This is a genomic window from Paenibacillus sp. FSL H3-0286 (assembly GCF_045040705.1).
Classification (GTDB): Bacteria; Bacillota; Bacilli; order Paenibacillales; family Paenibacillaceae; genus Paenibacillus_AQ; species Paenibacillus_AQ odorifer.
Genome location: NZ_CP150285.1, coordinates 3,912,276 through 3,969,946, shown reverse-complemented (window position 1 = coordinate 3,969,946; position 57,671 = coordinate 3,912,276). Strand labels below are relative to the sequence as shown.

Genomic DNA, 57,671 nt, shown 5'->3' with positions numbered 1-57,671 from the left:
CTGAACGTTTCGCTTCACGCATATGGGTACTAGAAGATGGACGAATTAAGCATGATATAAAGGGACGTAGATTAACGTCTCAGGAACGCGCAAATTTGTAAAGTTCGGACACGGATAAGGAAAAGAGTGATGAGGTTGAGTATAAAAAGTCTTAGGTGCCTGGCAGCTGCAACACTGTCGTTATCCGTACTTTCGGGTTGTACTTTCATCAGTGATCCCGTTTCGAAGATGAAAGCTCCGCAGCTGTCTGCTGACAAAGCAACACTTATGGCTGCTATAAATTCACATATTCCAGCGGGTACGGAGTTGATCCGCCCGGTTAATGATGAGAGCTCAATTTTCACAGAGGATCTCAATAACGATGGAATTATGGAGTCGTTGGTGTTCTATAGAACGCCAAGCGAAGCTGTAGAGATTCACGGGATGATCTTAGAGAAGCAAGGAGATGCCTGGGTCAAAAAGCTTGTTTTTGATGGGGATGGAACTATGCTGGAGTCCGTCGATCTGAAAGATATGACAGGTGACGGGAAGCTGAATATCATTACAGGTTATTCACGCGGGGAAGAAAAAGGCCTCGTCGTGTATAGCTATTCCAGCGGATCATTGGAAGAAGTGCTTTCACTTCCTTACACCAAATATATGCTTGATGATCTTAACAAGGATGGAATTGAAGACATCACCGTTGTTTATTTTAAAAGAAATGAATTTGCAACCATTTCGATCTATCAGTACAATGATGGCTTTAAGGTGCTCGATAAGATCGAGGATATCGATCCGTATTTTTCTAATTATTACAATATTGTCGCAGGAAAGATTGCTAAGGATAAAGAAGGAATCGTATTAGACGCTTCGGTGGATTTCCAATCCGCCTACAGCTTAATGGTTCTTATGGAGCATAACAAGCTGCGTGTGGTTTTGCCAGGTGATACGAGGACTTACAAAGATCGTCTGATTGCAAGCGAAGATATCGATCATGATGGCATTATTGAAGTTGGATTGCTTGAAGCGCCAAAAGGATGGGAGTATTTCGACCCCGCAGATATTCCTTATTTCACCTCCTATTATAAATGGGATGGAAAAGATGGTCTAACCTTTGCAGTCCAGCTATATCGTGATCCATCGGATCGCTTTACTATTAATTTTGATCCAGAGCTGCATGGAAAGGTAAGTATTGATACGAAATCTGTTCTGGATAAAAACCTTAAGTTCATCATGACTGATACCGGAGAGACTTTTGCTGAGGTTTCCTTCTTTTCTCCTTCGGAATGGGATAAGGCTAAGAATGAAGGCTGGGAGCTGCTTGGACGGGATTTAGATAAAGTCATCGGCTACCGTGGTGAGCTAGAACAAAGTACAACTAAAGAAGGAAGCAATAAGATTGCCTCCCCTATTGAAAGGAAGGGAATAGATGAGTAAAGTTCTGATATTGGAAGATGAAGAGTCCATTCGCAGTTTCATAGTCATTAATTTGAAGCGTAATGGTTTCGAAGTGCTGGAGGCTGCTGACGGGAATGAAGCATTGCATAAATTAACCACTATACCTGATATTGATATTGCGTTATTGGATGTTATGGTTCCCGGCATTGATGGATTTGAAGTTTGTAGACGGATTAGGGAGACTAATGAACGCTTGGGAATTATTTTTCTTACCGCCAAGGTTCAGGAGCAGGATAAAGTTTACGCTTTGTCCGTAGGTGCAGATGATCATGTTAGTAAGCCATTTAGCCCAACGGAGCTAATTGCGCGTATTCAATCTTTGCTGCGCCGTGTAAATGTGCATCGTGAACAGTCGGCCAAGGTTTCTTTTCATTCGGGGCCTTTCAGCTTGGATCTTATTACCAAACAATTCAAACGTGATAATGTAGCCATTGAACTGACGCCCACGGAGTTCTCTCTGATTCAATTCTTTCTTGAAAAAGAAAACACTCCACTTAGCCGCGATCTTCTGTTGGATCATGTGTGGGGCAAGGAGTATATGGGTGATCCCAAAATTGTAGATGTAAATATCCGGCGCTTACGCCAGAAGATTGAGAACAATCCTTCGGAGCCGGAATTTTTGCAGACTGTATGGGGGCACGGATATAGATGGAAAGGCCAAGGACAATGATTAAGAAGGGGATGCGCAGACAGATTGTTCTGCACTACATTCTTGTAGTTTTTTTGGCGCTTCTCCTCGTAGAAGTTATCTTCCTGCTGGCCATCAGAACATATTATTATGACAGTGTATACAGCAAGATTAAAAATCACATTTCTGTTTCAGAGTCGTTTTTTCAAAAGAACATGATACCCAGCGATAATAGCATCTATCTGCTACAAGAAGTACTGGAGAGGTTCTCATTGAGCAAGACGGAGCTGGAAATCTTATCGCTAAATGGGGATATCATCACTAGTTCCACTGGCTTTCAGCCGGATCGGACCATTACGACCAGTGATGTACCAGAAGCCGTTGGCGGCAGCGTTGGGCGCTGGGTAGGGCGTCAGGCAGGCACGAATGAGAGCGTGATGGCGGTTTCCAAAATGCTGCAGATTCATGGACAGGATAAGTATGTCCTAAGGTATATTACTTCACTAGAAGAAATCAATAATGATTTGCTTAATCTAACTTTATTGTCCACTGCTATTGCTGCAGCTGTTATGGCTGTAGTTGTTGGGTTTAGCTTCGGACTGGCCAACTCGATTGTGAAGCCGCTGAATAATATTACGGCAGTTTCAGCTCAGATGGCGAAGGGGAGATTCAACGTACGGATTAAGGGAGACTATAAATTTGAGATTGGTGATTTGGCTTCAACGCTGAATTATATGGCTCAGGAAATTGTACGCAGTAATCAGATTAAGGATGATTTTATCTCGTCCATTTCTCACGAGCTGCGGACACCTCTTACAAGTATCAAGGGCTGGAGTGAAACCTTGGTATCCGGCGGGTATGATCCGGAGGAGACAAAACTTGGAGTCAGCATCATTTCCAAAGAAAGTGAACGCCTGATTGGGCTGGTGGAAGAAATTCTCGACTTTTCTAAGCTGCAGCAGAACCAGATGAAGCTGTCGATTGGGGTTGTAGATGTAAAGGTACTGCTGCAAGAGACGATACTGAATGTTTGGGCTAAAGCGGAAAAGAAACGAATACATCTGTTGCTGGAATGTGAAGATGCGATCTTTGTTAAAGGGGATGCCAATCGGCTAAAACAGGTATTCTTAAACTTGGTAGACAATGCAGTGAAGTTCTCACATGAAGATTCCAGTATTGAACTGTCAGCAAAGAGACTGTCTGCTACAGAAACAGCGATTATGGTACGAGACAGCGGGATAGGGATTAGTGAAGCACATATATCCAGAGTGAAGGACCGTTTCTTTCAAGTGGATGCACTTAATGGAGGAACAGGCTTGGGGTTAGCGATTTCACAGCAACTTGTAGAACTTCATAATGGGACACTTGATATGGTAAGTGAGCTTGGAAAAGGAACGGAAGTTACCGTCATCTTGCCTCTTACAGAACCACAGCCGGAAGTTATCACAGAAGAGGTAACTCAAGTGACAGCTACCTTTCCTGAATTAGATGATTGGGAGGCCTAACGTGAGATGGGGGTAACGAAGAATTCGATCCGTATAGTTCGTGGAGAGCCAGATCGGGTTAGCGACATCTTGAGGCTACTGCAAGAAGCGGCGGGGTGGATGGAGCTTAATGGAATTAAGCAATGGACACCCGGACAATTTACCGAGACCGATATAGCAGGATATTTTGCTGACAGACATGTTTATTTAGCCCTTGACGATGGGGCTGTAGTTGGCATGTTCACGTTGCAATTCAGTGATCCACAGTACTGGGGCAGTAAAAATGATGAGTCCTACGCTTATTTGCACCGATTGGCTGTGAAAGACTCCCACCGCGGCCGAGGACTTGGACAGCAAATGCTTAAATATGCAGTAGTTCTAGCCAAAGATCTAGGCTGTAAGAGCCTTAGGTTTGACACTGTGGCACATAACATTAAGCTCAATCGTTATTATCAGAGCATGGGTTTTCACTACATGGGCACTAACGATATGGGAAATGGTCGTTTAGTGAACTTATATGAACATTTTGAGGAAGGTGCTGAGTCAGACCGTCTGATTCTCAGATTTATATCAGAATCTGATTTTGAACACTTAAAGCGCTGGAGTGTTTCTCCAGAGTATCTGAAGCAGTGGGCAGGACCTTCGCTAACTTATCCTTTAGAGGATGAGCAGCTTGTTAAATACTTAAAGGATGCTAATCATCCAGGCTTATCCGATCGTCTTATCTTCTGTGCAATTCAAGAAGCTACGCAGCAGGTAGTGGGCCATATTAGCTTTTCAGCCATTGACCGGGTTAATCGTTCTGCACGTATCGGCAGGGTAGTAGTAGATCCTGAGTTTCAAGGTAAAGGCATTGGTAAACGGATGATGCAAGAGATGCTTCGAATCGGATTTGAAGGTCTGGACCTGCATCGTCTGTCTCTGGGTGCTTTCGATTTCAATACGGCTGCCCTGAAAGCTTATGAAGCTGTTGGCTTTAAGCGGGAGGGTGTTCAACGTGAGTCTGCTTTATTCGGTGAGCAATATGTAGATTGTGTGGAAATGAGCATATTAGACAGAGAATGGACGGCTAGCCGTAATTCATAAAATCACTAATTCTTTACAACCGAAGGGGCTGTTGCTCTGGTCATGATCGACCAGGACAACAGCCCCTTTTTATATAAAGTATTTTTCTATATAATGGTTGTTATGAAGGAAGAACTTCACGCAAACGTCCTGTCTTCTCATACACATCCTGAAACAGACGGGAAGGTTGGTTTCGGACCGCCGGCTTGGCAGCCACAGTCTCATGTGGTCCAACGACAACGATATTATTTATGCTTCCCTTGATGACTGCTCCATCCTTAATGATTGCCCCTTCACCAATAATGGCATTCTCAATCAGCACTCCACGGCCAATGCGAACTCCAGGCATAATAACACTTTGTTTGATCTGGCTCATCTTACCGATTTCTACCCCATTAAAGACTACAGAACGTTGTAGACTACCTTCTTGGGAGCAGGATTCATTCACGAGAGAGTCCGTTGCTGGGTTCTGTACACGTGGTTTATGAACTGCAAGCTTAGTCCGGCGAACCCGACTATACATAGGCCAATGAGTCTTGTCTAACTTCATGCCATTGTCTTTTTGCAGAAGGTCCATATGTGCTTCCCAGAGACTGCCGACTGTACCTACATCTCTCCAGTAACCCTTGAAACGGTAAGCGAATAAATCATCGTTCTGATCCAGCATGGTAGGAATTACGTCTTTACCAAAGTCATGACTGGAATTAGGATTAGCTGCATCCCGCAACAAGTGCTCCTTCAGATAAGCCCACTCGAACAGGTAGATACCCATTGAAGCAAGATTACTTTTTGGTACTTTAGGTTTTTCCGCGAATTCGGAAATTTTCAGATCATCGTTTACGTTCATTACTCCAAAACGACTAGCCTCATCCCAAGGAACCTCCATTACGGAGATGGTTGCTTTTGCTCCTTTTTCAATATGATAATTCAGCATCTTACGGTAATTCATATGGTAAATATGGTCACCGGATAGAATGAGCACATGTTCTGGGTTGCGGCTATCAATAAAGTCAATGTTTTTATAAATCGCATCAGCAGTCCCTGTATAACTGTCTCTGCCTTCAACACCTGAAGGAAGCAGTGTGACACCTTTATCCTTTTGACTAACTAAGCCCCAAGGCTCACCTTCACCGATATGATTATGCAAAGAGTCAGCTTCGTATTGTGTCAGAACACCTACTGTATCAATGTTCGAATTTACACAGTTACTTAGCGGGAAATCAATAATTTTATACTGTCCACCGAAAGGGACTGCAGGCTTAGCCATACTGGAAGTCAAGGGAGCCAATCTGCGGCCTTCCCCTCCTGCCAATAACATGGCGATACAATCTTTTTTGTTGTTCATTTGTTATCCCTCCCATTATTTTGTCAATGCTTGTAATATAAACTTACGACAAGCGCTTGAAACGACATAGGTGAAATATATTGCTTTGTAAACAGAAAAATTACAATTAATATTTCTTTATCAGAAAATCTTTTCTTTTAACATCAAAACATTTTCAAAATGGTAATATTCGGGTAAGGTAATAGGTACAAGCACATTGAAAAAGGTGGTGTAGAATTGGCTGAAAAAGCAAAAATCGAGACCCTTCCGTCAGCTGCTGATATCTATCTGTTCCATGAGGGCACCAATTATCGCAGCTATTCTATGCTGGGTGCACACACTGCCGCTGAAGAAGGCGTTACCGGTGTGCGCTTTACCGTGTGGGCTCCTCATGCGACATATGTAGGACTAGCTGGTGATCATAATGATTGGGACGGAACACAGGGCGTGGACTCGTTATATAAGATACCCGATTCAGGATTTTGGAGTCGTTTTTTTCCGGGAATACAGCCGGGAACTTTTTACAAATACAGGATTCTTGCCTCAGATGGATCAAGTTTCCTTAAAGCGGATCCTTTTGCTTTTAAAGCTGAGGTTCGACCGGCAACGGCTTCGGTAGTAGCAGAACTGGATGGCTACCGCTGGGGAGATGCAGCATGGCGTCGGAAAAGCAAAGCTCCATATCAACAACCAATGAACATTTATGAAATGCACTTCGGTACCTGGCGTCAAAAAGAGGATGGAGAGTTCTACACCTACCGGGAAATGAGCGAGCTGTTGATTCCTTATTTGGTGGAGATGAATTATACACACGTGGAATTTATGCCGCTGGCAGAACATCCATATGATCTATCCTGGGGTTATCAAGGGACGGGGTATTTTGCGGCAACCAGCCGTTATGGCGAACCCCATGAGTTGATGTATTTGATCGATCAGCTGCATCAGGCAGGTATCGGTGTGATTTTAGATTGGGTTCCCGCTCACTTTGCCAAAGACGCACACGGATTACGTATGTTTGATGGAGCGCCACTTTATGAATATGCCGATCCAATGTTAGCTGAAAAACCAGGCTGGGGGACACTTTCGTTTGATTTCAGTAAGCCGGAGATTTCTTCATTTCTTATTTCTAATGCGCTGTTTTGGTTCGAGTATTATCATATCGACGGAATGCGTGTAGATGCGGTTACGAGTATGCTTCGACTAGATTTCGAAAAGCGGGATCATCAATATCGGCGGAATGTTAATGGTGGATTGGAGAATCTGGAGGCCATCAAATTTATCCAGAATCTGAACAAGGCTATCTTTCATTATTTCCCAAAAGCATTGATGATGGCGGAGGAGTCCAGTGCTTGGCCAGGGGTTACTGCACCAGTGCATGAAGGGGGCCTTGGCTTCAATTACAAATGGAATATGGGTTGGATGAATGATACGCTAGGCTACATAGAACATGATTTTGGTGGGCGCCCTTATCATCATAATTTACTTACGTTCCCAATATGTTATGCTTATGCCGAAAATTACGCATTGCCGCTATCGCATGATGAGGTTGTTCACGGCAAGAAGTCTTTGTTAGACAAAATGCCGGGTACTTATGAACAAAAGTTCGCAGGCCTCAGGCAGCTGCTGGGATATCAGATCTCTCATCCCGGTAAAAAGCTTCTGTTTATGGGTGGGGAATTCGGTCAGTTTATCGAGTGGAAGGATCAGGAGCAGCTGGACTGGCTGCTGTTGGATTATGAGAGCCATCGTCGTATGCTTGCCTACACGGCTGCACTTAATAAACTGTATCGCTCCGAAAAAGCGTTGTGGGAGCTGGATCATTCTCAAGAGGGTTATCAGTGGATTGATGCGGATGACAATGATCAAAGTGTGATTTCGTATATACGCCGAGGGAAGAAACCAGGAGATACGCTGCTTATAGTCATCAATTTTCAACCGGTAGAACGGCACAATTATCGTATAGGCGTGCCACGGGCCGGGACTTATGAAGAGCTCTTTAGCTCAGAAAATGTAGAGTATGGTGGCTCCGGATTGCACAATGTCCCTCAAAAGAGCGTTAAGCTGGAATGGCACAATCAGGTGAACAGCATAGAGCTGACTCTTCCGCCCCTTAGCTTTCTGGTGTTTAAAAAAACGTCACGAATGGGTAAGAATAAAGAGGCAAAAGAGTTATAGATCTAAGTACGAATAGAGAATCCGTACAGTTTAAGGGGGAAATAATCATGAAGGTTTTATTTGCCGCAGCTGAAGCCCATCCTTTTGTCAAAACGGGTGGTTTGGCCGATGTCATTGGAGCATTACCTAAAGCGCTGAAGGCTGCCGGGGTAGATGTACGAGTGATTTTGCCTAAATATCGTGGGATTCCTGACAAGTTCACCGCTCAAATGGAGCATTTAACGGAAGTGTATGTTCCAATTGGCTGGCGAAAACAATACTGTGGAATTGAACGCATTATCTATGAGGGTATCCCCGTTTATTTTATCGACAACGAGTATTATTTTGGCCGTGATGGAATTTATGGTTATATGGACGATGGTGAACGGTTTGCGTTCTATAATCGTGCAGTGCTGGAGTGTCTGCCAGCCATTGATTTCCAGCCTGATGTACTGCATTGCCATGATTGGCACGCGGCCGTAATTCCAATGCTGCTACAGGGGCATTATCGCCACAATCCATTTTACAGTGAAATGCGGAGTGTATTTACAATACATAACCTGTTGTATCAGGGAGTGTTTCCTTATGAGGTACTTGGAGAGCTGTTAGGTCTGGATAGCAGCTATTTTGGTAGTGTGGAGTACTATGGTAATGTGAATTTCTTAAAAGGCGGGATTGTATTCAGTGATCGGGTCACGACCGTCAGTCCGACTTATTCAGAAGAAATTCGCACACCTTATTATGGTTACGGTTTGGATGGTTTGTTGAACGCACGGTCAGATGTTTTAAGTGGGATTGTGAATGGCATTGATACTAAAAGTTATAATCCAGCGACAGATTCGAGCCTTGTTACCCGTTATCGTTCTAATTTGACCAAGAAGACGGAGAACAAAGTAGCCTTGCAGGAAGAGCTGGGATTACCTGTGGATGCTAATATCCCAATGGTAGCCATGGTCACGCGTCTCGTGGACTCCAAAGGTTTAGATCTGCTTACCCGAGTGCTGGATGAGTTGCTATATCACGATGATATTCAATTTGTGCTGCTTGGAACAGGTGATGAATCCTACGAGCGTTGGTTCAAGGAAGCGGCATGGCGGTATCCGACCAAGCTGTCTTCACAGATCTTATTTAATGATGCACTCTCACGAAAAATATATGCTGCCAGCGATATCTTCCTTATGCCGTCTAAGTTTGAGCCCTGTGGCATCAGTCAGCTGCTCGCTTTACGGTATGGTAGCATACCCGTTGTCCGTGAGACAGGTGGCCTAAATGATACTGTGCACGCTTATAATGAAGAAACCGGTGAAGGCAATGGCTTTACGTTCAGCAATTATAATGCACACGATATGATGTTTACGCTGCGCCGGGCGCTTTCTTTTTACAAGCAGCCTGAACATTGGAAAAAGATCACAAAAAATGCTTTCGCGGGAGATTATAGCTGGAATGTATCCGCTCAGCAGTACATGGATATCTACGATGATATAACCAGATAAAGTTTAACGAATTCTGTAATGGGTTAATAAGGGATTGCACCTGGGAGTATGGTAAATACTCTGGGAGCAGTCCTTTTTTTATGAAATTAGGAATAAACAGTCGAATGATTTAGCCAGTATAGGGGATAGTAAAAATGTATAAATTTAGCTTCAACGTGAATAAAAGTGATTTTTTAGCTGCGTATTATAGAATTCCCCTCATAGAAATCCATTAAAAGGAAGTTATTGTCACAATTATGCCTTTGCATATTCATGCGTTCTGATTTATAATAAGTCAGTCATTGGGTCAACTTAGATTTTTTCATATGAATAGGGGAGATATAGAAATGAACAAATGGGGTAAACTTAGTTTAGGAATGGTATTAGCGGTAGGTCTGCTTTCAGGCTGCGGTCAAAATAAAAATGATAATGATACCGCTGCTAGTGGTAATGCAAATTCCGGTGCAGTTACTAAAAAGCTGATTATGGGAACAAGTGCAGATTTTCCTCCGTACGAATTCCATAAAGTAGTGGACGGAAAAGATACCATCGTAGGTTTTGATATCGACATCGCTAAGGAAATTGCTGCCGACATGGGCGCTGAGCTTGAAGTTAAGGATCTGCCTTTTGATTCACTGCTTAACGAATTGTCCAGTGGACGCGTAGATATGGTGATTTCCGGTCTTAGCCCGACTGAAGAACGCAAAAAAGCGGTTGAACTTTCAGATATTTATTACAAAGCAGAACAAGCTATTGTAGTACGCGAAGCAGATAAAGATAAATACGCTACTATGGACGCGGTGAAGGGTACCAAAATTGGTGTACAGACAGGCTCTATTCAAGAAGAAATCGCCAAAGAGATTGAAGGCGCAAAGATCACTTCTCTTGGTAAAATCTCCGAGATCGTTCTGCAATTGCAATCTAACCGTATCGATACAGCAATTATTGAAGGACCTGTAGCCAAATCTTTTGTTAAGAATTTAGCGGGTCTTGTAATTACCGATGCTAAGCCTGAAGTAGAAGATGATGGATACGCAATTGGGATTAAAAAAGGCAATACAGAGCTTCTGGATAAAGTAAATGCTACACTTAAACGTCTAGAATCAGAAGGTAAGATTGATGAATATGTAGCGGCTGCCAGCGAGCTTGCTGAAAGCACGAAGTAAGGAATGGAATGTATATTGCTCTTTAGGTCTGCTGAAGTAAAATGTATGTGTATTACAGAAAATAGCGGAACTTTGCTATTTTCTATTTTTTTGGAGATAGGAGGATAAGATATTGGATATTACTTTATTTAGAATGGCTTATGATTATCGTGATCTTTTCTTGACTGGACTACAATATACCTTGCTACTTGCTGTTCTTGGTGTATTATTTGGCTTCATTCTTGGGATTATCGTCTCTCTACTACGGATGTCAAAATGGAGAGTGTTACGTTTCTTAGCCACAGCTTGGGTTGAATTTTTGCGGGGCACTCCAATGCTTGTGCAATTGTTTCTCATCCATTACGGGCTGGCGACATTTGGGATTGAGTTTACTCCGATTCAGTCCGGGGCGATTACACTCTCCATTAACAGTTCTGCTTATCTGGCAGAAATTTTTCGTGCCGGGATTCAGGGTGTCGATCGTGGACAAACGGAGGCCGCACGTTCACTTGGAATGAAACAAGGGATGACCATGCGTCATATTGTACTTCCTCAGGCACTTAAAAGTGTTCTTCCGGCAATCGGTAATGAGTTCATTACCATTATCAAGGAATCATCGATTATTTCATTTATCGGAGTAACGGATTTGATGTTTCAAGCTCGTACAGTTACAACGATTTCGTATGATGGCATGACACCACTCGTGATTGCTGCATTTATGTATTTTGTTCTAACATTTACGCTTTCCAAGATCCTAGGTAGACTCGAAAGGAGGCTGAATACCGATGATCGCCGTTAAGAACCTGCAGAAGCATTACGGAAAGCTGGAGATTCTCAAAGGAATCGATTTGGAGATTAAAAAGGGTGAGGTTGTCGTTGTAATCGGGCCCAGTGGTTCGGGAAAAAGTACCTTTCTGCGCTGCTTGAATTTATTGGAGCAGCCTACAGGTGGCGAGATCACTTTTGAAGGGGAATCGATCACCTCAAAGAAGCATGATATCAATGCAACGCGTGAGAAGATGGGGATGGTTTTTCAGCAGTTCAACCTTTTTCCGCACAAAACCGTTCTGCAAAACATTACGCTCGCACCGATTAAAGTAAGAAAACAGCAGCAGGCTGTGGCCGATAAATTCGCAATGGAGCTCCTCAAGACTGTAGGCCTTGAAGATAAAAAGGATGTTTATCCAGCTCAATTGTCCGGTGGACAAAAGCAGCGGATCGCGATTGCTCGTGCATTAGCCATGCAGCCGCATGTGATGCTTTTTGATGAGCCTACCTCAGCGCTTGATCCGGAAATGGTAGGAGAGGTACTTGAGGTTATGAAAAAGCTTGCCGAAGACGGAATGACAATGGTTATTGTTACACATGAGATGGGCTTTGCCCGTGAAGTGGGTGACCGCATACTGTTTATGGATGGCGGGTTCATCGTTGAACAGGGTACTCCTGAACAAGTATTTGGTAATCCTACACATGCTCGGACTAAGGATTTTTTAAGTAAAGTATTATAAAGAATTCGTCAAAACGGCCCTGGACAAGTATCCGGTGGCCGTTTTGTTATAGGGTCCTGAGGGTAATGTGGGAATATATCGCTGGGGGCTGAGTTCATTTATTTATGTAAACCATGTATAATAGATGGTCAGTCAATCAACAGGAAAAGGAGTACATACATAATGAGAGATGATCTACGCCGGATAGGCATTATTGATATTGGTTCGAACTCCATTCGTCTTGTAATTTATGATACAACGCGCGAAGGAGGCTATAAGATCATCAAGGAGTGTAAGTACTCCGCTCGCCTTAGTGAGAAGATTACGAAGGAGAATAGACTGGAACAAAAGGACATGGAAACGATTGTTCCGGTCTTGCGGCAGTTTAAGGAAATCTGCAATGCTTTTGCAGTGGAAACCATTCGTGCGGGTGCAACGGCAGCCATTCGTAATGCGGCTAACTCAAGTGAAATAATAAGCTTTTTGTCACAATCCTCTTCCATTCCGATTGAGGTGATCAGTGGCCACCAGGAGGCATATTATGGCTTCTTGGGTGTTATTAATGCCTTTAATGTAGAGGATGGTTATGTCATTGATATTGGTGGCGGGAGTACTGAAATCACTCTTTTTTGTGAGCGGCGTTATCAACACAGCATTTCTTTCCCGTTCGGGGCAGTAAATACCAACCTAATGTTCGGTCAAGGTGGGAATTGGAGCGATGAGCAGATTCACAAGCTGCAGACCTTTGTCCTGGGCAGACTGGTTGAGCATGATTGGCTAAATGCCAAAGCTGGACTTCCTTTATTCGGTTTAGGAGGGACGGTTCGTTCCTTAGGGAAGCTGGATCAGAAGTCACGAGCATACTCATTGCCTAACTCCCATGGCTATACGATGACCAGTGAGACGATCGAGCACTTTATGAACACCCTACCTTCAATGCCTTACGAAAAACGTAAGGATTTAGATGGATTATCTAAGAGTCGGGCGGATATCATTGTATCCGGGTTGATTATTTTCCATACGGTGTATCAGTATATTGGGGCGAGTGAGGCGGTAATCAGCGGGGAAGGGCTCAGAGAAGGCTTGCTGCATGATCTGCTGGAGCCGGAGCAGCCAGTGCGTGATAGTGCATTGGAATATAGCTTAAACACGATCATTCGCTTTGATATTCATACTTCTAAACGGTATTTAGATCATATCAACAAGCTAGCACTCAGCCTGTTTGACGCATTTAAAGATGAATCGAATAGAGCAGAGCACGAGATGTTAATTTACGTGTCCATCATGCTGCATCGTACGGGAACGAATATTAACTATTACCAATCTAAAAGACATACTTTGTATTGGTTGATGAATTCACCGATTCGTGGACTTACCCACCGTCAGCTTATTCTTTGCGCTATGATTGCCTCATACAGCACAAAAAGCCGGAAGCAGAAATTGTCCCAACAACATAAGGACATTTTGCTGCCATCCGACGAAGAGTGGATTCATAAGCTCGGATCGCTTGTCCAGCTTAGCATTGCGCTGGACAGCACGGAGATTGGAATTGTAAGCGGCCTGAAGGCCAATCTGCACGGCAATACGCTTCATCTGGACTTAGAGGGCGCATCGTCACTGCTAATTGGCCTAGAGGACATTGAGAACGCGATAAAAGCATTTAAGAATGCTTGGGCGGTGAAGGTAAAACTCGGCTTCCCTTCCAACGTGTAACATCCATCGCAGCAAACTGGCTCCGGAAAGGGGCCTTTTTGTCGTCTGGTTGTTCGTAATATCCATTAGCCTGCAAGAAGCTGGCTTTAACATTATCTTTTAGAGACAACTCTAGAATTTTGACGATCTGTTTACGGATGCCGCTGTCTCTGACAGGACACATCAGCTCAATCCGGCGGGTTAGGTTTCTAGTCATCCAGTCGGCACTGGATAAATACACCTCAGGTTTGCCGCCATTTTCGAAATAATAGATCCGGGAGTGCTCCAGAAAACGGTCTACAATACTGCGTACGGTAATGTTTTCGCTTAAGCCCTCTATTCCCGGACGTAGGCAGCAAACCCCTCGCACGATTAAGTCAATGGAGACACCGGCTTGGGCTGCGCTATATAAATCGTCTATTACTTGCTGATTAGAGAGCGAGTTCATCTTGGCGATTATGCGAGCGGGTCTGTCTGCCCGTGCATGTTCAGCTTCACGCATCATTAGCTTTTGCAGGGATAAGCTCATATTCGTCGGCGCAACAATGAAGGAATGCCAGTCAAAATTAGCCGAATATCCAGTCATTTGATTAAACAGCTCAGAAGCGTCCAGTCCGATATCGCTTTGGGCGGTGAATAGACTGAGATCTGTGTAGGCCTTGGCTGTACTGTCATTATAGTTTCCTGTGCCTACATGCACGTAACGGCGCAGTTCAGGGCCTTCCTGGCGGACAATCAAGGTCACTTTGGCATGCGTTTTGAGTCCGATCAGACCATAAACGACATGACAGCCTGATTTTTCAAGCTGGCGTGCCCAAGCGATGTTCCGTTCCTCATCAAATCGAGCTTTTAACTCTACAACCACTGTAACTTGCTTACCAGACTCCGCAGCATTGGCTAGTGCAGTAATAAGTGGAGAATTTCCACTGACACGGTATAAGGTCATTTTAATCGCCATCACTTGCTCATCCTCTGAAGCTTGAATGATAAAGTCTGTCATTGCATCAAAAGACTCGTAAGGGTGGTAGACTAATACATCCCGTTCACGCAGCACCTCGAAGAAATCCTCATTTTCTTGAAATTCAGCAGGATAAACCGGCTCAATAGGTGGATAGTTCATGTAACCAAAACCTTTTAAGCTTCCGGCAAAATTACGAAGAAAGCCTAGATCAAGCGGACCTTCAATTTCAAATACGAAGTCCTCCAGCTCAAATTCCGCTTGCAGCTGCTCAAGAGCATAGGGATGGATACCTTTTTGTACTTCCAAACGGGCTGGCACCCCGCGACGACGCTTGCGCAGCTCTTTTTCGATCTCTTCCAGCAGATCCTCTGCACCTTCCTCATCGATCGTAAGATCTGAGTTACGAGTCAAACGAAACTCACTAACCGCAACAGGTTCGTAACCGCTGAATAAGGTTTGAATGTGATGGCGAATCACATCTTCAATAAATACAAATTGTCTTTTCTTACTATTAGAGCGGTGGGGAAGAGGGATACATCTTGGCAGATTCGAAGGAATTTGCAGGATAGCAAAATAAGGCTCCTCTTCAAGACCATTCTTACGAGTAAGAACAACAGCTAGGTAGATAAACTGGCTGTGCACGAGTGGAAACGGCCGGCTCTGATCAACAGCCATTGGCGTAAGTACAGGATAGATGATATCCCGGTAATACTGTTCTATGGACTGCTCTTGGGCATGGGTAAGATCCTCATAATCCACGAATACGATGCCTTCTTTATGCAAACTCCGCGAAATATCACGGAACGTCCGGTATTGATCGGCAATGATTTTGGTTACGCGTTTGATGAGGCGTTTATACAGCCCGGAAGGGGTGTAGCCTGTGAAATCTTTTTTAGTATAGCCCGCCCGGATCTGATCCTGAATTCCCGCCACACGAACGCTTATGAATTCATCCAGATTGCTCGAGACGATCGCCAGAAATCTGGCACGTTCCATTAAAGGGTTATCAGGGTCCTGCGCCTCCTTGAGTACGCGGCGGTTAAATTCGATCCAGCTCAAATCCCTATTGAGGTAAGCAGTGGCTGGACTGCTCTGATTGTTTTTAATCTCTTCTGTATTCATGGGACCTCCAAATATGCTTCGATGTCTATATCTCAAATCTATTTATCATATTCTATCATTTTACTATTGGATGAGGCACGAAATGTTAAATCTATGTAAAATCTCAAAGAATATTATTTAATTATCTTATATAATAGGATGTGATTGTCGCTTTTTAGTTAACATAATCAAAATTACGTTAACTTCTTAATGGACAAAAGACAATAATTAAACATGTTATTTCAGAATGGTAACAATTACATACGCATAGGTTACAAAATTGTGATATATTAAGTCCTGTCAGTTTTACAAATGACAACAATACATCAGGACATCACACAAGATGTACATAAGTACAGGAAATGTACACGAGCGTATACGGAAGTCATACCGCTTACGCCCATCTAAAGAGGAGGCATTTATGAAGAACAAGTTCAGAACCATTAAAACCCTTGCTGCAGTTATGGGAATTAGTGCATTGCTGCACACCGCTCCTGCTTTTGCAGACAGCGTTCATATTGCAAAGGAAGGCAATACTTTCTATACTCTATCTCAGCAATACAATGTCGGTGTTAATGATTTAATGAAAGCTAATCCAAACGTTGCTGCTCTTAATATTTACGATGGACTTAAAATAACGATCCCAAGTAAAATGCAAGCAGAGTCTGTGGCTACGACAGAAACTCCAGTGCTTACACCAAGCCTGAATGTTACTCCAGAATCAAAAACAGTTGAAGCATGGGGCAAGTCCTTTAACTACGAGAAATCGATACAAGTTAAGGCTTCTGCTTATTCCTCAGCGGCTAGTGAGAATGGAGGCTGGGGTGCCGTTGATTATTTCGGGAACCCACTCAAGCTAGGAACCATCGCAGTTGATCCAAGTGTAATTCCTCTCGGAACAAAAGTATTGGTTACCGGACATTCACACGCAGGATTGCCTAAAGAAGCTTTTCTGGCTACTGCAACCGATATGGGAAGTGCCATTAAAGGTAACCGGATCGATATCTTTATCCCAGGCAGCCAAAGCTTTGTAGCCGATTTTGGTTATCAATATGTACAATTATACATTGTTAAATAGCTAGATAAAAATATAGAGATATGAAATGGTTTTAAATAGGTTAAACAAGAAACGGAGGGAGTCCTTAGCGGCTGCCTCCGTTTCTTGTTTATTTATTTTTAGAGACCTGCAGCAATTGAGGAACGGTAACGAAGGAATAGCCACGTTTACGCATAATCGTGATAACCTCAGGTAAAGCCTGAATCGTTCCGCGAAGATCACTACCCGGCCCACCTCCACCATGCTGAAGGATAATTGCTCCTTTTCCAGCATTAGCTAAGATGTTATTTCTAACTTGAGTTTTGGAAAGTCCCTTCCAGTCCAACGAATCCACATTCCAATTTACAAGCTTATAACCATGATTTTTTGCCCATCTCAACTGTTGCTCAGAGATATCTCCATAGGGTGGACGAATCAAGCGTGGTTTATATCCGGCTAAGGTTTGAATAATGTTCTCGGTCTCAATGATCTGTGATCTGAAATCATGCATCTTTAGCTTCACAAACTGAGGATGATCATAAGAGTGATTTCCAATAGCATGTCCTTCTCTAATCATCCTCTTCACTAGAGCGGGATGTTTCTCAGCTCGGCTTCCCACCACGAAGAAGGTAGCTTTGACATGATATTTCTTAAGAACATCTAGCAATTGGGGTGTAAACCTTGGGTCAGGCACATCATCAAAAGTTAAGGCGATGACTTTATTCCGAGGACCGCTGGTCTTAAAGGTCTCGGGATATTTGTGTAATAGCTGACTCAGAGACAAGCCCTTAGTGTTCTTATTGTTGCTGCTCGTTGAATTATTTGTAGTAGAAGTTCCCGCAGATATCGCCTTGTCTTCGTCAGTGGTTTGCGTGCTTTTAATTTGATCCTGTGAGGATTTCTGACTCTGAGCTGGGGCTGAAGCAACCTCTGCTGAAGAGGTTGGAAATAGCAGGACAATGATTGATCCTAATACTACTAGCAGTTTCTGGACTCTCCGTTGATCATACATCCCCATATGCCTCCTTTACTACCTGATCATCACCATATTCTTCATTGTTATCTCCATTGAAGGATGAATTTATGCCGTTTCTTCAAGGGCTCTGGTAAAGATTTCTTGCACACCCTAATGCGTGTATACTAAATAGAACGGGATATTCCCGGGCCAATTATAGACAGGTGGAAGGATGGGGACAAGGATGTCAGAATTGTTTGCACCTTATGAATTGAAGGGTTTAACGCTGAAAAATCGTATTGTTATGCCGCCTATGTGCCAGTATTCGGTGGATAAAGAGGATGGCATTCCCAATGATTGGCATTTTGTTCATTATGTAAGCCGTGCTATTGGAGGTACTGGTCTAATTATTGTTGAGATGACTGGAGTCCATCCGGACGGTAGAATAACGAACCGGGATACAGGGATTTGGAGTGATACACATATAGAGGCTTATCGTAAGCTCACAGATAGTGTACATGCCTATGGGGCAAAAATAGCCATTCAACTAGGTCATGCTGGACGTAAAGCAGTCGATGCTGAACCGCCGGTTGCCCCTTCTGCAATTCCATTTGATGCTCGTTCTAAGCAGCCACAGGCGCTTTCTAAGGAAGGCATCCTTGAGATGATAGAAGCCTTTCGTGCTGCCGCTCGTAGAGCTGTGGAGGCAGGATTTGATACTGTGGAGATTCATGGTGCGCATGGCTACTTAATTCACCAGTTTCATTCACCTCTGACCAACATCAGATTGGATGAATATGGACAAGATCCAGCACTTTTTGGAGTACAAGTAGTTACAGCAATCCGAGAAGTAGTGCCAGTAGATATGCCCTTGATCATGAGGGTTTCCGCGAAAGAATATGTTGATGGTGGATATGATGCTGACTATGCCCTGGCGTTTTGCCGCCGATATAAGGATGCTGGAGTGGATATGTTCCATGTGTCTTCAGGTGGTGAAGGTCCCATTGGCTCTAATGGTGGACCTAATGCGGGCCCAGCCTACCAAGCAGATCTGGCAGAATATATTCGCAGTGGATTACAAGTGCCAGTAATTGCGGTAGGACGGCTTGAAGCCTATTCTGAGGCACAGTCCATCATTGCAGAAAAAAGGGCGGAGCTTGTAGCTATTGGCCGTGGGATGTTAAGTAATCCTTATTGGGCTTTACATGCTGAAGAAGCGCTTGGTGGCGTACATGATGTACCTAAACCTTATGAACGTGGGATTTGGAAAAGAGGCTAGACCATTTTCGGTGTGAAGTTTGTCACAGATTTTATGCTCCTTCTAAGGCAATCTTAATAAAGATAAAATTTGAAGGAGCTTGATAACGTGGGGACGGTTCTAAGTAACGAACGGCTGACAGATGGTGTGTATCACCTTAAGGTAGAGACGAATAGTGGCGGAGCAATGGGTCAATTCTACATGTTACGGGCATGGGGAGCTTACCCCATCCTATCCAGACCCTTAAGTATACATGAAGTACACGAGGATAGTGTTGAATTTCTGTATCACGTAGTTGGGGAAGGTACGGAGATATTCTCACGACTGGGTTCAGGTGATTCGGTAGAGCTTGAGGGCCCTTTTGGAAATGGATTTCCACAGGTCGAAGGGAAGGTTGCACTCATCGGCGGTGGGATCGGAATTGCACCGCTTTATTATTGTGCGAAGCAGCATCCGGGGAGTGATATTTTTTTGGGCTTTAGCCGTGAAGCTTACCGGACAGAAGCGTTTCGCCCACTTGCAAGTGAGCTTGTAGTCGATGTTGGCGGTTTAATTTTGGATAGTGTGGATTTCAGCCAATATGATCATGTCTTTGTCTGCGGCCCACACCCTATGCTTAAAGCTGCTCAACGTAAAGGCATTGCTGCTGAAGAAGCAGGCAGTAGAACGAAAGTATACCTTTCTCTAGAGAACCGAATGGCTTGTGGGATTGGAGCCTGTCTGGTCTGCAGTGTATCCTGCCGTGATGGTCAAAAGAAGGCCTGTGCAGACGGACCTGTGTTTCTTTCTGAGGAGGTGCTTTTCCATGACTAAGTTGAACACAACAATTGCTGGCGTTCATTTTAAAAATCCAATTATAATGGCCTCTGGAACGTTTGGTTTTGGCCGTGAATATGGCAAGCTGTATGATGTGTCTCTGCTGGGCGGAATCTCTGGCAAGGGGTTAACCCTCAATCCGAAAGCGGGGAATCCCGGCACTCGTGTATACGAGACAGCTTCTGGTATGCTGAATAGTGTGGGACTCGAGAATCCGGGTGTAGCTGCATTTTTAGATAAAGAATGCCCTTATTGGGAAACACTCGACACCGCTCGTTTGGTCAACCTGGGTGGAGGCACACTTGAAGATTATGTTCTTGGAGCTGAGATGATTCAGCGGGATGCAGATGCTCGTGCGAGTGCAGGTAAGACAGCAGTAGACATGATTGAATTGAATATTTCTTGTCCAAATGTTAAAGAGGGCGGCATTGCGTTTGGGATCCAAACTTCAGAAGCTCAAAAAGTAGTACAGGCTGTTAGACGCGCAACTAAACTGCCCCTCGCTGTAAAGCTGTCGCCGGGAGCCGAAAATATCGTTGAAATGGCACAAATGTGTCAGGAGGAGGGTGCAGACGCTGTCTCGCTCATCAACACTATCTCAGGAATGAAGATTGATGTCCGCCGTAGAAGCAGTGTATTCAATAACTTATATGCTGGATTGTCTGGACCTGCGATTAAGCCTGTCGCTCTGCGTATGGTGCATCAAGTTGCACAAAACGTAACGATTCCCGTGATCGGAATGGGTGGCATCACTTCAGCAACGGATATCATCGAGTTTATTATGGCAGGTGCTGCAGTTATCCAAGTGGGAACTTATAATTTCATGAACTTGCGTGCAGGTAGTCAGCTAGTTGCAGAGCTTGAGCAATTTATGGTTGAAGAAAATATTCAATCACTAGAGGAAATACGGGGCATTATATAAAGTGAAGTAGTGAGGGGAATACTATTGACTACTAACCAGATTGATCCTGAGAATATTGAGCTGAAGGCGACGGCTGTCGGACGTGATCTCTTGCTCTTAATTAGTGGAGGGGTTCGGCATATTGGTGCCACGAGTACTGCTTATCTGGAGGGGGAGCAGATTAAAGTACTGACTTCAGCGGTTCCTCATCATAAAGAGCACACGATAAGCGAGCCCATTGCGATCAGAGTAGCTGAAGCGCTGAACAAGACGGTCACAGTAGTGATGGGGATTCATTACGACAATCTCACGAAAGAAGGTATTATGGAAGTCGTGGAAATTGTGAATTTAAAAGTAAATCAATATTTAGCGCAACAAATATGAAACGGTAGTGGCAATTCTACGTAAAAGATAGCATGTGAGGAATTAAATTATCTTTTGGAGGAATGAAACCATGTCTATATTTAAAAGATTGCGCGATTTAACCATGTCTAATGTGAACGCGATTATTGACAAAGCAGAAGACCCGATTAAAATGACAGATCAATACATTCGTGATATGACCGAAGATTTAGAAGATGCAGAAAAAGCTGTAGCGGCGCAAATCGCCATTGAGAAGAAATTCAAACAGCTGTATGAAGAACAAGAAGCGCTTGTTAACAAACGTACCCAACAGGCTCATGCAGCAGCTCAAGCGGGTAATGTTGACCTTGCTCGCCGCGCTCTGGAAGAGAAAAATGCTGCTGAAGCTAAACTGGTAGAATACAAAGCCAGCTTTGATCAGAACAAAGCCTCTGCGGATAACCTTCGTGGCAAGCTTGAAGAGATGCGCAAACAGCTTACCCAAATGAAGAACAAACGTGAGACATTGGTTGCACGTTATAATGCTGCCAAAGCTCAAACCGAGATCAACAAAGCAATGAGCGGATTTAGTTCCGATTCAGCGTCTGCAGGACTCAAACGTATGGAAGATAAAATGCTGCAAGCAGAAGCTCAGGCTGAAGCCAGCAATGAGATGAGTTCAGGCAATAAATCTCTGGATGATGAATTCGAGAAGCTGAACAAAGATCAAGCGGTTGAAGATGAACTGGCGGCTCTGATGAAACAATACGAGAAGCAATAACATTTGATCTTTAGCCGGTTCACGGCTGGTGTTCACAGGCGAAGGGGAGACAGAAATTCGTTTCTTCTTCGCTTTATCTATGCTTATGAAAGGCATGCAAAATGATTAAGCGGGGGCTATAGAATGGATCTCCATATTCTGGTGTCCATGGTCGTGTGGACGGTGAGCGGCGCTGTGTTGCTGTTTGTACTGATGTATATAGATTCACTTTTTACTCGTTATAACGATATAGAAGAGTTAAAGGCTGGAAATATGGCGGTGACTACACGGTTTGTAATGAAGCTTTTAGCTCAGGCCTTCATTTTATCTTCATCGATAGCGGCTTCCAATAGTTTGCCAGATGCGTTTCTGATTTCGTTGGTATCATTTTTGCTTTTGTTAATTTTAGAAAGAACGGTTCGACTTCTACTAGCAAATTGGGGGAAGCTGGATCTGGATCATGGTACACAGCTTGGTAAAATCGGATATGGCCTGCTATCAGGTTCACTGCAAATTACGGGTGCTTTAATTATTACTGCCTTTATGTAGGAGGAACGATCAAGTTGAGTATGTGGAAACGTATAGGTAACCTTTTCTCTAAGCCAGCGCCTCAGGAAGTTCAAAAAAGTATGCTTAATTTGTCTCCCGGAGACATTTGTGAAGTATCGCTTGTCACCTATGAAGTTACTGGCCGGACACATAATCGGGGCCGTAATGCTGTAGTTCTGACCCTTAGAGATGGAAGCCAGATAGCTTATCTTCATATAGAAGAGCGGGAACAGCTGCAATATGGATTGTACAGACCTATCGATGGGCGGTTAGATAATCCTGCTGAGGTTCCAGCAACGCTTGAGCTCGATGGCTATACATTTTTCCTGGAGGAAGAATATGAAGGTTTTGTCGCTGTTGCAGGTCAGACGCCATTTATGAATGGTGGAGAGCAGCATGTGTGGCAATATCAATCAGATGATTCACGTCTACTGCGTGTAGAGTGGCAACATGGACGGTTTATGCTTTATGAAGGGGAGAAAATAATCCCTGGGGATGTAAAGGTAATTAGAGCATCCTAGCCTAGTAGAGAAGTAATGGATCACTATACCGGAATAAAATATTGTAGAAAAGGCTGCTGCCCATAAACATGGATGGTGGCCTTTTGTGTTTATAATTTTACTTCAAGAGGTCTCATGTTAAAATAATACCTATTACTGCAAACATCGACGATTCAGAGCGGAGGTCTTTATGAAGGATAATAAATTTCAGCGTGAAGCACTGCAAGTAAAAGAAGCTCAGGCCAAAATAATCAAATATGCCAATCCGCTAGAATCAGAAGACGTATCGCTGGATGAGTGTTGTGGACGTTATTTGGCTGAAAAGGTGATTGCTCCACACCCATTTCCTGCGTTTAATCGATCTAGTATGGATGGATATGCGATTATCGCGGGGGATACCCGTAACTGTGTTAATGGACAAGTGGTATGGTTAGAAATTGTGGATAATATTCCGTGTGGCGCAGTGCCTGCGGTAGATATAACTCCGGGAACAGCCGCAAGAATTATGACGGGTGCACAAGTACCGGTTGGTGCAGATGCTGTGGTGATGCTGGAGGTCACGGAGAGACGTGAAGAGGAAGGAAAGACTTACGTTGGTATTCGAAAAAAACTAGAAGCAAACAGCAATATCACACCTCAAGGTTTCGAATTAAGCCAAGGTGATCTTGTATTGCCTACAGGAAGGTTAATCTCTGCGGGGGATATAGCTGTTCTTGCAGCGTTTGGATTACATACCGTGAAAGTCTATCGTCGTCCCAAGGTAGCCATCTTTGCCACAGGAACAGAGCTGCTGGAAGTGCATGAGCCGCTGGAGCCTGGCAAAATCCGCAATAGTAACTCCCCTATGCTAGAAGCTCTAGTCAAAGAAACAGGGGGGGTTCCAGTAATGTTAGGCTCTATTGTGGATGATCTGGAGCTGGCTAGAAGTAAAGTACAGATGGCGCTGGAAACTTATGATTTTGTGATTACAACGGGTGGCGTTTCTGTGGGGGATTATGATATCATGGGCGACTTGGTTCGCGAACAAAGTGGTAATATGTTGTTCAACAAAGTGACGATGCGTCCGGGAAGCGTAACTACTGCTGCGGTTAGAGGGGGTAAGCTGCTGTTAGCTTTATCAGGAAATCCGGGGGCTTGTTTCGTTGGGTTTCAACTGTTTGCACGACCTGTGATTTCACTGATGCAAAGTTCTTCTAAGCCTTTTTTACCGGAATGGAGCGCTACACTCGGCACAGATTATAAAAGAGTGAATAATTTTACTAGATTTGTGCGAGCTCGGTTAGAAATTAAAGACGGCAGCCTGTTTGCTTATCCGGCACTCATTGATGAATCTTCCGTAACGGTCACGATCAAGGATAGCGACTGTCTGATAGTTGTACCCCCAGAAGAAAAGGGGCTATCTGCCGGAGATAAGGTAACAGTGATCAAGCTGCCAGGAGAGATTCGGGGCTAGATGTGGAGGGTACTCTGGCCATCGATGATTAAAAGGTATTTGATATCCACGCACGCACAGAAATCGCCATATAATTGCTAAGCCAACGTTATTATTGCCAACATTTCAACATATGAAAAATTCACAATAGATAAACAAAAAACAGTTTTCGCGCTAACCCAATAGTCGCTTACAACCGGTTTAAAGGGAGATTTTACCCCAGAAACTAGAATAAGAAAACCCACTTGCGTACCGTAAGTGGGTTTTTAGTGCAACAATAAAAGGGTTAGGGGTGCCCGCCGGTTGTACTCAAATTTGAAAAAAAGCGAGAATGAAATGCCCGGGTAGGCAACACTATCATAGCAATTCTCCTATCGGAAGAGTCGCTGCTCTGCTGGTTGGAGTTATTAGCCTACACCACTGCCGAGATTAATCCCCCGCGGATGCTTAAGGACTCAGATGATCTTATTTGTTTATTTATCACCTTTTAAGCGGGGTTTCGGACCTCAGCGTCGCTATTTCATAGAATGGAGCTCATATTTACGTATTTCAGGCCAATAGCGACCTTGGGGGTCCGTTAGCCACCCAAATGTGAGATAATCCTGCATTTAAGGTCCGCTGAGACCGATAACAACTCTGCACTAGCGAAGAGCGGCTACTCATCCGAAGTATAAGCTCCCCTTGGTGATGATTAATTATCGGTACGCCGCTCGATCGCCTCGGACATCGTTTTATCCGTTAGATGAGCGTAGATCTCAGTTGTTTCGGTGGATGCGTGCCCGAGCTGTTCCTTCGTTTTATAAATATCATTTTGCAGATAATAATCTGTTGCAAAAGAATGACGCAGCTTATGAACCGTAAGATACGGTTTACCAAAGCGTTTAGCGTACTTAATAATCATTTCTTGAATCGCACGTTTGGTCATACGTTTGCCTTCTTGACGCCCGTTAGGGAGAGAGATAAACAAGGCTTTTTCTCTCTTGGGTGTTTTGTAGCGAGATTGGCGCAGACTAAGATAAAGAGCTAGATCATCTTTAGCTTGCTCTCGAAAATAGACAGGTGTCTTGAACGTTTCGTCATTATTCCCTTTGCGGGTGACATATAGCAGCTTGTTGTTAACATCCAAATCGTCTACGTTTAGATTGACTACCTCAGACACACGCAGGCCAGAGTTCAGAATTAAGCTGGCAATACAGGCGTCGCGCTCATGATTTAATTGAAACGAATAATAAGCCTGTTTGTTACCTTCCACATCCCGTCCATAACCTTCATAAATGTACCCCACAAACTCCAGTAATTCCTCATCTTCCAAAATCTTACCCTTTAACTTAGCGGCAGTATCCTTTGGCTTATGTGTTCGTTTGACCTCAACCTTAGCCATAATGTTGCGTTTAAGCAATGGATAAAAGTTCTCATCCTCGGCGATTTGACTTAAATAATGAAATAAGGAGCGTAATGCAGATAACTTACGGGATACAGTAACTCGAGTGTTCGTTCCCTCGGCGCGAGTAGTTAGATGCAACCGATATCCGACAATACTGTCCATATGTAGGGTTTCCAATTCTAGAAGTGTGATCTCGGTATTTGAGCCGGCTTGAGATAAGCCCTCTGCACGCAACCAGCCGAAAAAAGATTCATAATCCCGGATATACTCCAGCAGTGTGGAAGGGGAGAGATCAGGGCGTTTATAATCAATAAACTGCTGAACGAACCAGGGCATGAGGGGTAGCTTTTGATCAAGTTTTTTACGGTCATCGTTCTTTTGAACGCTCATGTGATTCACCTTTTTCCATAGATTGCATAAAATCTCTTCCTTCTATCTTAACATGTTTTGTCCCAGATTGGACTTCGAATGAAGGGGAAACTAGGTCCGAGCCTTGCTCCTGATGCCGCTAAGCTTTATGATGTGAAGTAAACATCATATGGGCTATTTTTAGCCTTCTGAAAAAGCCTTGAAAACACTGAGAAAGCTTACTGTTAAAGGGTTTGTGGAGAAATTGTATTTACTGACTTGTACTGATAAATGACTGAAAATGAGTCGTTTTGACTGCTTTTTGTGACCTATTTGTGATTTCTAAACTGAGTCAAAGCATGTGACAATGCTGAGTTTTTTGCTAGTTTTATCAGTTTTCTAATTCATTTTTTGTGATTTTTCGAACTTAAAAAAATACTCAGAAAGATGATAAATCATGTTAGTAATAAGGTGGAGATACAATACCATTCTTTCAGCCGCTCTATTAACTCAACTTGCTTTGAATATAATGATTTGATATACAAGCACGCTAACACAGAAAACCTCTCACAGCCAATCCTAGAACGTCTCAGCATCATATAATCAAATGGTACATGCTCATCTGCCCATAACAGATATACATGTACCTTTTTTTGTCTCATTAGCTACAATTACTAAAAGTAGTTCCGCTTACTCCACTTATACCCTAACAACTACCCTCTAAGATCGAGACAATTTAAAATACATAAGAATACTATAAGTAAATCAGCCTTAGAATTGATGTCTATGAAAATTTCTGTAGACAAATTAATAGTTCAGCAGCAGTTGTCCCTAGAGTGCCAGATGACACAAGTTTCTGTAACTCAGGAATTAGATCGTTTAGTTTGAGTAGTGTTTTTGTTTTCTCTAACGACTCACCAATATAGTCAGCAACATCCTGTCTTGTTTTCAGTGGGGTATTTTGACCCACTGACCTATTTCCTCCATTTTTCACTCCCCAATACTCCTTGAGGAATCCAGCAAATCTTCCTTTTCGAATTGGATCTTGCTCTGCTTCTCCTCTACGTTCAATATTCTCAGCAATTAGCATACATAGTTTTAACAAAATATTGGTGATCTTGTACTATTTTCCGTGTTAAAATATTACTGGATGGTAGGATTCGACAAAATCAATTCTGGTATCACTATAACTCTAATTAGATAGGAGTAGAAAATGAATCTTGAGCAAGCTGAAAAAATTGTTAATGCATATGGGGCAGCTTTAGCATCAGGAAAAGAGGGCGAAATGGCTAGAAAAATTTCTCTTCTTCCTTGTGACAAAGAAACAATTGTTAAAGCATATAAGTTGTTTATTGCACACCTAATTGAGTACAAAAGCTTAGAAGAGAAAACAAAAGATGCATTGATAGTTTCCCTCAGTGGAATCGGATCATTTATCTCAGATGAAAATGCAATGGATTTTAATCGATCCATTCAACTATACAAGTCTGGAATGTATGATGAATATGTATCATCAGAAAAGTATAGTAACTTCATGAAAAACATGGTGAATATAGAGTTAATGGAAGAGATAGAACAGTTTATTTCAGATGTAAGTGAACTAGATGAAGAGGATTCTTTATACCATCAAAGGGTTTATACACTTGCAGGAATTGAATATGTACCTGAGAAACAAAGGCAAGATTTACAAATCGCAAATCTGGCATATGAAAAAAACAAGAATGGTCTAATCCCAAATTTCCTACTTATGCTATTTTTGTTCCTATTATCTAAATACACCTTTGTTGGAGTATATGGTTTATGGCTAATCATGGTGTTAGTTGGTATACAAACCATCAGATATGTAATAACACTGATATCTGGTATTGTTTTACTTTTTCTTGGTGGAGAAAATAGAGTGTCAAGATCCCTAAATTGGAAAACCACTTTCATTATGACGCTGGAATTAGGTATTGATTTTGTTTTTGTAATACCTCTGTATCTTCACTTTTATTGAAATACTAAAAAATAAAAGAGGTGTAGATAAGATAAATGAGTAGTTTAATTGCCATAGCCAGAAACCTGAATGATTCTCTTACCGATTACACGACCATCCATGATGAGATATTTAAGAAATCTCTTAGAAAGACTATTCCGTTACCATTCATATTTAAAGCAATTAACTTTCAGGACTTAGAGTACAGGCTTCAGAACATTCATAATGATCTGTCAAGATATAAGACGCAAGTTAATGGCATAAGGCAATCAGGAAGCGAAGATACCAACAAGTGCAATGTATTTATCGATTACGTTGATAAGCTTATGTATGCTGCGCAACTACTACAGGGCATAACACACAATCTACATATGAAAAGTCAAGGATTCAATAGCTATAAACTTAGTGAACAGAATGACTTGGTTAAGAGGTATGAGAAAGCTGTGGATGATTATTACGCACTTGGCGATTCAATGAATAGTGTGTTTGCTTAATGATTACATATAAAAGTCAGGAGTAGGAAGAATGGCTTATAGTGTAAAAGAGTTTGTAGCTCAATTGACTGGTATATCCGCAAAAATGATATTAGATGATTGGACTTGGAAAGCGTTTGGATACAAAAAGCGTCCTAAACGTGGAGCAAAGTTTAATCGTTTTGTGAACCAGAAGAAGCTTATTAGTGAGACATTTCTGGTTCGTGAAATTTTTATATCATGTTTTGCATCTGGAATTATAGCAATAGAGTTTGACAAAAATATGTCAGAGAGAATTGTAGGTTTTATGCTTGAACGATTTCTAAATACAGAAGGAATAATTAAAGCTCTAAGATTTGACTGTAAAAGAGAAGCTAAGAATTATCTACTTGAGGGTATACAAGAATATGTCGTGGTTGATCTCGAGAGTTTTGTCACAGTGTTCTTTAAACGTGCAACTGACTTTACTGAGAGCACTTTTAACAAAGGTTGGCTTATCTCTGCTTCGAGGTTAACTGTTGATAAAGATAGTCCTTGGGTGATTATTAACAAAACAACAAAAGAAAACTTCAGTATAGAATTAGTAGATGATTTATAGAATGGAAGGGAGTTGCTGATTTTGAATAAATACCCCAAAATTTATGATACTTTTGAATATCCAGGAGTATGGTGGATTGCCGGAGAGGAAGGGAACAAAGTTGGAGGGGTTTTAAAGTTTACGGTTAATGACATATTATTAGAATTAAATGGTGAAGAAGTGAATATCTTAAGTTTTCAGAATGATCCTCAGAGATTATCTGTAATTCATGGTAACTGCCTTGAGGGAGCAATTACTCTATTTAATGGTTTTCCTCTCAGTCAAAATACTAATTATGGTATAGGGAAGAATAATCCGCATAGTATTTTAAAACTTAGTTTCACAAAGTTATTAATTGGAGAACACTATCAGAGCCTTGCAGATGTTGTATTTCCAGAATTATCATTTGAATTTTCTAATTTTAATGAATGGATGAACTTTTCACCGATAGAGATTGAATGTCTTGAGAATGGAATACAAATAAGTGCAAAAACTTTTGAGACATTTGAAACATATGTTGAAGAAATAAAGGCGAAAATTTCTTTCGCTTATACTTTTGGAAATTCAGGTGAGGAGTTCTCATACCAGCAACTTTCCTACAAAAACTTTGTTACTATAAAACCAGATCAACCTCAATCATTGGAATGGTATGAAAGGGTTGCGAAAAAATTTAAAGATTTACTATCTATACTTACGGACTCCAATATAATTATGGAGTATGTTGAGTGTTCTACGTTAGAGAAGCGCGTTAGATATTATCCCATCTCTTATAATGATTACAAAAAATCTAAGATTAGTCCATATAAAGGGTTTATGATACCTTTTACAGTGATTAAGGAAGAAATTGATAACATATTAAACAAGTGGTACACACTAAAAATTACTTCAAGCGCCTTAATTTATGTGAATATTCTAGCTAATGAAAAGTATATGTTTTTTGAGGATATATTTTTAGGATACAGTAAAGCACTTGAAAGCGCACATCGGGATTGTTACTTGGATAATAATAAATTTGTAGATGAGGAGAAGTACGAGCAGATCACAAGTACAATGTTGGAATCTGTTAGACAGGAGGGTTTGGGAGATTTATACAGCAAATTGGCATCTACATTAAGATATGCTAATGAATTTGGTTTTCAAAGAAGAATTCAAGAAATCATCAAATCATTAGACCCGAAAATTCAAGAAAAAGTAATTATGGGATTAAAAGTAAGAGATTTTGCTGATATTGTTCGGATAAATAGAGATTATAATACTCACTTCGGAGAAATAAGCGATAAATTATTCTCGCCTCATCAATTTATAAGCATTAATGAGAGTTTGAAATTAATAATGCTAAATACAATTTTAAGACAAATTGGAATTTCAGATGAACTTCTCTGGACGGTACTGAATTTTAATAAAAATTGGATAGGCTATTTGAATAACAGTAAGGAATTATTTGAGAATAATAAGTGAAATAGAAGCCCTGAGACACGTTCTCTAGGGCTTTTTTTATGTCTGCATGTTGAACTTCCGCCCTTTAGGCGGATTTTACAACGAGTTATGTAAGTGTGCTTATTAAACTATATACTGCGTTACTCGTTGTTAGATTCTTCAAAACATATGAGTTGGCTCAAATCTTTAATATCTAAAGCTTCACCTATCTTTTCCAAAACAGGAAAGCTTATTTCTTGTCTTGCATTTCGACAAATATCTGAAATTGTTGCCTGTCTTATTCCTGTTAGCTCAGAAAGCTTCGTTTGTGTAATTCCTCTTTCTTTCATAACCACATCTAATGTAAGCCTAATTTTAAGCATAAGAAATCCCCCTGAATTGTTGACATTATACTAAGGAGCGTATATACTAAGGAGCGTATAGGACGCTTTAATCATATTACCATTTCTCAAAAGGAATGTCACTACATTCTTCTATTTAACCATGCCCATTTCCCCATTACCAGCGATACAACTAAAGGAGACGATAACATGACAACAATCACTAAGCATCAAGTATTAAAGCTTCAAAAGCTGAACACGGTAAGCATTTCAATTAAGAATCCTAATGGAACTAATAAACATGTAACAATTGAAGATATCCTTACTCACTGTGAAATCTCACCAAAAGCAACTATTGTAATCGAACACTTAGAATTCTTTCTCAAAACTAATGAAGACCGTAACACATTCATCAATGAATATGAATCCAGACAATTATGGAGAGATAGAAAAAAAGGTTTGAAAGTATTAGCGCTTTCTAAGGAGGTTGGATCGTACCACTATACATATTCGTCTTTGGAACAATTAGAAAAAATGAGTCTACTAGATGCTTTAGAACACTTATTCCAGCAACCTATTAACTGTGTTATGGAGCAAGATTTTATTGAAGCTAAAGCAACACTTAAGAAAATGTATGACCTTAAGCAAGCCAATCCTAAATTGTTGTTGATGAACGCATTGTTACACGTATGAAGAGAAAAAGGATTTTCTTAGTAAAAATCAAATTGATTTTAACAAAAGCATATAAAACTCTGAATATCACTGAATTGGAGGATAAACAATGAAATGTGTAAAAGTGACTGGTTTCTGCTTTTATTTTAATTGCGGCTTTACAATCGGTAGAGTGTATGAAATCTTCACTAACTTTAATGGTGAAGAATATGCCATTGATGATGAGGGGAGGACAAACTTTAGTATTCATAACTGTGTAAGGACGATTAATTATAAATTAGAAGGCTGTCACTGAATTAAAGTGAAGGTCTTTTTTTCTATAATTCATGTGTTGAAACTTGTAACTTATTGTATAATTGACAGAGAATATTATACAAAAGGGGAAGACTTATGAAAAAGAAACTTCAAGTTTTTATTTCGTCTACATACAAGGATATGATCGAAGAAAGAGAAGCAGCTGTGTCTGCTGTTCTAAATGCTGGACATATACCCGCAGGGATGGAATTGTTTAAATCTGCTGATAAGTCACAAAAAACAACTATTCAAAAATGGATACAGGAATCAGATGTTTATATGCTTATTCTAGGTGGTAGATATGGAAGTATAGATGAAGAAACAGGTAAGAGTTATACCCATTGGGAATATGACTATGCTGGTGAATTGGGGAAGCGGAGATTTGCTGTAGTAATTGATGATAAGAGATTAGACGAGAAAGCTAGAGAAAATAAAGACTATTTGGAACGTGAAAACTATGCAAAATATAATGATTTTAAGGCCCAAGTGTTAGGTAATATTTCTAAGTTTTATGAAGACTTGAAGGACATTAGACTAGCAACAATGGAATCCTTAAAGGATTATGAAGAGGATGATAACTTAGTTGGTTGGGTTAAGGCTGATCAAGTAGGTAATGTAGAAGAGACGTTGAGAGAGAATACAACGTTGTTGAAGGAAAATGCGAAATTAAAGGCTGATTTTGATAAGTTGAAAGAGCACCAAAAACAGAAAGTAATGATTAACGGGTGGAATTATGAGGAATTAAAGGAAACTCTTGATAAGACCATTTTGAAGTTACCAAAAGAAGTTTCCATAGGTCAGGAAGAGGTTACCTTGTTGGAAGTATTTGTAACCTTGTCCGATGATTTTATAACTGGTATAACTAATAGCACTATAACTTCAGAAGATAAAATCTCGGTTTATTATGAAATTGCCCCAAAACTAATATTGTATGGAATGCTAGAAAAAATTAAAATAGCAGGTGTCAAGTATGAGAGAATTCAAACTACTAAAGATGGACTTAAATTTTTAGCAAAATATAATTCAGAGAACCTGAAGAATCCTGAACCTAAAGCTGAACCTAAGAAGCCAACTAATCCTGTGAAAAGAACAAGAACAAAAGCCAAACCAAAAACAGATGTAAGCGAAGAAGTATAATTGCATAAATATGTGTTCTACTCCGCGATCTACGTTATCTTCACGATACGTGTACTGTAAATGTAAAAGCCTTGATGGATAAGGCTTTTTCTTTTTGATTAATATAACATTTTCGCTGTATGATTATGCATGAATACCGCATAAACACTGTATATTATGTATATAAATACACTAATATTCACGATTCAGTTTTCGATAACGCTATTTTAGCCATTTATTCACATTAAAACCCTTATAAACACTGACTTTTCTATGCATTTACGATTGCGTTCATTCGATTAACATCCATTTCCTTATGCATATTATACACGTATGCCCACACGCTAATCCCTTTATATATCAAGCTTTTTCCTCTTCTGATCCACCTTCAGACAACGCCTAATAGCCCTGTATCGCCTCCTAACAGGTAATAACCCTTACTATATATACGTTTTACCGTGTCGATTACAGTTAATCACACGTGATTACATGACAAACCCTTATTGTATATGGCAAATTTGGTGCCAGCGCCAAATATACGTGTATTCACCGTGTAACAGTTATTCATTGTTTAAAGGCTTGAACAAAGTGGAAGATTATCCACCTTGTAAGTACATTTTCAAATGCGACGACATCGACGCTTTTACCGTTTAATCACCAAAGTGACGACCTAACAGAGGTAGTAACCGTAGAAGTGATGACCTTATACGAACAATATAGACTATTCAAATGTTGCGCTGGCGCATCATTTCCGTGTAATCACCGTGTTGAGAATGTAACGGCTGAAAGTGCGGCTATGAGTATGACCACAAGTAGGTTTGATCCGTATATGAGCCGTGAATATTGAACCAGTAGAAAATTAAGACAGGTTTAAAGTGTGATTATAACTCAATCGGTTGAACCGATATGTTATAGCTTCTGGCAGACGTCTACCGATTTGAATTGCATTCTTGATTCCTATAAATAGTTAATATGCCGATACGTACGGTCGATACCATTTACATCCCCTGCTTGAAATTTCAAGCACCTATAATTCTGATTTAGCTATCGACAAGTTAGATAGTCCAACTTTGGACACCCCAAATGTAGGGACAGCCCTACATATACACTTACTTCCAATTTTAATATATTTCGAGGATTCATCAATTGTACAGTTTCAAAATGGGCAATTGGTTGCCTATTCGGAGAATCGCCGACGTCGGCGAATTTAAATTTGATAGTATTCAAATTCATCAAGGCATATGAACAAAATCGGAACTTGAATTCCGTTTTCGAAAACTTAGAGTGGACAAAAATCAGAGAAGTAATGTCCCTCCCCGAATCAGTTGACCGCTCAGAATTCTAAAGTAACTCCACGTTATAATAGAAGTGGTTGATTGAATATGATTCTTCATGTCATAAAGTATACCTTTTGAAATACTAGAATACACTGTTTCAAATATGGTTATGAAATGTGTCAAAACATATCAAAACAGTTATGGAGTATTTCATAAATACATATACACATTATGAAATACTTATGGTATAATTATCCTATAAGAAATGGGAAAAGGATGATACCATATGAGCGAAATTAGACATTACGGTTACATAAGAGTATCCACCAAAGATCAGAATGAAGCGAGACAGCTAGAAGCTATGAAGGATTTAGAAATACATGAACGTGATTACTATATAGACAAACAGAGTGGAAAAAACTTTGATCGTCCTAAGTATCAACTAATGAAGGCTAATCTAAGAAAAGATGATATCCTGTTTGTGAAGGAGTTAGATAGGCTTGGACGCAATGCACAGGAAATTAAAAGGGAATGGCAAGAGATCACACAGGATATAGGTGCACATATAGTAATCCTTGATATGCCTATCCTTGACACTAGACAATACCAGAACGGGTTAGAGAAGCTAATATCAAGTATAGTGTTAGAGCTATTGTCTTATATGGCTGAGAGGGAGAGAGAGAAGATAAACGGTAGACAGAGTGAAGGAATAGCAGCAGCTAAAGATAGTGGTGTTGTTTTCGGTAGACCGAAGCAAGCAATAAGCGCAGAGTTTGAAGGCATATACAAAGAGTGGAAGCAAGGGCTAATAACAGCCGTGGAAGCTATGAGAAGACTTGATATGAAGGCTAACACGTTCTATAGAAGGGTAAAGGAGTATGAGCAACAGCAAGCATAGACTATAACATATAGCACCACACACAGCCTATACACTACTTGTATGGGCTTTATCTATGCCTATCCATACATAACCATACATAACCATACACAAAGAAAGAAGCCCTCTATAGGACTCCTTGTGTTCTGTCTCTCTGTTTAGGGTTATCCTGCTCTCTAAACAATAGCCATGTCTTTCCACGTTTAACAGCTACAACCTGACCAGATGAACATAGCCGTTTGATACGGTCTTGTGACAATCCCCATGTTTCCCCTGCTTCCTCTGTGGTCATGATACGTCTCATGATATCATCCATTTCAGCTTCAATCTGCTCTTTGTTCATGCATTACACTCCTTATCGTTTGCGTAACCGTCCAGTTACATTAAATACACCTAATACAATAGCTAAGCCTCCAACAATAATATTAAAGGTATTCTTTTCCATAAAAATGAAAACTACTACAGCAAAAATGAAAAGTAGTACAGTGATACTTAGGGATACATATTTTTTATTCATATTCACACCTCCTTCAATTGAAAATTATGTTTAATAATAGTTTTAATGTAATTTAATCCTAACTTAATTATACTAAAACCCATATGGGTTGTAAAGCTTTTGTTTGTGTTTATTGACTATAATCAATGTGTATATGGTATAATGTATGGGGAAAGAGGAATCTTTCGATTCCCCTTGCTTGGCTTATTTGTGAGTGGACTTTCTTGGTGGGAAGCACTCACCTTTTTCGATTTGCGTCTGAGTTTCTTTCAGGCGCTTTTCTTTTTTCTCAGCCTTCTTGTCTAACCTGCCTATGATGAAGATTGTTAGGTTTAGAAGAAATCCGAGTGCTGGAATGTATTTGATGATTTCGTTCATATGTATCACCTCGTTTCTTATACTCTCATTATAACCTGTATAGGTTATAAAAACAAGTGTTTTTCAATATGTTTATTAATAAAACTTCATTATATTCCAATTATGTAAAGGGAATAGAGCATGTGGGGGGCTATTTTACATCCAATTGTTGGATATATTTTCAGAATATACCCGTAGCACATCCACTTCCACACTCAACTTATTTTATATTCGATAGGTTGGGGGGGTGTTTTAAATCACAAAACATATCACAAATGGAAAATAATCCGCTATCTGTTCCACTCCGCGACAACATAGCTTATAAAAATCTTTGAACATAATTGACTGTCGATGGCATTAAACATGCTTATTGAAAATAAATGCAAACACTCATTTTGAGAATAAATAGGAGTAATTATGCCAAATCACTTTGCTGTAAAGGTGCTTGAAGGAAAACGAGGATTAAAGTTAACCCGAGAGAATTATGCAGTGGTTAGCAACAAAAATTCTTTGGGTCATTTTTCAGCAGATATTTATGCTGATGAAGAAGGAAGATGTTATTCAGATGAATGGTGCAAGAAACATCTTGAGGACTGTTTGAAAAATTATGACTTAAATATGGAATGTTTCTCTTTGTTAAATCACGACGAATTCAATAACGAAATAGAAAATTTCCTTAATAAAAATAAGCTGTTTATGGAAGTGTTAGATCTAAATTTGCATGACGGAAAATCGGGTTATTATATGATGGTTCTCGATGAATACTGCCAATTGTATATTGGTACGACTAATGATATTAAAAGACGTATTAAGCAACATTGGAGTAAAATCAAACCTTTTGATAGACTTCTTTTTCCAATGGGGAGTGTTGATGCCTCAATCCTTTCTATTGACAGTTTTCGAGCTTTTGATACGACAAGGATTTTTGCATACACATCAAATGAGACATACAGTAGTGAAGATAGCTTCATAAATCAATTTTCAGCTGAATTTGTGTGTAATAGACTCGATGGAGGGAAAGTAACTGGTGGTTTATTACAAGCAATAACTATGATGAAGAAGCGTGATTTAAGGAAAGCTGTGCACAAAAACTATTGAGTTTATTAGAATTGACCATTAGAAGGGGATTCACCTATTTTATTATGGTTCCACAAACGATAAAAAGAGGACACAACTATTCACCTGATAGAGTAAGAGAGAATAATAATACAACTGGCATGTGGAGAGGGTAGTTGCATTAATCAGTTTTGCATTATATCTAATTCAACAACACTCATTTACGCCTTTGTTTTGTCGAAATATAAGGATATATTTGGAGGTTACTGAAGGATTTACTTGATTTGTGTAGAATGTATATTTATGGAGGTGATAAAATGATAGAAAGAGATATTAAACAAGAAGTTAGTAAGCTAGAAGGTATTCTTAAAGCATGTATAGGTAATAAGGTTAAATATAGAGTTGAAGGTATATCCAATTTTACCGATGATATTCTAAAGGATTACATAATCGGAGATTCAGAAATAACAATTGTAATGGATCAAGAGTCCATCACGACCCCTAATTATAGGGAAGTCTCATTTTCACATTATGAGGATAGGGTGGATTTTTGGATTTACGGGAACAAAACAAATAGATTTAATTTGTTCTTAGCTTAGTTTAAGTAAAATTCATGGCACTCTTATGGAGTGCTTTTTTTATATGTAACTTGATTAATAGGATGCACTATTAGTCCAACGGTCAAGTGTATTTGACTCAGTAGTTAACTGAACAAAGGGCGGGTTGTTTAAAACTGTCTCATTTCCTCATAATTAATCAATGAAATTCCATATTTCAAAAAAGGTAATAGAGTGTCTGGAGAGTTTAGAAAAATAGGTTTTATTATATGGTTATATTTATACATGATATGGAGGCTTCCTTTATGATACCCTACAACGTTAACGTTAAGATGGATTTTCTTAGTGATTGGCGCGAGTTCTTGATATCTCAATTTAAGCAATTCCCTTTCCTCAAGCAACAAGACTATATCAATCTCCCATTAAAAAAGTTAAGCATCCTATATTTCAATTGGTTAAGTAGAATGATTCAGCCAGCCATACGTAAAGTTCATTACTCCAAAGAGTTTAGTTGTCCAGCTAATTTGGAGAAGGGATTAGAGTTCCTTACTAATAAAATAAGAACAGGTCAAGACTTAACACCTCACTTATCACGTAAAATTAATGATATTACCTATAACGATGGACTTCTTAACGTTTGGGAAATTCATCATCTTCATCTTGGAGTGCAAGAAGAGAGAGATGGTTTTGTTAAACGTGATGGAGATATCTTATATGCACTTTTTAATGAGAATGATGCTTATTTGATTCAAATTATGGATCATAAGTCATTTTGTAAACAAGAGTTAGTAAGGATCATACACAGAAACTGGACTGAAGTAATTGAGCCATATAAATTTAGCGATAATGTATCTTTAACTCATAGTTCTTCAGATAAAGATGTTGGATTACTAAGAAAGGCTGGAATAAATACCGTTACTGTAGTAGACGGAAATGTTGTGTATGGCTCGATAGGTGGGGGGATAACTTGTGCTGGAACTAGTGGAATGGCAACTATGCTCAGTAACAGATACCAAAAATGGATAACTCAGATTGAAATACATGTTCATGAAAATATTGAATGTTATGCTAAAAGCATAGAGGAAACACTAGGATATTCTCCAAAAGAGTTAAGTTTCACTTTGGAAATAGATAATGAGCACAACTTTTATGTTTATGAGAAAAACTCATTAATAGCATTTGATATAGGCAAGCCATAACAGAACAACAGGACGGGTTGTTTTTTACCTGTCTATTTTCATTATATTTAATCAATGAAATCCATACTCAGACCTTTAGGAGTCATAAGTGTAGGGGGAAGCGGGTAGAGGTTTCAATTATACATAATACTCTAAGCAAACGGGGCTTAGAATTGATGTGAGAGGAATAGTTAAACTCAGCATAAGCATAATTATCTAACGAACAGCCAATATTGGCAAGAAATCGGGTGTTTATTCTATATATAAAGACAACACCCAATTTCAGACCAATAGCGACTATATCAAATTGGGAAATCAATGACTTCATTAATGTAACTTGATTCATATTCATTTTCAAAAGGATCACTCTGTATTGACTTCTCCTTTTTCTTATCCCATTTCTTAATATTTTTATCAATATCTGATTTGAATGCTTTAAGAAATCCCTCTTCTTTTGTACTACTCATTAAATGATGCTCAAAATACTTTCCACCCTTACCATTATCCCGATAATCAGAATATAATACATAGCTTCTGTTCATGTTGTGTACCAATTTATTTGTATAGTCTTTATTATATCCTATCCACAAAGCCATTTTTTCAATAGACATGAACGCCTTTTTTTCAACGCTGCCATTTTGTAGTTTCTTTATTAGGCAGTAAATCGGATAATACTTGTGACTTAATCCCCTTGCATTGTATAGATTTAAAAGTGCTGTTTCAACGCTTATGTAGTAGTCATCTTCTGTTTTAGGTTTATCTGTAGTGTTTCCAGATTCATCTGTAATCTTATCGATTAGAGGAGCATCAATTGCAACAATTTCTAAAATATTCTTCTCTGGAATACTGTTATTTGAAGAGAGAAATCGATCCCATCTCTTAACATTATTAATTTCAATTATTTTTAGTTTAATGAGTGATTTTAGATGTAGGAATATTGCTGATTTGCTATACCCTGTTTCTTTTCTCAGATGATAAATTGAAGTCAGAAACGTATATTCATTACTCTGACCATGAAGCCGAAATTTAAATAAGCTAAAATATAAATTCAACGTATCAGAACCCATCTTACTAAACTTCCCATTTTCATCAAACCAGTTAGATTTGATTTTAAAACTCTTAACCGTGTAATCCATTTCTCTGATTCTCCTTTGAATGTTAAAAAGCTAATTTTACAATTTACCACTATGAATAATTCTACGTACTACGTTCTGACAGTTAGCATATTCTTTAAAAGTAGAAAATTTATATTCATTGATCAATTCATCTAATAAAACACTTCTTCTAAACATAAATTGAAGTTTGTTAGTTGTGGTGTTCATTTTTATTTCTTCGATTTCCAACCCCTTCATTAACAAGTATGAAATGAGATTGATATCGTATATGTATTTCATTATTTCTAACCTCCAACATTGATTACCGTTTAAGCATGGTTTTGATTTTGTTCTTTGGTTTTAATCTCTTGACCTTAATCTTTCAAAAGAGTGATAACAGTAAGAACTATTCTAGCGTCAGCAGAATAGGAGGTATTATCTTATATTTATTAAAGATATTATATATATTAATAATGTCCCTTAAATCGACCTGTTTGACAGAAAAATAGGACAAAAGGGTATACCCATCAGGGTACTTTTGACAAAGTGTAAATTCAGATTAAACGTTAAAATCCTTGATATGACTGAGTTTTTTGGTTGTTTTTCAATTGCGCCTATATATCCCTTAAATCGATCTGTTTGGCAAAAAAATAGGGGTGAAAAGGATACCCTCCAAGGTGTTTTGGCAAGTTTTTTGAGGAAAAGGTTTACCCATAAGAGGGTTTTGGCAAGTAAATATGAAATAGCTTTAATTTTCCCTTTGTTTATGTGGTTTTTTTGATGTTCCCATTAGGGTGTTTTGACAATAATATCTTAAGATTGAATACTCCTTTCCCATTTATTCCACCTTTAGAGTTAGTGGTGGTTTAAAATATACACCAATAGAACAGGAAAGTAAATATTATTTATGTTTACTAATAAAATAAATGGATGCAGTCTGCTAGAAGACTCATCCCTCAATAATTACAGTCGATACTACTAGAAGTCAAAAGAAGAAGTGATTGCGCCTGTAAACTTGTCAACAGTATACCAGTCAAAAGTAGCAGTATGTCCATCACCTGTAGCCTTGTTATCTATAACGATCTCATAAACATGAATTATGTAATTTCCCTTCTCATCAATACTGTCTATTTCAACAAGATAACCTTTAGGTATTTTACTTCCATATTTACTTTTTACCTTTTGGATAGCTTGAGCAGCAGTAATTCCCTTGTTGGTAGGGATTTTTCCAAAATAGATATTATTACGATCAAAATCAGCAGTCAAAGGTGTATTTGTGACCTTGGATACTGTCTTTAATGGGATATATGAAGTTCCATTGACAACCAACACTTCATCAGTAAGCTTACGTTCACCATTGACAAAGAAATTAATGTATTTGTTCCATACCATTTCCTTTGATCCAAAATCAGCATAAATAACTGAGCCAGTAAACAGACTCCCAATAGTTAGCCCTAATAATAATCCTTTAACTTTGTCGTTCATTATCAAATCCCCTTATATTGTAGTATATATTGGTATATTCTACATGAAACACTAGTACCCTTCAATGTTAAATGAGGGTTAGGGGGAGGGGATTTCGTCCTACCCTCCGGAAAATTTTCCGTACCCTTGCTAATGCTCAGGTTCAATGTGAACTTAACCTAGAAGATAGTCAATGTATATGGAAACGAAAGTAGCACTGACCGCGCGCGCGGTTACATTGACAATTAAAGGGAATATAAGAGTACGTACTCTCAACTAGTGCTTAATCAACCAACGCAAAATTACGTTCGTTAACATTGTTGAATTTGCGCACGTGTGCTACTCTTCAGCGTGTTCTTATTTCGGACATCTCATTTTAAAAGATCCAAGGTTAATTTAACCTCTCCCTAAATTCGTTTACTCAATCTAATTTACCAAAATGGGAAAATAGAAACTCGTAGGTGATTTACCGCTGAGATCACGCATATTCCGTAAATAGAATTCGATAGATTGCCAGAGACCATTGTTCTGACGGTCTAATTTGACGGAATGATATGGTGATACGCAATATCCGGTTACGGCGATTCACCGAATCCAAAAGGAGCGTCAAATTTAACGCACGATTGAACACAACATTGAAAATTTAATATTGCTTTTACTAGGAAGGCTTCCGTGAATTAGGGTGGAATCTAATTGATGTGACCCTAAACCAGTCAAAAATTGCAACTGGTTAATGGTTTTCTGCTGGTCATTTTGTCCGGCAGAATTAGGGAGGTATTAGAAATTACACATATCCGTTCCGCAAAATTTTGCGTATCGGCAATTTAGCCGAGTCATATAAAAAGTGGCGACGTCGCCACATTTGGATAATAAAGGTTACATCAATTTGATGCCAACCTAGGTACTATAGGATAGTGGAAAAGTGCGTTATCAGAAGAAGAGTACGAAACTGTGCTGTTAACCGACTCAAAACCAATGATCCCTTCCCACGATTTTTTTAATCTGCACTTTTTTGTGCATACAGGGACTGTCTTAAAAACAGGCTCCTAAAACCCTGAATTTATTTTCCATGTCCTTAAAGGACATCACAAATTGATAACTCTCCGTCAGCTTGAAGGAAACCACTGAGGCTCACAGTCGCAGTTTCACCATGAACCATCGTGATATTCAAGGTGGTTCATAACCTTTGGCAAAGGTCACTGATACGCAATTTGCGTATGGTTCACCAAATATGAGGGGGAGGGTCAAATTTAACCCCCCTTTGCTCCTGTTTAGAGAGAAGTACAGGAGAAAGTGTCATGTGACACACATTTAATAGAAAGCCATTTGTCTGCCATTTAATGAAGAGAAATATAAATAGAAATATTTTAATGATAAACATATACAAATAAAATACTATGTGCTAAGATAGGGATATCAACAAGGAACAACAACTTAGAAATTGAACAAATTGATAGAAATAAATGAAAGGAGCGGGGGAACAATGAAGAATCTAACTAAGATCTGTAGCGACTTGAGTATGTTCGAGTTTCAATTACATGATTATGATGTTGATCAATACTCAGATTTCTTGGAAGAGTTAGAATTGATGGGTTTTTGATTAATAAACATACAAAAAAGAAGAGGTGCTAATGATGAGTGTAAAGGAAAAAATCGAATATGTAATTAAGGAATATGGAGTAAAGAAGAATTTCATTGCAAGAGGAATAGATATCTCACCATCAGAATTCTCAATGTTTTTGACTGGTAACAGAGATTTAAAACCTGATCAAGAAAGCAAGGTAAGGGATTTATTCAAGAAATATAATGGATTGCCGTTTGAATTGTAATGCTTATTATGGTGAAGGGTGGTGAGAGGATTGATTGAGATTAATGAACGATAGCGGGAATGGATTAATGAAGCGTTTATGAATGACTTTTTGTATGAACAGCTCAGTACATATGTATGATTGTAAGAAATGTAGTTAGGGAGTTAGGATAACACATAAAAAACTAAGAATGGTGGTTGTATTGTATGAGTTTAGCAATATCGGCTAGTAAGCCACATGAACATTGGTTAGCAGTGGATACTGCAATTAGTTTCAGATTTAATGGTGAGAGATACCGACACGAAACTGAAACTACTGATGGGAAGATTGAAATTATTGACGGTGAAGCGTATTTCTTTAGTGGTGATATGGAGTTGGTCAAACATCTAAAGAAATGTTTTGTAGAGCAAAAGGACAGAAGTTTCAACAAGCTCTGCCAACTTGCCAGTAATATACATACTAATCTTGCTGAAGAAGGTGACGAATTAGCCTTTGCAAAATATGGATTTGATAATAAAGGTATAGCATATGCCCAATTTAGCAATAATTATGTTCAATTTAAGCCGGGTAATAAGTTTTTAGGACATAGGAATAATCGTTTTCTGTGTTACGGTGCGAGTATGAATGAAGCAAATAAAGAAATTAGCAACCCTAAGTATCTTTCAAAAGTTAAAATTAACCCAGAGTTTTTTATACCAATATATGAAGCAATTTCAAATGAAGGTGTTGGCAAAGAAATTATTGTATATCGTATTACAAAACATAACATTAAACAATTCAAAAGAATTCCTTTGAATGAGCCTGAAACTATCAAAAAGGCAAGCGTAGAGAATGGAATGTTGGTTAGAAATCATTATACATTTGAGAACAGCGGGAATGCTGCAACGCCAAGAGAAACAATTGGTACAGGTGATAATCTCGGGTATAGTAAAGTAGTTAATCTCAAATACGCTGGCGGTTATAAGTCTACTTATTATCAAAGCAACTATGGTAAAGAACGTTCAATTGATTTGAAAGATGAAGGAATTACGATGTTGTCTGACGATGGATTTATTAATCTTTTGTCTAAAAATATGAATGCTGTTGCTATAGGTGGAACAAGTAAATATGGCACAGATAAGGCATACGTTGAAATGACTCCTGATGGAAAAATTAATTTTTATGGAAAAGAGTTCAATTACTTTAACAATTAAAATGAAAGGGGATAAGAATAAAGATGATGATTAACGTGAACGGAAAGACAATTAAATTTGATCTAGAGAACAATGCTATTTTTATGAATAGTAAAAACTCTACTAATAGAAAAGGAGACTATAATAAAAATACAGTTATTAAAGAGAGCGTCAGACCTTATACAAGTGAATATAAATATAAAATTAATGGTGTGAAATTAAAGTATGGGGAAGATAGTTGTATCAAAGCAAACTTGTCGTATGGTGATGAATCATATATTGAAATGGAAGAAGGAAATATAACATTTCATGGTTTTAATCTTGAACTTACAAACATTTAACAAAGACCAATAATTTACCGATATATATGGTATATACTGTAATCAGACATATTCCATATAACTTCGGGAGGGTACATAAAATGAAGAAAATTCCAACATTTGCATTAGGTTTAATAGTAGGCGTAACTTTAACAGCAGGAACAGCCGTAGGTGCAGCAACTCACCTAAAAGCAACTCCTAAAACGATTAAAATTGTCGTGGGTAGCAATCAAAAATCAGTCGAAGCAATGAACGTTCAAAATAAGCTTTATGTTCCGGTGCGCGATGCTGGTGACTCTTTTGGCTATTCAGTTAGTGGAGTTACTTCAACTACTGTAACGTTTGCTGAAGGGGTAACCAATACTACTAATTCAGCATCTACAGGAACTAAAACAGGGAATACAAACGCTTCGTCGACCAAAGCAGGAGGGGAATATGTGCAAGGATTGCATGACAAATATAGTACGGATGGTAAATTAGATGCTGAGAAGGTTAAGGCAGGAATAGCAGCTAAAGAGATAACAATTAATGCGCAGGATAAAGAGACAGGAAACAGTTTGCTTCATTACGTAGTTTTGGAAAATAACTTTGCTGTTTATAGTGTAATTAAATTAAACGCTCTGAATGTTAATTTACAGAATAATGAGGGTAAGACCCCGCTGATGTTGAGCGTGATTAATGAAAATCATTTTTACATTGGTGAACTGACAAATTACTATAAAGCAGATGCAAAAATTAAGGATAATGAAGGTAAACAAGCGATTGATCATACAGAGAACTCTTCAACTCGTGCGGATTTGAAATTGTATATGTTATAGTTTTCAATCAAGACCTATACAGGAGCGGCTTAAACGACACATCAATATGGTGAGTCGTCCCGCTCCTAATGATGATTTTATTAATAAAAATAAATAAAATATTGGAGTGAAATAAGAATGTCAGATAAAACATTTTTAGAACAATGCCTAGAACCAGTATCCATTGAGAAGGTTAGGAAAGCGGCTCACAGAATCATGGAAGGTAAGGCACGAATCAGTCAGGGATTCAATGCTGAGGATGATGATACTTTGTTACTGAGAGCTATTGATGAGTTAGAACGTTATAGAAATGAAGAGGTATAAAGAATAAAAATACATAATAGTCAGGAATAATGTATGAATAGAGATTCCGAAGAAGCACTAAACGTTGTGGGAAGGGAAAGTTTTCCACAAGGTACAGTAGGACATAATGACGTAATAAACAACATCTTATGTCACCATGACAATAATTTGTGTCCTCTGCTAACCACTCTTTATGAAAACACAGAAAGCCGCTTATATAGTAAGGAGCAAATATCAGAGGTTGCTAGGGGATTTACTCCGTGCGAATACTGTCCAAGGCTAATTAATCAACAATGTGAGAAACTATCAGGTGTAAGGCTTGGAAAACTTGAACGTAGAGCATTGTTATTAGCTCCACACGAAGACGATAGTAACTTGATACTGACTCCTATAGATGATAGTCGAGCGGCTGACGAAGCAAATAGAAGAGCTATAAATAAGCTTGCTAAGTTAGGATTGCTGTTTGCTGGTTGGAATTGGGAGACTCATGAAGTTAGAAATAAGGGTAGTTATCACATAATCAAACGCGATTATAGGAAACGAGCTATATGGGTTACTCCATTAGGTAGAGTTGTCCGAGAGACATTTTACAAACAGTTGAGCGAAGGAAAGCCTATTCGGTGGAATGAGTTTATACATAGTAAGCATGGATTTACTGAAACAGAAGATGAGTTGTTGATTAGATTGGGGAAGACGTGTAAGGATAAGGCGAGATACTATACATGTGGTAATAAGATGTTATATATAAATCAGTTGGTTAATGAGTTATCTAATAATAAAAATACATAAAATAAAAGGATGATGCAATTAATGAAAAACCTTGGTTGGGATTTAGTCGGAGAGATGATGAAAAATGAACGCCTTGAAACTTCATTTACGCAAAAAGCTATTGCTGAACTTATTGGATGCTCAGACAAAAAGGTTAGACGGTTTGAACAAGGTAAAGAGATTACTGATAGACATGAATTTTATAAGAAATATAGTGAAATATTGAAGGAACATAGTTTGGCTGACAATGAACCAGACAATAAGCCACTTACTAAGATTACTGAAAAGAATCTATATGATATAGCTAAAGCTGAATTAAAAAGTCTGTTACCTAAAAATCTTCAAGAAAGTTTTGAAGTGTATTCATTCATTGCAGGTGGTTGTATACATAGTATTTATAATGAGCAGGAACCAAATGATTATGATTTCTTCCTGACGAATAAACGATTTGCTATTGCGCTTAGAGATTACTTTGATAACTTGGGTGGTATGGAAGAGAAGAAAGGGGTAAAAAAGGGAGAATATAAAGGACTCCCATTTATTCTAACAGAGAATGCAATCAGTATTGGTAAATATCAGATTATTACTCAATGGGTGGGAAGTATTGATGAAGTTGTATCGGAGTTTGATTTTAAACACAACCAGTTCTATTACTACAACGGAGAGATTGGAACATTAAGCAGCTTTAATTACCTTGATGAAAATAAACTTGTTTACAACGAGCAGAGAGCAAGAAATATTGCCCATACTTTTATTCGAACAATTAAATTTGTTGAACGTGGATGGACTATCTCGCACAAGGAATTGTCAAAGATGATCCTGAGACTAAATTATGTTGGCTTGAGCGAAAATGAAATTAAAAGTTTAACAGCAATTGCAACGGCTAATCGGGATCAAGAAGCAGATACATATGGTGGGAGTAATAATGTGGGCGATAGTGTAGAGTATGATGAGTATGAAATGTAATAAATTGGAGGATGGAAAGTATTGGGTAATAAGAATTTACTTGAGGATTATGGGATTGTAGCAGGGCAGTACAGTACTGATGGAGAACACCTTGAGCCAATTGTCTATATTAGAAGTTTACTAATGGATGAAGATGTTTCAGAAGAAGAGGCTAGGGTATTTCTGGATCACTTCTATTTACAGGATGTTAGAGAATCATATCTTAGAGAGTTGTATTAATCGAGTATTTAGATTAAGTAAGAGCAAAGTTAAATGAATAAACATACATATAAAACAACTATTTTATCTGGAATGGAAACGATCATATTATGAGTCAATGTCCTCCTAGTCTGTTAAGTCATATGAGACAGATTTTAATCCAGTTACAGATGACTACATATGAGAATGTATATATTGTTTGAAAGTCAATTAGAATGGCTGAGACTGGCTTGTGGAACGCATGAGGAGCTGCTTGGCGAATAGTGTCGCGTAACATATTGAATGATGAGCCACGGACTATTGATCCGAAACTGATAGATGAAGGGTTAATGAGGTTTATGAGATTAATGAAAGGGGACAGTCAAATTCATACTCAGGAAAAAACAAAGGTAATGATTGGCATTAAAGATATTATGAACAAGATGGGAATTGGACGAGATAGTGCTTATATGATCATTAAACGCAAAGAATTTCATGCTATCAAAATTGGTCGAAGATACTTAGTGCATGAAGAAGTTTTTGATAAGTGGCTAAGAGAAGGAAAGTGATTAATATGATTAATAATACATATAGTTAACATTATATAGGAGTCAAAATCATGTGATATAATATAAGATAGTCACATGCTTTGACTCCTATTCTATTAGAGTGGGAGAGTGTTGAAATGGCAGTTCCTAAATACGATGAAAAAACCAAGACTTGGAGATTTATATTTGATTATCAGGATGAAACTGGTGAAAGAAAACAAATAAGAAGAAAGGGGTTTAAGTCTAAGCGTGAAGCTGATGAAAAAATGCTTGAACTCAAAAACGAGGTCAACGCTGGACAATACTCTTCTCCAAACACATTAACTGTTGCTAATTTCTTTGAGGATTGGTTCAAGACTGATAGAATACTACAGGTTAATGAGACAACTTATTATCATAATTATTTGGCTTTTAAAAATCATATTAAACCTAAACTCGGTAACATAAGACTTCAGAAACTTACCCCAATGCAATGTCAAAAATTCGTTACAGGTATGCATGAAGAGGGTTATGCAAGAAATTCAATTGATAGAGTCGTAACAGTTGTAAAGAAGGCACTAGACAAAGCCATAATGTATAAAATTATCAAAGACAATCCAATGCGAAAAGTAACACTTCCCAAGTATGTGAAACTCGAAATGAAAATATGGACTCTTGAACAAACTATGGAATTTTTAAAAGTAGCAAAAGATTATAGATTTTATTGTGCTTATGCACTAGCTCTATATTGCGGACTTAGAAAAGGTGAAATATGTGCACTAAGATGGCAGGATATCGACTTTGAGAAAAAAGAGCTTGCAGTCAATCAGACATTGGTTAACTTCGGAAAGACCATTAAACAAGGCGCAAAAACATCGTCTGGTGTCCGTAGAGTATCTATACCAAACGCACTTATTGAGATCCTAAAGGAACAGCGAAAAAAGTATTTAGAATTTAAGTTGCGGCTAGGATCAAGATTCATTGATATGGATTTGATTATTTTTAATTATAAAAATGGGAAGAATATCTTTCCAGACGCTCTTACTACAGCATATAAAAAAGATTTGATAAAAGCCAATATGCCACACATCCCGTTCCATAGCTTACGTCATACCCATGCTACGATTCTGATAAAGGAAAACATTAATGTGAAGATCCTTTCAGAACGAATGGGACATTCTAAAGTCGGCATAACGTTGGATACTTACAGTCATGTGATCCCATCTATGCAGCAAGAAGTTGCAGACACGTTAGACAGGGTAATGAGTCTTTAGTAAAAAAAATGTGACCTATTTGTGATTTTGACCTGATGGAGAAGAGAAAACCCTTGGTACTAAAGGGATTTTTGGTTGAAACATGATGTGAAGTAAACATAAATGTCAGAGGTGCACATAATGAAACTTGAAATTGAGCTGGTTCCCAAAGAACGTAAGCATACTATAAGCAGATTAATGCAGTTCTACCTATATGATTTCACCAGTTATTTAGAATTTGATGTCAATCAAGACGGGGTATTTCCGGCCTATCCGGGACTAGAAGCTTATTGGAGTAGCGGAAATAATAAATTCGCATATTTGTTTAAGGTGGACGGGCATATTGCTGGTTTTGCTTTGGTGGACAGGTTATTGCGTAATCCTGAAGGCCAGTTTTATATGACTGAGTTTTTTGTGATGCAAAAATACCGCCGAAGTGGTGTAGGTACATGGGCTGCGCATAAGCTCTTTGATATGTACTCTGGGGAATGGAAGGTTTCACAAGTCCGTGCGAATACACCTGCTCGTGATTTCTGGCATAAAGTGATCGGGGACTATACCCATGGAGAGTTTCAAGAGCGCTTTAATCCACAGCAAGGCAACCCCAGCCAATACTTCAACACATTAACTATTAATAGGATTAAGAAATAAAAACCGTTATATTGCTGGTTTCTTTTAGCTATGGAGCTTGTTACTAACGGCAAATGGATTGAAAAAGGGGCTAAGCGAGTGAGCGCTAGACAGTAGAGAATGACAAAGAGAGCGTCAAGACGGAAGGTCAGGAAATTGTGATTTTTTATAAAACTGGCTAGCTATTAAGAACATATACGAATTGTGATGTAGGGAGCATCTTATGCTCTCTATTGAAGTTAACATAACATTAATTATGTTAACCTATTAAACCATTCACCATAAAAAAGGTCGTTGGTTTATTTTTTGTGTTCAAAATACCCAGTCAGTGAGGGCAATATTGCATATCTTATGATGTACTCAATTACAAAGGAGGAGTCAACAATGGGCGAATTTGCAGGAGGATACGGTGGTTTCACTTCCACAGGAGCTATTCTGGTTCTGTTTATCCTGTTGGTTATCATTACTAAAACCCTCTGTCTGTAATCCTTTAACTTCACAAATTAAAGGTTCCGTCAGTCTAAATGACTGGCGGATTTTTTATGTCCGATATGTACATTGGGGGAGGAGAATACATGTGACTAAGGAGATTGACATAAAATAATTCAAAATATATATTAAACAATGTTCAAATATTAAACGGTGTTCAATCCACAAGGAGACGAATTTATGACTAAAGAACAACGAAAAGTACGTGAGCGTGAAGAAATGAGAAATCTGATCCTGCAAAATGCAGCTTTATTGATTGCCGAAGAGGGAATAGAGAAGCTGTCTATCCGAAAAATCGCTGAGAAAATCGAATATTCACCGGGAATTATTTATCATTATTTTAAAGGCAAAGAAGAGATTATCGAGAACTATTTGCAACAAAAATATACGGATATGCTTTCTGAGCTTCAGTCTGTGCAACAAGAGGTACAGCAGGAATTACCTCCAGATACACTTTTAAAACGAACATTGGAGAAGTTCATCAGGATGTCTCTTTCTACGGGTGTAGAATACCGGAATGTCATGCTAAACGATACACCGGCTGTTCTTAGTTACACAGCTGTTCTATTTAGAGGAGCTGCACAGGAGCGTAAAGCGATTGGGATGCTCTGCCAGGGCCTGCTCAGATCTGAAGCACAAAAAAACCGTGAAGAAGCTTTCGTAGAACTCACTGCTCAGGTGATATGGAGTGCAGCATTCGGTTTAATTATGCGGTTGCTTGTCGAAAAGGATCTGCCTGATGATCAGGTCGAAGCTCTGATTTCATGTCATTTGGATTCAATGGTTGCTATTGCTTCCAGGTGAAATCTAAATATTTTCATGAAGGGAGGGGGAGGGTGTTATAAAACATATAAGGAAAGTCGTAGTGCTGTCGGTGTTGATTTCGGTTATTGCAGTGTTTGCAACAGCGGTTGGGTTGTTTTCAGATGGGATAAGTGATGGAACAAAATATACTTTCACGTCAATATGGGGCGAGGATGTAAAGCTTCAGGGGTCAGGAGTGTACAGCCATGATTCTGTCTCTGCGGCGGCACAAGCTAAAGCACAGGATGGAGTTACATTATTTCTTGCCATACCTTTACTGCTCAGTTCACTCATCATGACAATTAAAGGCTCGATAAAGGGGAGGATGCTCCTTACGGGCACTTTGGGGTACTTTTTATATACTTACGCATCCTACAGCTTTCTGACGATGTACAATTCATTGTTTTTAGTTTATGTGCTGTTGTTTTCTTTAAGTTTTTTCGCATTCATCCTAGCCTTATTTTCCTTCGACAAAGAATCCATTCATACATACTTTAAAAACAGTTTACCTTCTAAAGGAATCGGCTTTTCCCTAATGGTTATTGCTTTTATGATTTTATTGCTCTGGCTAGGGAAAATACTGAATTCACTACTGGGGGGAACACCGCCACAAGGGCTAGAGCACTATAGTACGTTGGTAATTCAAGTTTTGGATCTTGCGATCTTAGTCCCATTAGCAATTGTAACGGGGATTATGGTCATTCGTAGACAACCTTTTGGGTACCTACTGGCAACTGTCGTTGTTTTTAAAGGAGTTACATTACTGCTAGCAATTACGGCAATGCTGGTGGCAATGATCTATAGCGGTGTGGCTGTGTCTATAGCCGAGTGTGTAATTTTTCCGACGATGACTGTAGCTATTGCTGCTTGTATGGTTATTTTGTTAAAGCATGTACGTGAACCCTTAAGATAATAAGTGACCAGCAAGCGGCAGGGAGTGATTAGAATGAAGACAATAATTATGTATACCTCGAAATATGGGTGTGCGGAAAAAGCGGCTTATTTATTAAAATCTCAACTGGGCGAAGAAACCGAAGTAGTTAATTTGATGCATGTTAAAGAGCCGACACTAGAACGATATGATACGGTCATCTTAGGAGGATCTGTTTATTATGGAAAAATCCAAAAACAAATGACTGATTTTACAACAAAATATCAAAATGAACTAGGGAAAAAACGAGTAGGATTGTTTGTTTGTGCAGGAGCAACAGGTGAACAGGCCTCACAAGAATTGAAATCTGCGTTTCCAGAAGTGTTATATGACCAATCGGTGACGAAAGAAGTTTTTGGAGATGAGATCTATGAAGAGAAGCTAACTTTGCTAGACCGGTTTGTACTGCGGATGGTAAAAGGAAAAAATAAGAACGTAAATGGGTTGTCAAAAGAGACGATAGAGCGTTTTGCTCTTGCTATGAAAAGGTTGTGAAAGTGAGTGGACGAGCGAGCTTATGAACGCACTTCAGATTATAGTTAACATAATTATGATTATGTTAACTATAATTTTGACAATCAAAAAAAGTAGTCCTTCTTGTGAGAAGAGAGTAACTTCCTCGTATTGAGTCTCTGTTCATCGAAACATGAAAAAACCCTACAGAATCGTGCAGATAAAGTCGGGAAGATAAAAACCATCTCTGATAACCTTATAATTAACGAGGGGAGGCAACGTCATGGATACGCTGGTACAACTGAACAAAGCAATAAACTATATTGAGGAGAACCTAACAAATCCCATTGATTATCAGGAGGTTGTGAAAATAGCCTGCTGTTCGGAATATCATTTTACTCGTATGTTCTCCTTCCTAGCAGGCATTACTCTGTCGGAATACATCCGGCGTCGACGTCTAACTTTGGCAGCACTCGAGCTTTCACAAAGTAATATCAAAATTATCGATGCTGCTCTGAAGTATGGTTATAATTCGCCGGATTCCTTTTCTAGGGCTTTCCATAGCATACATGGGGTTAGTCCTTCGGAAGCTCGGGTCCATGGACATTCCCTTAAGGCGTTCCCTCGGATGTCGTTTCAGCTGACTATCAAAGGAGGAAATGAAATGAATTATCGTATTGAAAAAAAAGAATCTTTTCGCATCGTGGGTATAAAAAAACGGGTTCCAATCATTTTCCAAGGGGTTAATCCGGAGATTGCATCGATGTATGAAGGGTTGACGCCGGAAATGATTGATGAGATGAAGAGATTTTCTGATGTTGAGCCCTCAGGATTTATAAGCGCCTCTACAAATTTCTCTGAAGGACGTATGGAGGAAAAAGGAGAGTTCGATCATTATATTGGCGTTGCCACTACGAAAGACGCATGGAATGGCTTGGATCAGCTGGAAGTGGAGGCCTCTATGTGGGCTGTATTCACAGTCGTCGGCTCTTTTCCGAGTGCGCTACAAGAGATCTGGGGCCGAATATATTCGGAATGGGCTCTGTCATCGGGATATGAGCTAATTAAAGGGCCTGAAATTCTATGGAATGAGCACAAAGATATCACATCGCCAAATTTTAAAAGTGAAATATGGGTGCCTATCACTAAGAAATAAAAGAGTTTGGTTGGACTATTGAAACTGAGCGCTGAATATCCTTTCACAACGAGGCTGCCGCGAAAAACATTCCGGCAGCTTCGTCAAGCTATAGGCAGGATATTTCGAAAATGTTGTAGAAGTACAACCTATCGTGTTAATGACAGAACGGGAAAATCATATTTACTCCGCATTCATGAACCTTTTATGGAGGACATGAAAGGTCTGCAACATACATACAGCGGCATTCTTGGAGAATTGCAAATGCTTGAGAAGCTGGGAAGCTGGAGCACCAACGAAATACAGACTCCCGTAAGAAACAATGAGGGTGAACTTATTACGATCATTGAATACGAAGGTGAACTGCTAAACTGCTCCGTCCTCACCTGGTTGGATGGAAGAGACATGAATATGAATGATGTTAACAATCTTGAACTGGTAAAAGAACTGGGATCTCAAATAGCAGAACTGCATACTTTTTTTCGGCAGTACGAACATTCAGGTATGGAGATTCGCCCGAGTCAAGGCAAAGCTTATAATGAACGGATGATCCGTGTGATTCATTCGGGTGTGAAAAAGAATTTATTTACGCCTCCTGATGCTAATGTCATTGAACAAACGCTGCAATTGATCAACTCCCGGTTAGATGACCATGGCGGGGAGGCTGGCCCGGACCTTATTCATGGGGATTTGTGTATGGGTAATATCATCATCACAACCGAAGGAAAGGTGCGTTTTATCGATTTTGGCTTTTTCGGAAAAGGTTATGCTTTACTTGATGTAGCCATGGGAGCTATGATGCTGCCTTCCGATCGAAGAGATACTTTCCTAAAGGGTTATTACAGAGAGTGTGAAAATACAGCGAGTGATCTACTACAGTTAGAAGGTTTAATGTTGGTCGCTATTATTGGGTATTACGTCTTCCAGATAGAGAATGTACATGTTCATGATTGGATGCGTGAAAGAATGCCCAAATTATGCGCTGAGTATTGTCGCCCCTTCCTCAATGGTGAAAGTATATTTTATAAAATATGAAATGGAACGTTCAGGTTGAACTAACGAGGACTGGTATGTTTGATAAAAATTGATTATAACCGTTTATCACCAAACGTGTTATCAAAAAAATAGTAAAATAATACTGTTAAGCGCGATGGCTGTCGATTAGCATTTATTTCGATTATATTCTAACAAGGAATGAAAGGGGGAATGGTGTTGATTGAACATAGCAATCTTGAAGAATTTCAAGATCCGGTAAATTACGATCTTGAATTTGACGGTGAAATGGACAAATATCAGTTCTATCTTGAGCTTGCCAGATCGAGTCCTGGGGAAGTGTTAGAACTTGCTTGTGGTACAGGCTTAACAACGATCCCCCTCTCGAAAGCCGGTATAACAATGACCGGTGTAGATATCTCTTCAGCGATGATTGCGTATGCGCGGTTGAAGGCGAAAGGGCTGACTGTTACTTTTATGGAAGGTGATGCCCGTACCTTCGAATCGGACAAGCGATTTTCGATGATTTATTTGACTGGTAATGCTTTTCAGGCATTTTTAAGTGATCAAGATCAAAGCGATTTGCTCACGACCGTTCACAAACATTTACAACCTCATGGAATCTTTGCATTTGAGACCCGAAATCCGGAGGGAACGGATTTATCCGATCAAGAGGAGACAGAATGGGGATCATTTATTGATAAGGATGGAAATAACGTCAAGGTATCAGGCACCCAATGTTACGATGCTGGCCAGCATATCATGCATTGGGTCACGATGCGTGATTGGGGGTATAAGCGAACGACCTCACGAATTGCTTGTCGGTTCACGGATCCGAATACGCTACATTCTTTATTAACTCGTCACGGCTTTTGCGTCGAACATCAATATGCTGACTGGGATAAAATGCCGTTTTCTCTGTCATCTTCATCTATCATTAGTGTTTGTAGGAAATGTTAGGAGAAACGTAATGCATTGCGATAGACCCCCCCCCTCAGATTGAGGGGGATTTTGTTGTTTCTAAGTTTAGCATCCTTTTCGCATTAAGAATTTAATCGGTCCGCGGGCCATTCGTTTTCTGCTCAATAAATAAAAAAGAAGTCGACCCTCTCGTTGGTCGGCTTCTAATTGTTCTATTGCGCGGTCAGGATTTGTGGTCCTTCAGCGGTGATGGCGATCGTATGCTCGTATTGGGCGGCGAGCTTGCGGTCCAGCGTCCGGGCGGTCCAGCCGTCCTGATCAATTGTCATGTTGTAGGTGCCTTCAGTGATCATGGGCTCGATCGTGAATACCATGCCTTCCTTGATGCGGGGGCCTTTGCCGGGCTTGCCGACATGCATATAGGTCGGCTCCTCGTGAAGGTCACGACCGATGCCATGAGCGAGAAGGTCGCGCACGACACCGAAGTTGTTCGATTCGGCATGCCGCTGGATTGCGCTCGTCACGTCTCCGAGCCGATTGCCGGGCTGTGCCTGCGCGATGCCGAGGTCAAGGCACTCCTTCGTGACGCGCATCAGCTTCTCAGCCGTCGGTGAGATCTTCCCGACCGCATAGCTCCAGGCTGAATCGCCGAGCCAGCCGTCGAGCTCCGCTACCGTGTCGATCGTCACGATATCGCCTTCCTCAAGTGGCTTATTTGTAGGGAAGCCATGTGCAATTACGTCGTTGACGGAGGCACAGGTTGCATATTGATAGCCATTGTAGCCCTTCGTATAGGGTTTGGCGCCGTGCTTCAAAATAATATCTTCGAATATGCGCTCAATCTCGTTCGTTGTGATGCCCGGTTTGATGAGCGGAGCAATTGTGCGATGGCATTCGGCCACAACCTGGCATGCCTTGCGGATGGCTTCGATTTCATACTTGCTTTTTAAGATAACCATGTTTGTTTCAGGACTCCTTTGTAATGGCTTGCATCGCGAGTTGGGCGATTCGATCGACGTCCAGCTCGGAATTGTTCGCATAGTAGTGCAGCCCGCAGCAGCCGACCAACACGGCAAGCATAAGGTTGATGCTGTCGTCTTCGCGTTGGATAGTCGATTGGAGTGGAACATACAGTCTTTCCATGAATCGTCTCTTGGCAGGGTGCCGATCTTTCTCTGGCAAGCCTGTAAAATGCTCCGCTGCCATTTTGTAGACGAGATATGCGCGGGCATCTGACTGCCACAACTGGAGTAGCATCTTGCAATACGTTAACAACTGCCTGTTGTCAGGGGTGTCCCGGCTGATGTTCGCCCATTGAGTCAGGGTTTGCTCACATCGCTCGAAGCCGCTGCTCAGCACATCTTCTATTAGTAAATACCGGTTGGGGTAATAATGGTATACCGTGCCATAACCGAGACCAGCCTCGCGGGCGACGTCGCGAATATCAAAGCTTCCGCCTGTACGGAAGTAGGTGCGCGCGGCGAAGTCCAGGATTTGTTCCCTGCGCTGCATGCGTATGAGCTCATTTTGTTCTTTGGTACGGGGGCACATGGGCGCGTTAACCTCCTTTTTTATAGACCTGCAAATTTGTCAATATAAAGAGTGTAACGCATGAGGCGGAGAAATGCAATTGTTTGTTGGCGTTCGATGAAAACAACAAGGACACCATCATTGCGTCGTTAAAACGAAAGATGAAGAAGCTCGAAAAAGAAAATAAAAAGTTGCGAGAACAACTTAAGTTTTCCTATGCGGAGGTCTATCAAAGGATTTGAG

The 57,671-nt window shown here is 39.8% G+C and carries 62 protein-coding genes and 1 pseudogene (1 of these 63 only partly in view); 49 read left to right on the top strand and 14 right to left on the bottom strand.

What is annotated here, in order from left to right:
- The 5 genes in view from MHB37_RS17900 to MHB37_RS17880 are tightly spaced (at most 34 nt apart) and all read left to right on the top strand, a layout consistent with a single transcriptional unit that may run on beyond the window.
- A protein-coding gene (locus MHB37_RS17900) for a phosphonate ABC transporter ATP-binding protein (protein ID WP_036687647.1) crosses the window boundary here: on the top strand, positions 1-101 show its 3' portion. 625 nt of this gene lie to the left of the window's left edge; only the last 101 of its 726 coding nucleotides appear in the window; the start codon falls outside the window, past its left edge; its stop codon occupies positions 99-101.
- A gap of 34 nt (positions 102-135) precedes the next feature.
- The gene (locus MHB37_RS17895) at positions 136-1,416 is read left to right on the top strand and encodes a hypothetical protein (RefSeq protein ID WP_254847685.1); all 1,281 of its coding nucleotides are present in this window, start codon (positions 136-138) and stop codon (positions 1,414-1,416) included.
- Positions 1,409-2,107, top strand: a complete 699-nt coding sequence (locus MHB37_RS17890) for a response regulator transcription factor (RefSeq protein ID WP_036687642.1) — start codon at positions 1,409-1,411, stop codon at positions 2,105-2,107. The genes MHB37_RS17895 and MHB37_RS17890 overlap by 8 nt, the downstream gene beginning before the upstream one ends.
- The gene (locus MHB37_RS17885; RefSeq protein ID WP_175618929.1) at positions 2,104-3,570 is read left to right on the top strand and encodes a HAMP domain-containing sensor histidine kinase; all 1,467 of its coding nucleotides are present in this window, start codon (positions 2,104-2,106) and stop codon (positions 3,568-3,570) included. Before MHB37_RS17890 ends, MHB37_RS17885 begins: the two co-directional genes overlap by 4 nt.
- A gap of 6 nt (positions 3,571-3,576) precedes the next feature.
- Positions 3,577-4,635: a GNAT family N-acetyltransferase gene (locus tag MHB37_RS17880; RefSeq protein WP_081387185.1), complete on the top strand. Its 1,059-nt coding sequence runs from the start codon at positions 3,577-3,579 to the stop codon at positions 4,633-4,635.
- A 100-nt stretch (positions 4,636-4,735) separates the two neighbouring features.
- Here the strand turns inward: MHB37_RS17880 and MHB37_RS17875 are convergent, their stop codons facing one another.
- Positions 4,736-5,959, bottom strand: coding sequence for a glucose-1-phosphate adenylyltransferase (locus MHB37_RS17875; protein WP_076130041.1), 1,224 nt, complete (start codon positions 5,957-5,959; stop codon positions 4,736-4,738).
- Positions 5,960-6,175: 216 nt separating this feature from the next.
- Here MHB37_RS17875 and glgB point away from each other — a divergent pair, with 216 nt between their 5' ends.
- The 6 genes from glgB to MHB37_RS17845 all read left to right on the top strand — a co-directional run bounded on the left by glgB (position 6,176) and on the right by MHB37_RS17845 (position 13,909).
- Positions 6,176-8,113 carry a 1,4-alpha-glucan branching protein GlgB gene (glgB, locus tag MHB37_RS17870; RefSeq protein WP_076218219.1) on the top strand — a complete coding sequence of 646 codons (1,938 nt, stop codon included), beginning with the start codon at positions 6,176-6,178 and terminating at the stop codon, positions 8,111-8,113.
- A gap of 47 nt (positions 8,114-8,160) precedes the next feature.
- On the top strand, positions 8,161-9,585 hold the full coding sequence (gene glgA, locus MHB37_RS17865) for a glycogen synthase GlgA (protein ID WP_036687636.1): 1,425 nt from the start codon (positions 8,161-8,163) through the stop codon (positions 9,583-9,585).
- 326 nt (positions 9,586-9,911) lie between these two features.
- The gene (locus tag MHB37_RS17860; RefSeq protein ID WP_036687634.1) at positions 9,912-10,730 is read left to right on the top strand and encodes a transporter substrate-binding domain-containing protein; all 819 of its coding nucleotides are present in this window, start codon (positions 9,912-9,914) and stop codon (positions 10,728-10,730) included.
- A 112-nt stretch (positions 10,731-10,842) separates the two neighbouring features.
- The gene (locus MHB37_RS17855; RefSeq protein ID WP_232061382.1) at positions 10,843-11,508 is read left to right on the top strand and encodes an amino acid ABC transporter permease; all 666 of its coding nucleotides are present in this window, start codon (positions 10,843-10,845) and stop codon (positions 11,506-11,508) included.
- Positions 11,495-12,217 (top strand): amino acid ABC transporter ATP-binding protein, encoded by a 723-nt coding sequence (locus tag MHB37_RS17850; protein WP_076130044.1) that lies wholly within the window; start codon positions 11,495-11,497, stop codon positions 12,215-12,217. Before MHB37_RS17855 ends, MHB37_RS17850 begins: the two co-directional genes overlap by 14 nt.
- A 162-nt stretch (positions 12,218-12,379) precedes the next feature.
- Positions 12,380-13,909: a Ppx/GppA phosphatase family protein gene (locus tag MHB37_RS17845; RefSeq protein ID WP_076190200.1), complete on the top strand. Its 1,530-nt coding sequence runs from the start codon at positions 12,380-12,382 to the stop codon at positions 13,907-13,909.
- Here the strand turns inward: MHB37_RS17845 and ppk1 are convergent.
- Positions 13,857-15,971, bottom strand: a complete 2,115-nt coding sequence (gene ppk1, locus MHB37_RS17840; RefSeq protein ID WP_076190201.1) for a polyphosphate kinase 1 — start codon at positions 15,969-15,971, stop codon at positions 13,857-13,859. The two genes, MHB37_RS17845 and ppk1, sit on opposite strands and share 53 nt — an antisense overlap.
- A 400-nt stretch (positions 15,972-16,371) precedes the next feature.
- Between ppk1 and MHB37_RS17835 the strand changes: the two genes are divergently transcribed.
- Positions 16,372-17,028 (top strand): 3D domain-containing protein, encoded by a 657-nt coding sequence (locus MHB37_RS17835; protein ID WP_076130047.1) that lies wholly within the window; start codon positions 16,372-16,374, stop codon positions 17,026-17,028.
- Between the two features lie 88 nt (positions 17,029-17,116).
- Here the strand turns inward: MHB37_RS17835 and MHB37_RS17830 are convergent, their stop codons facing one another.
- A complete protein-coding gene (locus tag MHB37_RS17830; RefSeq protein WP_076184412.1) occupies positions 17,117-17,998 on the bottom strand; it encodes a polysaccharide deacetylase family protein in 882 nt (293 codons plus the stop codon).
- 187 nt (positions 17,999-18,185) lie between these two features.
- Between MHB37_RS17830 and MHB37_RS17825 the strand changes: the two genes are divergently transcribed.
- The 8 genes from MHB37_RS17825 to glp all read left to right on the top strand — a co-directional run bounded on the left by MHB37_RS17825 (position 18,186) and on the right by glp (position 24,520).
- A complete protein-coding gene (locus MHB37_RS17825) occupies positions 18,186-19,220 on the top strand; it encodes an NADH:flavin oxidoreductase/NADH oxidase (RefSeq protein ID WP_076190202.1) in 1,035 nt (344 codons plus the stop codon).
- A gap of 87 nt (positions 19,221-19,307) precedes the next feature.
- Complete coding sequence (locus MHB37_RS17820; RefSeq protein ID WP_076190203.1) at positions 19,308-20,012, top strand: dihydroorotate dehydrogenase electron transfer subunit; 705 nt, start codon at positions 19,308-19,310, stop codon at positions 20,010-20,012.
- Complete coding sequence (locus tag MHB37_RS17815) at positions 20,005-20,937, top strand: dihydroorotate dehydrogenase (protein WP_076098788.1); 933 nt, start codon at positions 20,005-20,007, stop codon at positions 20,935-20,937. The genes MHB37_RS17820 and MHB37_RS17815 overlap by 8 nt, the downstream gene beginning before the upstream one ends.
- A 24-nt stretch (positions 20,938-20,961) precedes the next feature.
- Positions 20,962-21,300 carry a hypothetical protein gene (locus tag MHB37_RS17810; RefSeq protein ID WP_256721057.1) on the top strand — a complete coding sequence of 113 codons (339 nt, stop codon included), beginning with the start codon at positions 20,962-20,964 and terminating at the stop codon, positions 21,298-21,300.
- A 70-nt stretch (positions 21,301-21,370) separates the two neighbouring features.
- The gene (locus MHB37_RS17805) at positions 21,371-22,039 is read left to right on the top strand and encodes a PspA/IM30 family protein (protein ID WP_036687619.1); all 669 of its coding nucleotides are present in this window, start codon (positions 21,371-21,373) and stop codon (positions 22,037-22,039) included.
- Between the two features lie 123 nt (positions 22,040-22,162).
- Positions 22,163-22,567, top strand: a complete 405-nt coding sequence (locus tag MHB37_RS17800) for a DUF350 domain-containing protein (protein WP_341164770.1) — start codon at positions 22,163-22,165, stop codon at positions 22,565-22,567.
- A 14-nt stretch (positions 22,568-22,581) separates the two neighbouring features.
- Positions 22,582-23,088 carry a DUF4178 domain-containing protein gene (locus tag MHB37_RS17795; protein ID WP_076130052.1) on the top strand — a complete coding sequence of 169 codons (507 nt, stop codon included), beginning with the start codon at positions 22,582-22,584 and terminating at the stop codon, positions 23,086-23,088.
- Between the two features lie 169 nt (positions 23,089-23,257).
- Positions 23,258-24,520 (top strand): gephyrin-like molybdotransferase Glp, encoded by a 1,263-nt coding sequence (gene glp, locus MHB37_RS17790; RefSeq protein WP_339187253.1) that lies wholly within the window; start codon positions 23,258-23,260, stop codon positions 24,518-24,520.
- A 670-nt stretch (positions 24,521-25,190) separates the two neighbouring features.
- On the opposite strand, the gene xerS is transcribed toward glp, so the two are convergent.
- Positions 25,191-26,273: a tyrosine recombinase XerS gene (gene xerS, locus MHB37_RS17785; RefSeq protein ID WP_076190208.1), complete on the bottom strand. Its 1,083-nt coding sequence runs from the start codon at positions 26,271-26,273 to the stop codon at positions 25,191-25,193.
- Positions 26,274-27,015: 742 nt separating this feature from the next.
- Entirely contained in the window at positions 27,016-27,336 is a 321-nt protein-coding gene (locus MHB37_RS17780) for a hypothetical protein (protein ID WP_405168327.1), read from the bottom strand.
- Between the two features lie 108 nt (positions 27,337-27,444).
- Here MHB37_RS17780 and MHB37_RS17775 point away from each other — a divergent pair, with 108 nt between their 5' ends.
- Genes MHB37_RS17775 through MHB37_RS17760 form a run of 4 tightly spaced genes read left to right on the top strand, consistent with a single transcriptional unit; the run spans position 27,445 to position 30,714 of the window.
- Positions 27,445-28,227, top strand: coding sequence for a hypothetical protein (locus MHB37_RS17775; protein WP_405168326.1), 783 nt, complete (start codon positions 27,445-27,447; stop codon positions 28,225-28,227).
- 35 nt (positions 28,228-28,262) lie between these two features.
- Complete coding sequence (locus tag MHB37_RS17770; RefSeq protein WP_405168325.1) at positions 28,263-28,700, top strand: hypothetical protein; 438 nt, start codon at positions 28,263-28,265, stop codon at positions 28,698-28,700.
- 31 nt (positions 28,701-28,731) lie between these two features.
- Complete coding sequence (locus MHB37_RS17765; RefSeq protein ID WP_405168324.1) at positions 28,732-29,277, top strand: hypothetical protein; 546 nt, start codon at positions 28,732-28,734, stop codon at positions 29,275-29,277.
- Positions 29,278-29,298: 21 nt separating this feature from the next.
- A complete protein-coding gene (locus tag MHB37_RS17760; protein ID WP_405168323.1) occupies positions 29,299-30,714 on the top strand; it encodes a HEPN domain-containing protein in 1,416 nt (471 codons plus the stop codon).
- Between the two features lie 119 nt (positions 30,715-30,833).
- On the opposite strand, the gene MHB37_RS17755 is transcribed toward MHB37_RS17760, so the two are convergent.
- Entirely contained in the window at positions 30,834-31,055 is a 222-nt protein-coding gene (locus tag MHB37_RS17755; RefSeq protein WP_405168322.1) for a helix-turn-helix domain-containing protein, read from the bottom strand.
- Between the two features lie 168 nt (positions 31,056-31,223).
- Here MHB37_RS17755 and MHB37_RS17750 point away from each other — a divergent pair, with 168 nt between their 5' ends.
- The 3 genes from MHB37_RS17750 to MHB37_RS17740 all read left to right on the top strand — a co-directional run bounded on the left by MHB37_RS17750 (position 31,224) and on the right by MHB37_RS17740 (position 35,270).
- Positions 31,224-31,706, top strand: a complete 483-nt coding sequence (locus MHB37_RS17750; protein ID WP_405168321.1) for a hypothetical protein — start codon at positions 31,224-31,226, stop codon at positions 31,704-31,706.
- A 369-nt stretch (positions 31,707-32,075) separates the two neighbouring features.
- The gene (locus MHB37_RS17745) at positions 32,076-33,116 is read left to right on the top strand and encodes a DUF4062 domain-containing protein (protein WP_405168320.1); all 1,041 of its coding nucleotides are present in this window, start codon (positions 32,076-32,078) and stop codon (positions 33,114-33,116) included.
- A gap of 1,542 nt (positions 33,117-34,658) precedes the next feature.
- A complete protein-coding gene (locus MHB37_RS17740; protein ID WP_405168319.1) occupies positions 34,659-35,270 on the top strand; it encodes a recombinase family protein in 612 nt (203 codons plus the stop codon).
- A 106-nt stretch (positions 35,271-35,376) separates the two neighbouring features.
- On the opposite strand, the gene MHB37_RS17735 is transcribed toward MHB37_RS17740, so the two are convergent.
- From MHB37_RS17735 to MHB37_RS17725, 3 genes are all read right to left on the bottom strand, one after another.
- Entirely contained in the window at positions 35,377-35,592 is a 216-nt protein-coding gene (locus MHB37_RS17735; RefSeq protein WP_405168318.1) for a helix-turn-helix domain-containing protein, read from the bottom strand.
- A gap of 12 nt (positions 35,593-35,604) precedes the next feature.
- The gene (locus tag MHB37_RS17730) at positions 35,605-35,766 is read right to left on the bottom strand and encodes a hypothetical protein (protein WP_405168317.1); all 162 of its coding nucleotides are present in this window, start codon (positions 35,764-35,766) and stop codon (positions 35,605-35,607) included.
- 183 nt (positions 35,767-35,949) lie between these two features.
- Entirely contained in the window at positions 35,950-36,123 is a 174-nt protein-coding gene (locus MHB37_RS17725; protein ID WP_405168316.1) for a hypothetical protein, read from the bottom strand.
- 396 nt (positions 36,124-36,519) lie between these two features.
- Between MHB37_RS17725 and MHB37_RS17720 the strand changes: the two genes are divergently transcribed.
- The 3 genes from MHB37_RS17720 (at position 36,520) to MHB37_RS17710 (ending at position 38,914) form a co-directional block, all read left to right on the top strand.
- Positions 36,520-37,200 (top strand): GIY-YIG nuclease family protein, encoded by a 681-nt coding sequence (locus MHB37_RS17720; protein ID WP_405168315.1) that lies wholly within the window; start codon positions 36,520-36,522, stop codon positions 37,198-37,200.
- Between the two features lie 275 nt (positions 37,201-37,475).
- Positions 37,476-37,757 (top strand): hypothetical protein, encoded by a 282-nt coding sequence (locus MHB37_RS17715; protein WP_405168314.1) that lies wholly within the window; start codon positions 37,476-37,478, stop codon positions 37,755-37,757.
- Positions 37,758-38,020: 263 nt separating this feature from the next.
- Positions 38,021-38,914 (top strand): hypothetical protein, encoded by an 894-nt coding sequence (locus MHB37_RS17710; RefSeq protein WP_405168313.1) that lies wholly within the window; start codon positions 38,021-38,023, stop codon positions 38,912-38,914.
- A 281-nt stretch (positions 38,915-39,195) separates the two neighbouring features.
- Here the strand turns inward: MHB37_RS17710 and MHB37_RS17705 are convergent, their stop codons facing one another.
- The 3 genes from MHB37_RS17705 to MHB37_RS17695 all read right to left on the bottom strand — a co-directional run bounded on the left by MHB37_RS17705 (position 39,196) and on the right by MHB37_RS17695 (position 41,472).
- Positions 39,196-40,029, bottom strand: coding sequence for a hypothetical protein (locus tag MHB37_RS17705; RefSeq protein ID WP_405168312.1), 834 nt, complete (start codon positions 40,027-40,029; stop codon positions 39,196-39,198).
- 36 nt (positions 40,030-40,065) lie between these two features.
- Positions 40,066-40,287 carry a DUF5659 domain-containing protein gene (locus tag MHB37_RS17700; protein WP_405168311.1) on the bottom strand — a complete coding sequence of 74 codons (222 nt, stop codon included), beginning with the start codon at positions 40,285-40,287 and terminating at the stop codon, positions 40,066-40,068.
- Positions 40,288-40,965: 678 nt separating this feature from the next.
- A complete protein-coding gene (locus tag MHB37_RS17695) occupies positions 40,966-41,472 on the bottom strand; it encodes a hypothetical protein (RefSeq protein ID WP_405168310.1) in 507 nt (168 codons plus the stop codon).
- Between the two features lie 1,610 nt (positions 41,473-43,082).
- On the opposite strand from MHB37_RS17695, the gene MHB37_RS17690 reads away from it, so the two are divergent.
- The 18 genes from MHB37_RS17690 (at position 43,083) to MHB37_RS17605 (ending at position 55,937) form a co-directional block, all read left to right on the top strand.
- A complete protein-coding gene (locus MHB37_RS17690) occupies positions 43,083-43,280 on the top strand; it encodes a hypothetical protein (protein WP_405168309.1) in 198 nt (65 codons plus the stop codon).
- A gap of 185 nt (positions 43,281-43,465) precedes the next feature.
- Positions 43,466-44,452, top strand: a complete 987-nt coding sequence (locus MHB37_RS17685; protein ID WP_405168308.1) for a hypothetical protein — start codon at positions 43,466-43,468, stop codon at positions 44,450-44,452.
- Positions 44,453-44,475: 23 nt separating this feature from the next.
- On the top strand, positions 44,476-44,772 hold the full coding sequence (locus MHB37_RS17680; RefSeq protein ID WP_405168307.1) for a hypothetical protein: 297 nt from the start codon (positions 44,476-44,478) through the stop codon (positions 44,770-44,772).
- Between the two features lie 80 nt (positions 44,773-44,852).
- A complete protein-coding gene (locus MHB37_RS17675; protein WP_405168306.1) occupies positions 44,853-45,569 on the top strand; it encodes a hypothetical protein in 717 nt (238 codons plus the stop codon).
- A 117-nt stretch (positions 45,570-45,686) separates the two neighbouring features.
- The gene (locus MHB37_RS17670) at positions 45,687-45,872 is read left to right on the top strand and encodes a hypothetical protein (protein ID WP_405168305.1); all 186 of its coding nucleotides are present in this window, start codon (positions 45,687-45,689) and stop codon (positions 45,870-45,872) included.
- Between the two features lie 33 nt (positions 45,873-45,905).
- The gene (locus MHB37_RS17665; RefSeq protein ID WP_405168304.1) at positions 45,906-46,640 is read left to right on the top strand and encodes a hypothetical protein; all 735 of its coding nucleotides are present in this window, start codon (positions 45,906-45,908) and stop codon (positions 46,638-46,640) included.
- A 21-nt stretch (positions 46,641-46,661) separates the two neighbouring features.
- Positions 46,662-47,585: a helix-turn-helix domain-containing protein gene (locus tag MHB37_RS17660; RefSeq protein WP_405168303.1), complete on the top strand. Its 924-nt coding sequence runs from the start codon at positions 46,662-46,664 to the stop codon at positions 47,583-47,585.
- Between the two features lie 21 nt (positions 47,586-47,606).
- Complete coding sequence (locus MHB37_RS17655) at positions 47,607-47,804, top strand: hypothetical protein (RefSeq protein WP_405168302.1); 198 nt, start codon at positions 47,607-47,609, stop codon at positions 47,802-47,804.
- A 242-nt stretch (positions 47,805-48,046) separates the two neighbouring features.
- Positions 48,047-48,331 carry a helix-turn-helix domain-containing protein gene (locus MHB37_RS17650; RefSeq protein ID WP_405168301.1) on the top strand — a complete coding sequence of 95 codons (285 nt, stop codon included), beginning with the start codon at positions 48,047-48,049 and terminating at the stop codon, positions 48,329-48,331.
- 116 nt (positions 48,332-48,447) lie between these two features.
- Complete coding sequence (locus MHB37_RS17645; protein WP_076190210.1) at positions 48,448-49,563, top strand: site-specific integrase; 1,116 nt, start codon at positions 48,448-48,450, stop codon at positions 49,561-49,563.
- 120 nt (positions 49,564-49,683) lie between these two features.
- Positions 49,684-50,193, top strand: coding sequence for a GNAT family N-acetyltransferase (locus tag MHB37_RS17640; RefSeq protein ID WP_076190211.1), 510 nt, complete (start codon positions 49,684-49,686; stop codon positions 50,191-50,193).
- 363 nt (positions 50,194-50,556) lie between these two features.
- Positions 50,557-50,658, top strand: a complete 102-nt coding sequence (locus MHB37_RS17635) for a sporulation protein YjcZ (protein ID WP_197069683.1) — start codon at positions 50,557-50,559, stop codon at positions 50,656-50,658.
- Positions 50,659-50,841: 183 nt separating this feature from the next.
- Positions 50,842-51,465, top strand: coding sequence for a TetR/AcrR family transcriptional regulator (locus tag MHB37_RS17630; protein ID WP_076308322.1), 624 nt, complete (start codon positions 50,842-50,844; stop codon positions 51,463-51,465).
- A gap of 61 nt (positions 51,466-51,526) precedes the next feature.
- Positions 51,527-52,378, top strand: coding sequence for a hypothetical protein (locus MHB37_RS17625; RefSeq protein WP_339187252.1), 852 nt, complete (start codon positions 51,527-51,529; stop codon positions 52,376-52,378).
- A gap of 33 nt (positions 52,379-52,411) precedes the next feature.
- Positions 52,412-52,891: a flavodoxin domain-containing protein gene (locus MHB37_RS17620; protein ID WP_340976162.1), complete on the top strand. Its 480-nt coding sequence runs from the start codon at positions 52,412-52,414 to the stop codon at positions 52,889-52,891.
- 241 nt (positions 52,892-53,132) lie between these two features.
- Positions 53,133-54,005, top strand: a complete 873-nt coding sequence (locus MHB37_RS17615; RefSeq protein ID WP_405168300.1) for a GyrI-like domain-containing protein — start codon at positions 53,133-53,135, stop codon at positions 54,003-54,005.
- Between the two features lie 54 nt (positions 54,006-54,059).
- Entirely contained in the window at positions 54,060-55,019 is a 960-nt protein-coding gene (locus MHB37_RS17610; RefSeq protein WP_405169612.1) for a phosphotransferase enzyme family protein, read from the top strand.
- Between the two features lie 177 nt (positions 55,020-55,196).
- Positions 55,197-55,937 (top strand): class I SAM-dependent methyltransferase, encoded by a 741-nt coding sequence (locus tag MHB37_RS17605; RefSeq protein WP_081383371.1) that lies wholly within the window; start codon positions 55,197-55,199, stop codon positions 55,935-55,937.
- A 173-nt stretch (positions 55,938-56,110) separates the two neighbouring features.
- On the opposite strand, the gene map is transcribed toward MHB37_RS17605, so the two are convergent.
- Positions 56,111-56,857 carry a type I methionyl aminopeptidase gene (gene map, locus MHB37_RS17600; protein ID WP_076277026.1) on the bottom strand — a complete coding sequence of 249 codons (747 nt, stop codon included), beginning with the start codon at positions 56,855-56,857 and terminating at the stop codon, positions 56,111-56,113.
- Between the two features lie 7 nt (positions 56,858-56,864).
- Positions 56,865-57,449 (bottom strand): TetR/AcrR family transcriptional regulator, encoded by a 585-nt coding sequence (locus MHB37_RS17595; RefSeq protein WP_340976158.1) that lies wholly within the window; start codon positions 57,447-57,449, stop codon positions 56,865-56,867.
- A gap of 95 nt (positions 57,450-57,544) precedes the next feature.
- Here MHB37_RS17595 and MHB37_RS17590 point away from each other — a divergent pair.
- A pseudogene (locus MHB37_RS17590) lies at positions 57,545-57,670 on the top strand (DUF6262 family protein); the annotation flags it as partial.
- Between the last annotated feature and the right edge of the window lies 1 nt (position 57,671).

Coding starts and splice junctions, on each gene's coding strand:
- MHB37_RS17740 (WP_405168319.1), top strand. CDS start 34,659: ATGAGCGAAATTAGACATTACGGTTACATAAGAGTATCCACCAAAGAT.
- MHB37_RS17680 (WP_405168307.1), top strand. CDS start 44,476: ATGATGATTAACGTGAACGGAAAGACAATTAAATTTGATCTAGAGAAC.
- MHB37_RS17715 (WP_405168314.1), top strand. CDS start 37,476: ATGATAGAAAGAGATATTAAACAAGAAGTTAGTAAGCTAGAAGGTATT.
- xerS (WP_076190208.1), bottom strand. CDS start 26,273: ATGAGCGTTCAAAAGAACGATGACCGTAAAAAACTTGATCAAAAGCTA.
- glgA (WP_036687636.1), top strand. CDS start 8,161: ATGAAGGTTTTATTTGCCGCAGCTGAAGCCCATCCTTTTGTCAAAACG.
- ppk1 (WP_076190201.1), bottom strand. CDS start 15,971: ATGAATACAGAAGAGATTAAAAACAATCAGAGCAGTCCAGCCACTGCT.
- MHB37_RS17800 (WP_341164770.1), top strand. CDS start 22,163: ATGGATCTCCATATTCTGGTGTCCATGGTCGTGTGGACGGTGAGCGGC.
- MHB37_RS17885 (WP_175618929.1), top strand. CDS start 2,104: ATGATTAAGAAGGGGATGCGCAGACAGATTGTTCTGCACTACATTCTT.
- MHB37_RS17695 (WP_405168310.1), bottom strand. CDS start 41,472: ATGAACGACAAAGTTAAAGGATTATTATTAGGGCTAACTATTGGGAGT.
- MHB37_RS17765 (WP_405168324.1), top strand. CDS start 28,732: ATGGCTTATAGTGTAAAAGAGTTTGTAGCTCAATTGACTGGTATATCC.
- MHB37_RS17755 (WP_405168322.1), bottom strand. CDS start 31,055: ATGCTTAAAATTAGGCTTACATTAGATGTGGTTATGAAAGAAAGAGGA.
- MHB37_RS17890 (WP_036687642.1), top strand. CDS start 1,409: ATGAGTAAAGTTCTGATATTGGAAGATGAAGAGTCCATTCGCAGTTTC.
- MHB37_RS17640 (WP_076190211.1), top strand. CDS start 49,684: ATGAAACTTGAAATTGAGCTGGTTCCCAAAGAACGTAAGCATACTATA.
- MHB37_RS17675 (WP_405168306.1), top strand. CDS start 44,853: ATGAAGAAAATTCCAACATTTGCATTAGGTTTAATAGTAGGCGTAACT.
- MHB37_RS17725 (WP_405168316.1), bottom strand. CDS start 36,123: ATGAACGAAATCATCAAATACATTCCAGCACTCGGATTTCTTCTAAAC.
- MHB37_RS17685 (WP_405168308.1), top strand. CDS start 43,466: ATGAGTTTAGCAATATCGGCTAGTAAGCCACATGAACATTGGTTAGCA.
- MHB37_RS17815 (WP_076098788.1), top strand. CDS start 20,005: ATGACTAAGTTGAACACAACAATTGCTGGCGTTCATTTTAAAAATCCA.
- MHB37_RS17750 (WP_405168321.1), top strand. CDS start 31,224: ATGACAACAATCACTAAGCATCAAGTATTAAAGCTTCAAAAGCTGAAC.
- MHB37_RS17730 (WP_405168317.1), bottom strand. CDS start 35,766: ATGAATAAAAAATATGTATCCCTAAGTATCACTGTACTACTTTTCATT.
- MHB37_RS17770 (WP_405168325.1), top strand. CDS start 28,263: ATGAGTAGTTTAATTGCCATAGCCAGAAACCTGAATGATTCTCTTACC.
- MHB37_RS17690 (WP_405168309.1), top strand. CDS start 43,083: ATGATGAGTGTAAAGGAAAAAATCGAATATGTAATTAAGGAATATGGA.
- MHB37_RS17825 (WP_076190202.1), top strand. CDS start 18,186: ATGTCAGAATTGTTTGCACCTTATGAATTGAAGGGTTTAACGCTGAAA.
- MHB37_RS17665 (WP_405168304.1), top strand. CDS start 45,906: ATGAATAGAGATTCCGAAGAAGCACTAAACGTTGTGGGAAGGGAAAGT.
- MHB37_RS17875 (WP_076130041.1), bottom strand. CDS start 5,959: ATGAACAACAAAAAAGATTGTATCGCCATGTTATTGGCAGGAGGGGAA.
- MHB37_RS17845 (WP_076190200.1), top strand. CDS start 12,380: ATGAGAGATGATCTACGCCGGATAGGCATTATTGATATTGGTTCGAAC.
- MHB37_RS17850 (WP_076130044.1), top strand. CDS start 11,495: ATGATCGCCGTTAAGAACCTGCAGAAGCATTACGGAAAGCTGGAGATT.
- MHB37_RS17745 (WP_405168320.1), top strand. CDS start 32,076: ATGAAAAAGAAACTTCAAGTTTTTATTTCGTCTACATACAAGGATATG.
- MHB37_RS17775 (WP_405168326.1), top strand. CDS start 27,445: ATGAATCTTGAGCAAGCTGAAAAAATTGTTAATGCATATGGGGCAGCT.
- MHB37_RS17860 (WP_036687634.1), top strand. CDS start 9,912: ATGAACAAATGGGGTAAACTTAGTTTAGGAATGGTATTAGCGGTAGGT.
- MHB37_RS17705 (WP_405168312.1), bottom strand. CDS start 40,029: ATGGATTACACGGTTAAGAGTTTTAAAATCAAATCTAACTGGTTTGAT.
- MHB37_RS17700 (WP_405168311.1), bottom strand. CDS start 40,287: ATGAAATACATATACGATATCAATCTCATTTCATACTTGTTAATGAAG.
- MHB37_RS17735 (WP_405168318.1), bottom strand. CDS start 35,592: ATGAACAAAGAGCAGATTGAAGCTGAAATGGATGATATCATGAGACGT.
- MHB37_RS17880 (WP_081387185.1), top strand. CDS start 3,577: ATGGGGGTAACGAAGAATTCGATCCGTATAGTTCGTGGAGAGCCAGAT.
- MHB37_RS17710 (WP_405168313.1), top strand. CDS start 38,021: ATGATACCCTACAACGTTAACGTTAAGATGGATTTTCTTAGTGATTGG.
- MHB37_RS17670 (WP_405168305.1), top strand. CDS start 45,687: ATGTCAGATAAAACATTTTTAGAACAATGCCTAGAACCAGTATCCATT.
- MHB37_RS17620 (WP_340976162.1), top strand. CDS start 52,412: ATGAAGACAATAATTATGTATACCTCGAAATATGGGTGTGCGGAAAAA.
- MHB37_RS17720 (WP_405168315.1), top strand. CDS start 36,520: ATGCCAAATCACTTTGCTGTAAAGGTGCTTGAAGGAAAACGAGGATTA.
- map (WP_076277026.1), bottom strand. CDS start 56,857: ATGGTTATCTTAAAAAGCAAGTATGAAATCGAAGCCATCCGCAAGGCA.
- MHB37_RS17630 (WP_076308322.1), top strand. CDS start 50,842: ATGACTAAAGAACAACGAAAAGTACGTGAGCGTGAAGAAATGAGAAAT.
- MHB37_RS17830 (WP_076184412.1), bottom strand. CDS start 17,998: ATGTATGATCAACGGAGAGTCCAGAAACTGCTAGTAGTATTAGGATCA.
- MHB37_RS17635 (WP_197069683.1), top strand. CDS start 50,557: ATGGGCGAATTTGCAGGAGGATACGGTGGTTTCACTTCCACAGGAGCT.
- MHB37_RS17835 (WP_076130047.1), top strand. CDS start 16,372: ATGAAGAACAAGTTCAGAACCATTAAAACCCTTGCTGCAGTTATGGGA.
- MHB37_RS17595 (WP_340976158.1), bottom strand. CDS start 57,449: ATGTGCCCCCGTACCAAAGAACAAAATGAGCTCATACGCATGCAGCGC.
- MHB37_RS17660 (WP_405168303.1), top strand. CDS start 46,662: ATGAAAAACCTTGGTTGGGATTTAGTCGGAGAGATGATGAAAAATGAA.
- glp (WP_339187253.1), top strand. CDS start 23,258: ATGAAGGATAATAAATTTCAGCGTGAAGCACTGCAAGTAAAAGAAGCT.
- MHB37_RS17805 (WP_036687619.1), top strand. CDS start 21,371: ATGTCTATATTTAAAAGATTGCGCGATTTAACCATGTCTAATGTGAAC.
- MHB37_RS17645 (WP_076190210.1), top strand. CDS start 48,448: ATGGCAGTTCCTAAATACGATGAAAAAACCAAGACTTGGAGATTTATA.
- MHB37_RS17615 (WP_405168300.1), top strand. CDS start 53,133: ATGGATACGCTGGTACAACTGAACAAAGCAATAAACTATATTGAGGAG.